71 protein-coding genes, 1 tRNA gene and 5 pseudogenes (2 of these 77 only partly in view) are annotated in these 53058 nt (G+C 49.7%); 54 read left to right on the top strand and 23 right to left on the bottom strand.

Translation table 11 applies throughout. The features are described from left to right. On the top strand, positions 1-394 hold the 3' portion of the coding sequence (gene kdgA, locus WC1_RS10805; protein ID WP_003034901.1) for a bifunctional 4-hydroxy-2-oxoglutarate aldolase/2-dehydro-3-deoxy-phosphogluconate aldolase. 248 nt of this gene lie to the left of the window's left edge; the window shows 394 of its 642 coding nt (coding positions 249-642); the start codon falls outside the window, past its left edge; it ends in the stop codon at positions 392-394. A gap of 66 nt (positions 395-460) precedes the next feature. On the opposite strand, the gene purT is transcribed toward kdgA, so the two are convergent. Further along, positions 461-1639, bottom strand: a complete 1179-nt coding sequence (gene purT, locus WC1_RS10810) for a formate-dependent phosphoribosylglycinamide formyltransferase (RefSeq protein WP_003034904.1) — start codon at positions 1637-1639, stop codon at positions 461-463. A gap of 131 nt (positions 1640-1770) precedes the next feature. Here purT and yebG point away from each other — a divergent pair, with 131 nt between their 5' ends. The 4 genes from yebG (at position 1771) to ptrB (ending at position 5431) form a co-directional block, all read left to right on the top strand. Next, a complete protein-coding gene (yebG, locus tag WC1_RS10815) occupies positions 1771-2061 on the top strand; it encodes a DNA damage-inducible protein YebG (protein ID WP_003034906.1) in 291 nt (96 codons plus the stop codon). 121 nt (positions 2062-2182) lie between these two features. Further along, a complete protein-coding gene (gene yebF, locus WC1_RS10820) occupies positions 2183-2536 on the top strand; it encodes a protein YebF (RefSeq protein ID WP_003034909.1) in 354 nt (117 codons plus the stop codon). 94 nt (positions 2537-2630) lie between these two features. Further along, on the top strand, positions 2631-3290 hold the full coding sequence (locus WC1_RS10825; RefSeq protein ID WP_016150461.1) for a tellurite resistance TerB family protein: 660 nt from the start codon (positions 2631-2633) through the stop codon (positions 3288-3290). An 86-nt stretch (positions 3291-3376) separates the two neighbouring features. Next, complete coding sequence (gene ptrB / locus WC1_RS10830) at positions 3377-5431, top strand: oligopeptidase B (protein ID WP_196809695.1); 2055 nt, start codon at positions 3377-3379, stop codon at positions 5429-5431. Here ptrB and exoX read toward each other — a convergent pair. From exoX to WC1_RS10845, 3 genes are all read right to left on the bottom strand, one after another. Further along, positions 5422-6084, bottom strand: a complete 663-nt coding sequence (gene exoX, locus WC1_RS10835; protein ID WP_003841659.1) for an exodeoxyribonuclease X — start codon at positions 6082-6084, stop codon at positions 5422-5424. The genes ptrB and exoX overlap by 10 nt on opposite strands. A 23-nt stretch (positions 6085-6107) precedes the next feature. Next, positions 6108-6764 (bottom strand): carbon-nitrogen hydrolase family protein, encoded by a 657-nt coding sequence (locus WC1_RS10840; RefSeq protein ID WP_003841657.1) that lies wholly within the window; start codon positions 6762-6764, stop codon positions 6108-6110. Between the two features lie 106 nt (positions 6765-6870). Beyond that, a complete protein-coding gene (locus WC1_RS10845; RefSeq protein ID WP_003034925.1) occupies positions 6871-7101 on the bottom strand; it encodes a DNA polymerase III subunit theta in 231 nt (76 codons plus the stop codon). A 143-nt stretch (positions 7102-7244) separates the two neighbouring features. Between WC1_RS10845 and yobA the strand changes: the two genes are divergently transcribed. The 3 genes from yobA to WC1_RS10860 are packed head-to-tail and all read left to right on the top strand — an operon-like array spanning position 7245 to position 8854. Then, positions 7245-7619: a CopC domain-containing protein YobA gene (gene yobA, locus WC1_RS10850; RefSeq protein WP_003034928.1), complete on the top strand. Its 375-nt coding sequence runs from the start codon at positions 7245-7247 to the stop codon at positions 7617-7619. 3 nt (positions 7620-7622) lie between these two features. Further along, positions 7623-8495 carry a copper homeostasis membrane protein CopD gene (copD, locus tag WC1_RS10855; RefSeq protein WP_016150459.1) on the top strand — a complete coding sequence of 291 codons (873 nt, stop codon included), beginning with the start codon at positions 7623-7625 and terminating at the stop codon, positions 8493-8495. 20 nt (positions 8496-8515) lie between these two features. After that, the gene (locus WC1_RS10860) at positions 8516-8854 is read left to right on the top strand and encodes a YebY family protein (protein ID WP_003034934.1); all 339 of its coding nucleotides are present in this window, start codon (positions 8516-8518) and stop codon (positions 8852-8854) included. Positions 8855-9245: 391 nt separating this feature from the next. On the opposite strand, the gene WC1_RS10865 is transcribed toward WC1_RS10860, so the two are convergent. From WC1_RS10865 to WC1_RS10875, 6 genes are all read right to left on the bottom strand, one after another. Beyond that, a complete protein-coding gene (locus tag WC1_RS10865) occupies positions 9246-10325 on the bottom strand; it encodes a tyrosine-type recombinase/integrase (RefSeq protein ID WP_016150458.1) in 1080 nt (359 codons plus the stop codon). Beyond that, positions 10303-10563, bottom strand: coding sequence for an excisionase (locus WC1_RS23795; RefSeq protein ID WP_072211989.1), 261 nt, complete (start codon positions 10561-10563; stop codon positions 10303-10305). Before WC1_RS23795 ends, WC1_RS10865 begins: the two co-directional genes overlap by 23 nt. Positions 10564-10626: 63 nt before the next feature. Beyond that, entirely contained in the window at positions 10627-13107 is a 2481-nt protein-coding gene (locus WC1_RS23105; RefSeq protein WP_016150457.1) for a 3'-5' exoribonuclease domain-containing protein, read from the bottom strand. Positions 13108-13248: 141 nt separating this feature from the next. Next, a complete protein-coding gene (locus WC1_RS10870; protein ID WP_231385715.1) occupies positions 13249-13587 on the bottom strand; it encodes an RrF2 family transcriptional regulator in 339 nt (112 codons plus the stop codon). A gap of 49 nt (positions 13588-13636) precedes the next feature. Continuing rightward, a complete protein-coding gene (locus tag WC1_RS0122845; RefSeq protein WP_032947996.1) occupies positions 13637-13849 on the bottom strand; it encodes a hypothetical protein in 213 nt (70 codons plus the stop codon). Between the two features lie 213 nt (positions 13850-14062). After that, entirely contained in the window at positions 14063-14491 is a 429-nt protein-coding gene (locus WC1_RS10875; RefSeq protein WP_016150454.1) for a helix-turn-helix domain-containing protein, read from the bottom strand. Positions 14492-14580: 89 nt separating this feature from the next. Here WC1_RS10875 and WC1_RS10880 point away from each other — a divergent pair, with 89 nt between their 5' ends. The 6 genes and pseudogenes from WC1_RS10880 to WC1_RS10900 all read left to right on the top strand — a co-directional run bounded on the left by WC1_RS10880 (position 14581) and on the right by WC1_RS10900 (position 17742). Then, the gene (locus tag WC1_RS10880) at positions 14581-14811 is read left to right on the top strand and encodes a transcriptional regulator (RefSeq protein ID WP_016150453.1); all 231 of its coding nucleotides are present in this window, start codon (positions 14581-14583) and stop codon (positions 14809-14811) included. 2 nt (positions 14812-14813) lie between these two features. After that, entirely contained in the window at positions 14814-15368 is a 555-nt protein-coding gene (locus tag WC1_RS10885) for a toxin YdaT family protein (protein ID WP_016150452.1), read from the top strand. 54 nt (positions 15369-15422) lie between these two features. Next, positions 15423-16223, top strand: a complete 801-nt coding sequence (locus WC1_RS10890) for a DUF1376 domain-containing protein (RefSeq protein ID WP_016150451.1) — start codon at positions 15423-15425, stop codon at positions 16221-16223. A gap of 2 nt (positions 16224-16225) precedes the next feature. Continuing rightward, a pseudogene (locus WC1_RS0122840) lies at positions 16226-16962 on the top strand (ATP-binding protein). Between the two features lie 19 nt (positions 16963-16981). Next, positions 16982-17398, top strand: a complete 417-nt coding sequence (locus tag WC1_RS10895) for a PerC family transcriptional regulator (RefSeq protein WP_016150448.1) — start codon at positions 16982-16984, stop codon at positions 17396-17398. Between the two features lie 5 nt (positions 17399-17403). Continuing rightward, positions 17404-17742 (top strand): DUF977 family protein, encoded by a 339-nt coding sequence (locus WC1_RS10900; protein ID WP_016150447.1) that lies wholly within the window; start codon positions 17404-17406, stop codon positions 17740-17742. 32 nt (positions 17743-17774) lie between these two features. Here the strand turns inward: WC1_RS10900 and WC1_RS25070 are convergent, their stop codons facing one another. Beyond that, positions 17775-17903: a hypothetical protein gene (locus WC1_RS25070; RefSeq protein WP_255344760.1), complete on the bottom strand. Its 129-nt coding sequence runs from the start codon at positions 17901-17903 to the stop codon at positions 17775-17777. 192 nt (positions 17904-18095) lie between these two features. On the opposite strand from WC1_RS25070, the gene WC1_RS24460 reads away from it, so the two are divergent. The 8 genes from WC1_RS24460 to WC1_RS10925 all read left to right on the top strand — a co-directional run bounded on the left by WC1_RS24460 (position 18096) and on the right by WC1_RS10925 (position 22229). Continuing rightward, positions 18096-18809 (top strand): hypothetical protein, encoded by a 714-nt coding sequence (locus WC1_RS24460; RefSeq protein ID WP_141110479.1) that lies wholly within the window; start codon positions 18096-18098, stop codon positions 18807-18809. 11 nt (positions 18810-18820) lie between these two features. After that, on the top strand, positions 18821-19495 hold the full coding sequence (locus tag WC1_RS24455; protein WP_016150444.1) for a hypothetical protein: 675 nt from the start codon (positions 18821-18823) through the stop codon (positions 19493-19495). A gap of 3 nt (positions 19496-19498) precedes the next feature. Beyond that, entirely contained in the window at positions 19499-20035 is a 537-nt protein-coding gene (locus tag WC1_RS10905) for a hypothetical protein (protein WP_016150443.1), read from the top strand. Between the two features lie 381 nt (positions 20036-20416). Then, a complete protein-coding gene (locus tag WC1_RS10910) occupies positions 20417-20650 on the top strand; it encodes a DinI family protein (RefSeq protein WP_016150442.1) in 234 nt (77 codons plus the stop codon). A gap of 45 nt (positions 20651-20695) precedes the next feature. Continuing rightward, positions 20696-20941 carry a hypothetical protein gene (locus tag WC1_RS23775; RefSeq protein WP_016150441.1) on the top strand — a complete coding sequence of 82 codons (246 nt, stop codon included), beginning with the start codon at positions 20696-20698 and terminating at the stop codon, positions 20939-20941. A 129-nt stretch (positions 20942-21070) separates the two neighbouring features. After that, positions 21071-21271 carry a hypothetical protein gene (locus WC1_RS10915; RefSeq protein WP_016150440.1) on the top strand — a complete coding sequence of 67 codons (201 nt, stop codon included), beginning with the start codon at positions 21071-21073 and terminating at the stop codon, positions 21269-21271. Next, the gene (locus WC1_RS10920; RefSeq protein ID WP_016150439.1) at positions 21247-21633 is read left to right on the top strand and encodes a RusA family crossover junction endodeoxyribonuclease; all 387 of its coding nucleotides are present in this window, start codon (positions 21247-21249) and stop codon (positions 21631-21633) included. Before WC1_RS10915 ends, WC1_RS10920 begins: the two co-directional genes overlap by 25 nt. Further along, on the top strand, positions 21630-22229 hold the full coding sequence (locus WC1_RS10925; RefSeq protein ID WP_016150438.1) for a hypothetical protein: 600 nt from the start codon (positions 21630-21632) through the stop codon (positions 22227-22229). The genes WC1_RS10920 and WC1_RS10925 overlap by 4 nt, the downstream gene beginning before the upstream one ends. 342 nt (positions 22230-22571) lie before the next feature. Here WC1_RS10925 and WC1_RS10930 read toward each other — a convergent pair whose 3' ends face one another. Beyond that, the gene (locus WC1_RS10930; RefSeq protein WP_016150437.1) at positions 22572-22784 is read right to left on the bottom strand and encodes a KTSC domain-containing protein; all 213 of its coding nucleotides are present in this window, start codon (positions 22782-22784) and stop codon (positions 22572-22574) included. 704 nt (positions 22785-23488) lie between these two features. On the opposite strand from WC1_RS10930, the gene WC1_RS10935 reads away from it, so the two are divergent. The 8 genes and pseudogenes from WC1_RS10935 to WC1_RS10970 all read left to right on the top strand — a co-directional run bounded on the left by WC1_RS10935 (position 23489) and on the right by WC1_RS10970 (position 26622). Further along, positions 23489-23677 (top strand): hypothetical protein, encoded by a 189-nt coding sequence (locus WC1_RS10935; protein WP_016150436.1) that lies wholly within the window; start codon positions 23489-23491, stop codon positions 23675-23677. A 159-nt stretch (positions 23678-23836) separates the two neighbouring features. Next, positions 23837-23974, top strand: a pseudogene (locus WC1_RS23770) (putative holin); the annotation flags it as partial. A 370-nt stretch (positions 23975-24344) separates the two neighbouring features. Then, positions 24345-24623: a phage holin gene (locus WC1_RS10950; RefSeq protein ID WP_016150433.1), complete on the top strand. Its 279-nt coding sequence runs from the start codon at positions 24345-24347 to the stop codon at positions 24621-24623. Then, entirely contained in the window at positions 24595-25143 is a 549-nt protein-coding gene (locus tag WC1_RS10955; protein WP_016150432.1) for a lysozyme, read from the top strand. Before WC1_RS10950 ends, WC1_RS10955 begins: the two co-directional genes overlap by 29 nt. Continuing rightward, entirely contained in the window at positions 25140-25655 is a 516-nt protein-coding gene (locus tag WC1_RS0122825) for a DUF2514 domain-containing protein (RefSeq protein ID WP_032947994.1), read from the top strand. Before WC1_RS10955 ends, WC1_RS0122825 begins: the two co-directional genes overlap by 4 nt. Beyond that, positions 25652-25882, top strand: a complete 231-nt coding sequence (locus tag WC1_RS10960; RefSeq protein ID WP_016150430.1) for a hypothetical protein — start codon at positions 25652-25654, stop codon at positions 25880-25882. Before WC1_RS0122825 ends, WC1_RS10960 begins: the two co-directional genes overlap by 4 nt. A gap of 119 nt (positions 25883-26001) precedes the next feature. Then, complete coding sequence (locus WC1_RS10965; RefSeq protein ID WP_016150429.1) at positions 26002-26220, top strand: hypothetical protein; 219 nt, start codon at positions 26002-26004, stop codon at positions 26218-26220. 147 nt (positions 26221-26367) lie between these two features. Then, complete coding sequence (locus WC1_RS10970) at positions 26368-26622, top strand: hypothetical protein (RefSeq protein ID WP_016150428.1); 255 nt, start codon at positions 26368-26370, stop codon at positions 26620-26622. Here WC1_RS10970 and WC1_RS23090 read toward each other — a convergent pair whose 3' ends face one another. Continuing rightward, a complete protein-coding gene (locus WC1_RS23090; protein ID WP_016150427.1) occupies positions 26623-27138 on the bottom strand; it encodes a DUF2441 domain-containing protein in 516 nt (171 codons plus the stop codon). A 272-nt stretch (positions 27139-27410) separates the two neighbouring features. On the opposite strand from WC1_RS23090, the gene WC1_RS10975 reads away from it, so the two are divergent. The 22 genes from WC1_RS10975 (at position 27411) to WC1_RS11080 (ending at position 46800) form a co-directional block, all read left to right on the top strand. Further along, complete coding sequence (locus tag WC1_RS10975; RefSeq protein WP_016150425.1) at positions 27411-27917, top strand: DUF1441 family protein; 507 nt, start codon at positions 27411-27413, stop codon at positions 27915-27917. 3 nt (positions 27918-27920) lie between these two features. Beyond that, positions 27921-30038, top strand: coding sequence for a phage terminase large subunit family protein (locus WC1_RS10980; RefSeq protein WP_016150424.1), 2118 nt, complete (start codon positions 27921-27923; stop codon positions 30036-30038). Then, complete coding sequence (locus WC1_RS10985; RefSeq protein ID WP_016150423.1) at positions 30035-30250, top strand: hypothetical protein; 216 nt, start codon at positions 30035-30037, stop codon at positions 30248-30250. The genes WC1_RS10980 and WC1_RS10985 overlap by 4 nt, the downstream gene beginning before the upstream one ends. A gap of 8 nt (positions 30251-30258) precedes the next feature. Beyond that, positions 30259-31770 carry a phage portal protein gene (locus WC1_RS10990; RefSeq protein ID WP_016150422.1) on the top strand — a complete coding sequence of 504 codons (1512 nt, stop codon included), beginning with the start codon at positions 30259-30261 and terminating at the stop codon, positions 31768-31770. Next, the gene (locus WC1_RS10995) at positions 31727-33829 is read left to right on the top strand and encodes a ClpP-like prohead protease/major capsid protein fusion protein (protein ID WP_016150421.1); all 2103 of its coding nucleotides are present in this window, start codon (positions 31727-31729) and stop codon (positions 33827-33829) included. Before WC1_RS10990 ends, WC1_RS10995 begins: the two co-directional genes overlap by 44 nt. A gap of 72 nt (positions 33830-33901) precedes the next feature. After that, a complete protein-coding gene (locus WC1_RS11000) occupies positions 33902-34237 on the top strand; it encodes a DUF2190 family protein (protein WP_016150420.1) in 336 nt (111 codons plus the stop codon). Beyond that, positions 34237-34593, top strand: a complete 357-nt coding sequence (locus WC1_RS11005) for a head-tail joining protein (protein ID WP_016150419.1) — start codon at positions 34237-34239, stop codon at positions 34591-34593. The genes WC1_RS11000 and WC1_RS11005 overlap by 1 nt, the downstream gene beginning before the upstream one ends. Position 34594: 1 nt before the next feature. Next, the gene (locus WC1_RS11010) at positions 34595-35251 is read left to right on the top strand and encodes a hypothetical protein (protein WP_016150418.1); all 657 of its coding nucleotides are present in this window, start codon (positions 34595-34597) and stop codon (positions 35249-35251) included. Between the two features lie 11 nt (positions 35252-35262). After that, positions 35263-35817: a hypothetical protein gene (locus WC1_RS11015; protein ID WP_016150417.1), complete on the top strand. Its 555-nt coding sequence runs from the start codon at positions 35263-35265 to the stop codon at positions 35815-35817. Further along, entirely contained in the window at positions 35810-36427 is a 618-nt protein-coding gene (locus WC1_RS11020) for a phage baseplate assembly protein V (RefSeq protein WP_016150416.1), read from the top strand. The genes WC1_RS11015 and WC1_RS11020 overlap by 8 nt, the downstream gene beginning before the upstream one ends. Before the next feature lie 38 nt (positions 36428-36465). Next, a complete protein-coding gene (locus tag WC1_RS11025) occupies positions 36466-37935 on the top strand; it encodes a phage tail sheath family protein (RefSeq protein WP_016150415.1) in 1470 nt (489 codons plus the stop codon). After that, positions 37932-38438, top strand: coding sequence for a phage major tail tube protein (locus WC1_RS11030; RefSeq protein WP_016150414.1), 507 nt, complete (start codon positions 37932-37934; stop codon positions 38436-38438). The genes WC1_RS11025 and WC1_RS11030 overlap by 4 nt, the downstream gene beginning before the upstream one ends. A 58-nt stretch (positions 38439-38496) precedes the next feature. Then, complete coding sequence (locus tag WC1_RS11035) at positions 38497-38796, top strand: phage tail assembly protein (protein ID WP_016150413.1); 300 nt, start codon at positions 38497-38499, stop codon at positions 38794-38796. A gap of 102 nt (positions 38797-38898) precedes the next feature. After that, entirely contained in the window at positions 38899-40824 is a 1926-nt protein-coding gene (locus WC1_RS11040) for a hypothetical protein (protein WP_016150412.1), read from the top strand. Further along, positions 40821-41291: a phage tail protein gene (locus WC1_RS11045; protein WP_016150411.1), complete on the top strand. Its 471-nt coding sequence runs from the start codon at positions 40821-40823 to the stop codon at positions 41289-41291. The genes WC1_RS11040 and WC1_RS11045 overlap by 4 nt, the downstream gene beginning before the upstream one ends. Next, a complete protein-coding gene (locus WC1_RS11050) occupies positions 41266-41481 on the top strand; it encodes a tail protein X (protein WP_016150410.1) in 216 nt (71 codons plus the stop codon). Before WC1_RS11045 ends, WC1_RS11050 begins: the two co-directional genes overlap by 26 nt. A 1-nt stretch (position 41482) precedes the next feature. After that, positions 41483-42601: a contractile injection system protein, VgrG/Pvc8 family gene (locus WC1_RS11055; protein ID WP_016150409.1), complete on the top strand. Its 1119-nt coding sequence runs from the start codon at positions 41483-41485 to the stop codon at positions 42599-42601. A 39-nt stretch (positions 42602-42640) separates the two neighbouring features. Continuing rightward, on the top strand, positions 42641-42994 hold the full coding sequence (locus WC1_RS11060; protein ID WP_016150408.1) for a GPW/gp25 family protein: 354 nt from the start codon (positions 42641-42643) through the stop codon (positions 42992-42994). After that, entirely contained in the window at positions 42978-43898 is a 921-nt protein-coding gene (locus WC1_RS11065; protein ID WP_016150407.1) for a baseplate assembly protein, read from the top strand. Before WC1_RS11060 ends, WC1_RS11065 begins: the two co-directional genes overlap by 17 nt. Continuing rightward, entirely contained in the window at positions 43888-44451 is a 564-nt protein-coding gene (locus tag WC1_RS11070; protein ID WP_016150406.1) for a phage tail protein I, read from the top strand. Before WC1_RS11065 ends, WC1_RS11070 begins: the two co-directional genes overlap by 11 nt. Continuing rightward, the gene (locus tag WC1_RS11075; RefSeq protein ID WP_016150405.1) at positions 44444-46216 is read left to right on the top strand and encodes a phage tail-collar fiber domain-containing protein; all 1773 of its coding nucleotides are present in this window, start codon (positions 44444-44446) and stop codon (positions 46214-46216) included. Before WC1_RS11070 ends, WC1_RS11075 begins: the two co-directional genes overlap by 8 nt. Further along, a complete protein-coding gene (locus tag WC1_RS11080) occupies positions 46216-46800 on the top strand; it encodes a tail fiber assembly protein (RefSeq protein WP_016150404.1) in 585 nt (194 codons plus the stop codon). Before WC1_RS11075 ends, WC1_RS11080 begins: the two co-directional genes overlap by 1 nt. A 64-nt stretch (positions 46801-46864) precedes the next feature. Here the strand turns inward: WC1_RS11080 and yibB are convergent, their stop codons facing one another. From yibB to WC1_RS24725, 3 genes and pseudogenes are all read right to left on the bottom strand, one after another. Further along, entirely contained in the window at positions 46865-47722 is an 858-nt protein-coding gene (gene yibB, locus WC1_RS11085) for a protein YibB (RefSeq protein WP_016150403.1), read from the bottom strand. Positions 47723-48208: 486 nt separating this feature from the next. After that, positions 48209-48452: pseudogene (locus tag WC1_RS0122810) on the bottom strand (DinI family protein). A gap of 95 nt (positions 48453-48547) precedes the next feature. Continuing rightward, positions 48548-48664 (bottom strand): annotated as a pseudogene (locus tag WC1_RS24725) (hypothetical protein); the annotation flags it as partial. On the opposite strand from WC1_RS24725, the pseudogene WC1_RS11095 reads away from it, so the two are divergent. Then, positions 48656-49161: pseudogene (locus WC1_RS11095) on the top strand (S24 family peptidase). The pseudogenes WC1_RS24725 and WC1_RS11095 overlap by 9 nt on opposite strands. 131 nt (positions 49162-49292) lie before the next feature. Here the strand turns inward: WC1_RS11095 and WC1_RS0122805 are convergent. From WC1_RS0122805 to WC1_RS23765, 4 genes are all read right to left on the bottom strand, one after another. After that, positions 49293-49373 (bottom strand) — tRNA-Pro (locus WC1_RS0122805). A 65-nt stretch (positions 49374-49438) separates the two neighbouring features. Then, positions 49439-49813 (bottom strand): CDI toxin immunity protein, encoded by a 375-nt coding sequence (locus WC1_RS11100; RefSeq protein ID WP_016150400.1) that lies wholly within the window; start codon positions 49811-49813, stop codon positions 49439-49441. Positions 49814-49936: 123 nt separating this feature from the next. Beyond that, on the bottom strand, positions 49937-50608 hold the full coding sequence (locus WC1_RS11105; protein WP_016150399.1) for an SOS response-associated peptidase: 672 nt from the start codon (positions 50606-50608) through the stop codon (positions 49937-49939). Between the two features lie 112 nt (positions 50609-50720). Continuing rightward, positions 50721-50819, bottom strand: a complete 99-nt coding sequence (locus WC1_RS23765; RefSeq protein ID WP_075204994.1) for a DinI-like family protein — start codon at positions 50817-50819, stop codon at positions 50721-50723. A gap of 340 nt (positions 50820-51159) precedes the next feature. Here WC1_RS23765 and pphA point away from each other — a divergent pair, with 340 nt between their 5' ends. Further along, positions 51160-51801 carry a protein-serine/threonine phosphatase gene (gene pphA / locus WC1_RS11110; protein ID WP_016150398.1) on the top strand — a complete coding sequence of 214 codons (642 nt, stop codon included), beginning with the start codon at positions 51160-51162 and terminating at the stop codon, positions 51799-51801. Here the strand turns inward: pphA and WC1_RS11115 are convergent, their stop codons facing one another. The 3 genes from WC1_RS11115 to rsmF all read right to left on the bottom strand — a co-directional run. Beyond that, on the bottom strand, positions 51802-51993 hold the full coding sequence (locus WC1_RS11115) for a YdfD/YebW family protein (protein ID WP_003034941.1): 192 nt from the start codon (positions 51991-51993) through the stop codon (positions 51802-51804). A 102-nt stretch (positions 51994-52095) separates the two neighbouring features. Beyond that, the gene (locus tag WC1_RS11120; RefSeq protein ID WP_029139506.1) at positions 52096-52332 is read right to left on the bottom strand and encodes a YebV family protein; all 237 of its coding nucleotides are present in this window, start codon (positions 52330-52332) and stop codon (positions 52096-52098) included. 100 nt (positions 52333-52432) lie between these two features. Beyond that, positions 52433-53058: the final stretch of a 16S rRNA (cytosine(1407)-C(5))-methyltransferase RsmF gene (rsmF, locus tag WC1_RS11125; protein WP_016150397.1), read on the bottom strand. It continues 796 nt past the right edge of the window; 626 of the gene's 1422 nt are visible here — the last part of the coding sequence; its start codon lies beyond the right edge, outside the window; the stop codon is at positions 52433-52435.

The raw sequence follows: 53058 nt of genomic DNA, 5'->3' as shown, positions 1-53058 counted from the left end.
TACCGAAGCCGGTGCACAGTTTGCTATCAGTCCGGGTCTGACCGAGCCGTTGCTGAAAGCCGCAACTGAAGGCACTATTCCGTTGATCCCTGGTATCAGCACCGTATCTGAACTGATGCTGGGTATGGACTACGGTTTGAAAGAGTTCAAATTCTTCCCTGCTGAAGCAAATGGCGGTACTAAAGCGCTGCAGGCGATTGCGGGTCCGTTCTCACAGGTCCGTTTCTGCCCAACCGGTGGTATCTCTCCAGCGAATTACCGCGACTACCTGGCACTGAAAAGCGTGCTGTGCATCGGCGGTTCCTGGCTGGTTCCGGCAGATGCGCTGGAAGCAGGTGATTACGATCGCATTACCAAACTGGCTCGTGAGGCTGTTGAAGGCGCGAAGCAATAATTGCGCAAAATGCCCGGTAATCACTACCGGGCATCGAATCTGTAACGGGCCATTCGGCCCGTTTTTTTATCCAGTAACTTTCACCTGTGCGGCCGCGTCTTTCGCGCGTATCACCGCATCTTCAATGCTCTGTGCTGTGGCCAGCACAACGCCCAGACGACGGCTCCCGTCGATTTCCGGTTTGCCAAAGAACCTAACTTGCATACCCGCACCTACAGCGGCCTGCACGTTATCAAACGTGATATTCTGACTGGTAAGTTGCGGCAGAATAACAGCGGAAGCAGAAGGCCCATACTGGCGGATTTCGCCAACGGGCAGACCGAGAAATGCACGTACGTGCAGGGCAAACTCAGACAGATCCTGCGAAATTAAGGTCACCATACCCGTGTCGTGAGGGCGAGGGGAGACTTCGCTGAAAATCACCTCATCACCGCAGACAAACAGCTCCACGCCAAACAGTCCGTGACCACCCAGCGCCAGAACCACCTTGCGGGCAATCTCCTGCGCGCGCGCCAGCGCCAGTTCACTCATCTGTTGCGGCTGCCAGGACTCGCGATAATCGCCATCTTCCTGTCGATGTCCAACCGGCGCGCAGAAATGCACGCCATCAACGGCGCTAACGGTTAGCAGGGTGATTTCAAAATCAAAATTCACTACGCCTTCGACAATAACGCGTCCGGCACCAGCCCGACCGCCCTGTTGAGCATAGTCCCAGGCTGCAGCGAGCTGATCGGCTGAACGGATAAAGCTTTGTCCTTTACCGGATGAACTCATTACCGGTTTCACGATGCAAGGGTAGCCGATTTCAGCGACGGCTTCGCGAAAGCGGACTTCACTGTCAGCAAAGCGGTAAGAAGAGGTCGGTAGAGACAATTCTTCGGCGGCGAGGCGACGGATTCCTTCCCGGTTCATGGTCAGTTGCGTTGCTCTTGCACATGGCACAACACGCTGGCCTTCCTGCTCCAGTTTTACCAGCATATCCGTGGCGATCGCCTCAATTTCCGGCACGATATAATGTGGTTTTTCACGCTCGACGAGCTGGCGTAATGCTTCGCCATCCAGCATGTTGATAACGTATGAGCGATGGGCAACGTGCATGGCTGGCGCGTCGGGGTAACGATCCACGGCAATGACTTCCACACCCAGGCGTTGACATTCAATTGCTACTTCTTTACCCAGTTCTCCCGAACCTAATAACATCACTCGCGTTGCTGCTGGACGCAGCGCTGTGCCTAATAACGTCATAAATTAATCCCCTGTTTTATCTGGGCGCAGTATATACGAAAACGTTTGCGTCTGTCTTTATTACCAGGTTGATTTCAGGGCTTAAAAAGAATATACTGTACATAAATACAGGTAATTTAAGAGGCTGCAAAATGGCGGTTGAAGTTAAATACGTAGTCATTCGGGAAGGTGAGGAAAAAATGTCGTTTACCAGCAAAAAGGAAGCCGATGCGTATGACAAAATGCTGGATACAGCAGATCTGCTCGATACATGGCTGGAGCAATCGCCGGTAGCGCTTGAAGACGAGCAGCGCGAAGCGCTTTCCCTGTGGCTGGCTGAGCAAAAAGATGTGCTGAGCGCCATTCTGAAAAATGGCAAGCTGCCTTCGCCGCAGGCTGTCGAAAACGATGCGCACGCTGGGGATGATACTCAGGCTGCCTGAAACGACTTGCGCTCCTGACGTTTTGTACCATGCTTTTCCCTGAATCATTGTGCAATCCCTGACGTTACTTCACGTTGCTAGAGGCAATCTGAATGACGAAGGGGAGATTAAGGAGAAAAGAATGTATAAAAAAAGAACGTTATTGAGCCTGCTGCTGCTGTCTGCCAGCGTATCTGTATTTGCGGCAAATATGGAAAGCAAAAACGTCCAGTTCCCCAAGTGTGAGGGACTGGACGCTAACGGTATTGCGGCGAGCGTGAAACGTGATTATCAACAAAATCGCATTGCGCGCTGGGCTGACGATCAAAAGCGCGTCGGGCAAGCCGATCCTGTCGCCTGGGTAAACACGCCCGATATTACGGGCAAAGACGGGAAATGGTCAGTTCCCCTGACGGTTCGCGGTAAAAGTGCGGATATTCACTATCAGGTAAAAGTCGACTGCAAAGCCGGAACAGCGGAGTATCAGCCGCAGTAACGGAGGTATTTGCACATCTTTTGATGACCTGAACACTTCCTGACATCCCCTCGGGTACGCTTTGATGATTATTCGTCTGTACTTGAGGGGCAAAATGGCTAACTGGCTAAATCAACTACAATCTCTTCTTGGGCAAAAAGCTTCCTCCGCGTCATCTTCTGGCGAGCAAGGGCTGAGTAAACTTCTGGTTCCAGGCGCGTTAGGCGGTCTGGCAGGATTACTGGTTGCCAACAAATCTTCTCGTAAATTACTGAGTAAATACGGCACCAGCGCGCTTCTGGTGGGCGGCGGCGCGGTTGCCGGGACTGTGTTATGGAACAAGTACAAGGATAAAGTTCGCGTAGCGCATCAGGATGAGCCGCAGTTTGGCGCACAAAGCTCACCGCTGGATGAGCGAACTGAACGTCTGATTCTGGCGCTGGTTTTTGCGGCGAAAAGCGATGGCCATATTGATGCCAAAGAACGTAGCGCCATTGAGCAGCAGCTCCGTGAAGCGGGCGTGGAAGAGCAGGGCCGCATTCTGATTGAACGCGCCATCGAACAACCGTTAGACCCTCAACGACTGGCGCATGGGATCCGTAACGAAGAAGAAGCGCTAGAAATTTACTTCCTGAGCTGTGCGGCGATTGATATCGACCACTTTATGGAACGTAGTTATCTCAATGCGCTGGGCGATGCGTTGAAGATCCCGCAGGATGTTCGTGAAGGCATTGAACAGGATCTCAAGGAACAAAAACAGGCGTTACCGGGTTAATTACTTACCGCTAAGGCGCATGTTTCGCTTGCATCATTGCTGTCTTTTGCCACCCTTATAGGATGTTTAAGCAAAAGAACAATGACATGCTACCAAAAGCTTCTCGTATTCCCCACGCCATGACGCAGCATGGCGATACTCGTGTTGATAATTATTACTGGTTGCGAGATGACACTCGCTCGCAGCCAGAAGTGCTGGATTATCTGCAACAAGAAAATGCGTATGGCCGTCAGGTTATGGCCTCGCAGCAGGCTTTGCAGGATCGCGTCCTGAAAGAGATTATCGACCGTATCCCGCCTCAGGATGCTTCTGCCCCCTATGTGAAGAATGGTTATCGCTACCGGCATATTTATGAACCGGGGTGCGAATATGCCATTTATCAGCGTCAGTCTGCCTTCAGTGAAGAGTGGGATGATTGGGACACTTTGTTGGATGGGAACCAGCGCGCGGCACACAGCGAGTTTTATACGCTGGGAGGACTGGCGATATCACCGGATAACACCATCATGGCACTGGCCGAAGATTATCTCTCTCGCCGGCAATATGGCGTGCGTTTTCGCAACCTGCAAAGCGGCAACTGGTATCCGGAAGTGCTGGAAAACGTCGAAGCGGATTTGGTATGGGCGAATGATTCTCAGACTTTCTATTACGTGCGCAAGCACGAAACGACGTTATTGCCGTATCAGGTCTGGCGACATACAGTCGGCTCGCCATCGTCACTGGATGAGCTGGTGTATGAAGAAGCCGATGACATGTTTTATGTCAGTCTGCATAAAACCACATCATTGCATTATGTGATTATCCACATTGCCAGTGCGACCACCAGTGAAGTTTTGTTGCTTGATGCAGAACTGGCAGATGCCGAACCGTTGGTCTTTTTAGCGCGACGCAAAGACCACGAATACAGTCTCGATCACTATCAGCACAATTTTTATCTGCGCTCCAACCGTCAGGGGAAAAATTTCGGCCTGTACCGTACCCGTTTTCGTGATGAGCAAGCCTGGGAGACGCTGATCCCTCCGCGTGACAACGTGATGCTGGAGGGCTTTACGTTATTCACCGACTGGCTGGTGGTAGAAGAGCGTCAGCGGGGCTTAACCAGCCTGCGGCAGATTAATCGTAAAACGCGCGAAGTGGTCGGGATCGCCTTTGACGATCCGGCATATGTGACCTGGCTTGCCTATAATCCAGAGCCGGAGACATCGCGCCTGCGCTATGGCTATTCCTCCATGACTACCCCGGACACATTGTTTGAACTGGATATGGACACCGGGGAACGTCGTGTGCTTAAGCAGACGGAGGTCCCCGGATTTGATGCGGCGAATTACCGTAGCGAACACGTATGGATAACGGCACGTGATGGCACTGAGATTCCGGTTTCGCTGGTTTATCATCAAAAGTATTTCCTGAAAGGAAAAAATCCGTTACTGGTTTATGGCTATGGGTCATATGGCGCCAGCATGGATGCCGATTTCAGCAGCAGCCGTTTAAGCTTACTGGATCGCGGCTTTGTTTACGCCATTGCCCATGTGCGTGGCGGTGGTGAATTAGGACAACAGTGGTACGAGGACGGTAAGTTTCTGCGCAAGAAAAATACCTTTAATGATTACCTCGACGTCTGTGATGCGCTGCTAAAAATGGGCTATGGCGCGCCTGAGTTATGTTATGGCATGGGAGGAAGCGCCGGGGGCATGTTAATGGGCGTCGCCATTAATGAGCGCCCGGAACGCTTCCATGGTGTTATTGCTCAGGTGCCGTTTGTCGATGTGGTAACCACAATGCTCGATGAATCAATTCCCCTGACGACCGGTGAGTTTGAAGAGTGGGGTAATCCGCAGGACGAAGAGTATTACACCTATATGAAAAGCTACAGTCCGTATGACAATGTAACCGCGCAGGCGTATCCGCATCTGCTGGTCACGACGGGATTACACGATTCCCAGGTGCAATACTGGGAACCAGCAAAATGGGTGGCAAAACTGCGTGAGCTGAAAACGGACGATCGTTTGCTGCTACTTTGCACGGATATGGATTCCGGACACGGCGGTAAATCCGGGCGTTTTAAATCTTACGAAGGTGTGGCTCTTGAGTACGCTTTTTTGATTGGACTGGCGCAGGGAACACTGCCTGCTCAGGCGTGATCCAAATAGTGTTTTAGCGTTAATCGCAGTTCCGGGCTCATATTATCAAGGTTATTAAATAACCAGCGCAGATAGCCCGGATCGCGTTCAGCCACTTCTGATACCGGTTTTCCGCGGTACTTACCAAAAGTGAAAGTAGTGAGTAACGCGGGACGGCCGGTAATATCGACCATTTGATCGGCTGTCCAGCCTGACGTCTGCATGATGTCGATCAGAAGTGCAGCAGTGATGTAGCAGTCGTACAGGGCTCGGTGATGGTGGAGACCCGCTGGCGTCTGTACGCTCAGCTTGCGCGATTTATACAGCGCCATGTTGCTGTATTTGATCCCCGGCCACAAACGACGGGAGAGCTTCATGGTGCAAATCCACTCCCCGGGCATATCGGGTAATACGCGGCGGTCAAAGCTGGCATTGTGCGCCACGTACCACTCGCTGCCGTAATACTGCGGGATGATGTCTTCAATCCACGGCTTATCGGCCACCATTGCTTCAGTAATGCGATGGATAGCCATCGCCTGTGGGCTGATGGGGCGGTCAGGGCGTACCAGGTGGCTCATTGGGTTGACTATTTTTCCGTCAACCACATCGACAGAAGCAATTTCAACAATGCCTCCCTGTAGACCACAGGTTTCTGTATCTATTATGCGCAACATGCCATGCTCCTGACCCAAAACGACTAGCGTAATGGAATGATATCACCTTGCCAACCCCGTGGCGTGCGTTGACCGGTTAACAGCAAAGAACCGCTGTCTGCGCGAACAATCAATCGGCCTCGCTCATCCCATAACGCGCTGCTGCCACGCGCATTGGCCATTAATACAGCTATGGCAAACTTATGCGAGAAACTCTGTAGACGAGATGTGGAGGAGAGCAATTCGGGTTCGCTAATGGACTGACTGCTCGTGAACAGGGAGTAAGCCGGGTCGATATCGATTCCTTCCGGTTGGCTATCCACTACGCTAATGGCATTTTGCTGTCTGGCGATACAGGCTCCGTGACTTTGATGAAACGTTAAGGGCGAGGTCATCCAGGGAGAAAAGAGCGCGATGCCTTTTACGAACCGGTTGTTATGTTCCACCGGTAGTCCCGCAATGATTGTCATACGATAAGTCACGGCGGCATGGGCGAGAGGTTCTAACAGCGCTTCATCGGGTGGGGCAGGAAGCGCGTCATGTTCATCAACACAACCTAACAAGGAGAGGGAAGGAAAGACCAGCAATTCACATTGGCATTGGGCGGCTGCCTGAATGAATTGCAGGTGATGTGCGACATGCTCGGTAACTGAGGTGTGAAGAGGTTCGTACTGCGCTGCTGCGATTTTCCAGTGTGACATAATGATTTCCTTTTCATAGTGTCTACAATCATCCTGAAAGTATAGATTAAGAATATACTTATACTGTAGCAGCCATCATGTAAGGAATCGTAACGTAGTATAAGTTTTATTTAACTTTAGGCTCGTAAGGTAAACGTGAAAGGGAAACGGATGCCAGTCGGTGCGCGATGAGTCTTTCGCGAAACCAGTCGCGTAAATGTTCGGGCTGTTCACGCTCAACAACTTCGGCAACAACCGGCATGTTGTATCGCTCCTTAAACGCTACACCCGCAGCGGCAAGGTCAACATTGACCTTATCCATTTCCGCTTGCTCAAGTTTGGCCAGATTGATGTTCATGGGCTTCTCCTTTTCTCTGTCTTTCGGCGCGCAAAGTTACTAAGAGTGTGCATTAATGGCAAGACCGAAATGATGATTCTCGACTCGATCATTGTAGAAGGTTATTCTCTATAGATTAGACATAACAAAAAGGAATAGTTGAAATGGCTTCATCTGCATCTATGCTTCGCAGCGCCCTCATCGTACTCGCCAGCGTGCTGGCAACGCCCGCCGCCCTGGCGCATGCCCACCTCACAAAACAAAGCCCGGCGGCTAATGCCGAGGTTGCGGCATCTCCTCAGGCGTTGACGCTGAATTTTTCTGAAGGCGTAGAGCCGGGATTCAGCGGCGCAAAGCTAACAGGTCCAAACAAAGAACAGATCAAAACGGGTAAGGCGTCACGCAGTGAGCAGGACAAAACACAGCTGATTGTTCCGCTTGATCAAACACTTGAAGCTGGAAAATATACGGTCGACTGGCACGTTGTTTCCGTGGATGGTCACAAGACGAAGGGGCAATATACCTTTAGCGTGAAATAACCGATGCTGGCATTTACCTGGGTTGCATTACGGTTTATCCATTTTACCACGTTGATGCTGGTGTTTGGCTGTGCGCTTTACGGCGCATGGCTGGCTCCCGTTTCGGTTCGTCGTTTAATGATGCGTCGTTTTTTGCGTCTGCAACGGCATGCCGCAACGTGGAGCTTTATCAGCGCGACGCTGATGCTGGCGATCCAGGGCGGGTTAATGGGCTCAGGCTGGCGGGATGTTATCTCTACAGATGTATGGGGCGCGGTGTTGCAAACGCAGTTTGGCGGCGTCTGGTTATGGCAGATTATCCTCGCGCTGGTCACTCTGGTGGTGGTTATTATCGTACCGCGTAGCATGCCGCGACGGCTGTTAATGCTGACGATTGCGCAGTTTATTTTGCTGGCTGGCGTCGGGCATGCGACGCTGCATAGTGGTATTAATGGGGCAATCCAGCAGGTTAACCATGCCTTGCATCTGATATGCGCCGCCGCCTGGTTCGGTGGCCTGCTACCCGTACTTTACTGTATGCGAATGGCGCATGGCCGCTGGCGAGAACAGGCCATCAGCACCATGATGCGTTTCTCCCGCTACGGGCATCTTTTTGTTATTGGTGTTTTACTTACCGGTATTATGAATGTGCTGTTTATTGTCGGTTTTTCTGTTCCCTGGCACATGGCTTACGGGCGACTGCTTTTGTTAAAAGGTGCCCTGGTCATGCTAATGGTGGCGATTGCGCTGGTGAATCGGTATGTTCTGGTACCACGCATGCAGCAGGATAACCGCGGCATGACTCTCTATTTTATTTGGATGACCAAGCTGGAATGGGGTATAGGAGCCGTTGTGCTGGCAATTGTCAGCCTGTTTGCAACCCTTGAACCTTTCTGATTGATGGACTGGCGAAACGCATGAAAAAAATCATTATCTCTTTATTACTCCTGGCAAGCTCCGGAGCCGCGCTGGCTGCGCCGCAGGTCATTACCGTCAGCCGTTTTGAGGTTGGCAAAGATAAGTGGGCGTTTAATCGGGAAGAGGTGATGCTGACCTGCCGCCCGGGTAACGCGCTGTATGTCATCAATCCCAGTACGCTGGTGCAATACCCGTTGAATGATGTTGCCAGACAGCAGATGGAGAGCGGAAAAACCACGGCAAAGCCGATCGAGATTATCCAGATTGATGATCCGGCGAAACCGGGCGAAAAAATGAGCCTGGCACCGTTTGTGGAGCGTGCAGAAAAGCTCTGCTAATTGTCAGATGTAGCGCTCTGATTTCCAATAAAAAACCGCAAGGATCTCACACGAGAACTTGCGGTTTTTGCGTTTGGATGCGTAACAAACGTCCTTTTTTTCCGGCCACTTTAGTCGCGGACTGGAAAACCTGGCGCTGTCATCTATTCTTAAATGGCAGGGTAACTTAGCCTGCATTAATGCCAACTTTTAGCGCACGGCTCTCTCCCAAGAGCCATTTCCCTGGACCGAATACAGGAATCGTATTCGGTCTCTTTTTATCGGGCTTTAATTTCAGTTACTTAGGACTCCATGTCCGAAAATGTCCGAAATTTGTCCGAATTCAAATATTCGGTCTTTATTCGTTATACCACACCATTTTTAACATTCACAATTCATTTACGAAGAAAAATTAGATCAGCACATACTCTTTTTTTCTCGTATCAAGATACTTCTCAGTCATTTTTTCTGACTTGTGCCCCAGCAGTTTTTGCGCAAAATCCTTCCCGAATTCCTTCTCATACATCCTTCCCGCCAGACTCCGAATTTCATGAAATGAAGGTGGGTTTTCTGAAAACTTTAGACCAGAAAAATTTCGTGCTTTCACAAAACCTTTTGTCAGACTGTCCAGGTTTATGCTTCCGTCTTCGCTGTTTTTTCTGATCCCGGGGCTTATTAAAAAATCGCATCGACTGACAAGCCGGCAGCGATCGATGATGGTCGACAGTCTCAGGCCGGATGCTTTCAACATCAGTGAAAGTGGGATAGCAAGGCAAGACCCGGTTTTTTGTTGTTCGATGTACAGTCGGTCATCTTTAATGTCACTGAAGCGCATCCGGGCGACGTCTTCACGTCGCTGACCGGTGACCAGGGCGAGATCCATCGCCAGTCCGAACCATGCTGGCATGCGCTCTGCACCAGCACGAACGGCCACAAACATTTCATATTCCAGGCGTTCGCGCAGCACTTTAATTTTCGGTGCTCGAGTTGGGTCCACAGGATTGGAATCAACACGCCCTTCCACAACGGCCTCACGGAAAACATCAGACAGTACTGATCGCATGGTTCCTGCCATCGTTGTTTTGCCGCACTCCGTCCAGCGATCAATAAACTCAGCCACATCTCGGGTGGTTATGCTGGCCAGTATCATTACGCCAAAGTATTCTCTAATGGTCGCCAGCTGCCCGGCGCGAACTTTGTAAGTATTGGTCGCTAGCTTGCGTCGTTGCAGGATAATTTCGTACCGATCGAGCCAGCTGGCCATGGTGTATTCATTAGTACCTTTCAGTTGTTCGAGTAGGGCGATTGGAGTGTAATTTTTATCGATGTAGTGATTTGCTTCAATGGCCTGGGCGATCGCTTCCCTGCGCGAAATTTTACCCAGAGATATCTCTTTTCCGTCGACGGGATTGCGCCAGGAATATGACTTCCTGGCTTTACGATAGGTCAGATTCTTAGGCAAATTAGCGTCATACTTGTCCGGCCTCGCCATCGATAATCCTCTCTATCAATCGCCCTTTTAACGGGTGTCTGCTTTGGTTTGTGTTGATCGTTTTACAATATTTATTTGGTCGGATAAAAACCGCATCCGGCCTAACGCGATACTGGGTGCCTTCCTTCTCTGGTGCTGGGTAGATATTCCCGTTTCGCGCCCATTTCCTTAACGTTCCAATTGGTGGCGGTACTTCATATCTGAGTTCCGCCCAGCGTTCGAGTGATACAAGTTTCACTTTCACCTCGATAGCCAGCCATTACGATACGCGCAACAGCTGGCACTGGTTGATATTCAATAATCAGTTTGCGGTCAGACGTTGCCAGATAGCAGAGACGTATTTGACCTGATGTCTGGCGTCAGAAAGTGCATTGTGCATGTCGCCTTCAAACGGGATGTCGTAGCGTGGATTGATACCGACAGATTTACCCAGTTCGACCATGGTCCTTACATCCCTGTCATTCCGGAACGGAACAGCGAAGGGAGTTTCTGTTAACGCGTGCGCGCGGCGGAGAATGACGTTATCAAACGAGCAACCATTACCCCATAATTGAACAGTGTGGCTACCGTTAGCAGCATTTTCAGCAATAAAGTCAGCCAGAAGTTCAAGGGATTCACGCAGCCCCATAGCTTCATCAACAAGAATGGCAGAGCGGGCTTCAGATGATTGTTTCAACCACCACTGAATCGTCGACGCATCCGGTTTCATCCCAAACGACATCGATGATTCAAGGCTGACAACCCGATAAAACTCGGCACCAGTGTTACCAGTTGAAGGATCGAAAAATACAGCGCCGATAGAAACTATTGGGGCATCAGGACTGTTGCCCATAGTTTCCATATCAACCATGAGGTGAGTATAAAAAGCGTTCAGGGGGGCGGTATTAATATGGTGAACGGGTTCATTATTCAGGGAAGCTGACGCGTCACCAGTTGCATCAGCGCTTTTAACTGGCAAAACTGCTGTTTCGCTCTGAGACATTTCAGGATTAGCTTTGATTTCGTTGTTGTCAGTTTCTTCCATCTGCACATCGCTGGTGGCTTCCTCGGTTAATTTGGCAGGGGGATTCATCAGGCCATCGACAGAAAATATGCCGTTACCGAGATTGGCTACTTCAGGTTGTTTGATAGTTTCTGAAGATTCCTGTTTTGCAGCTTTTGCTGCCAATGCACCCACTGTCGCAAAGTCAGTGGACAGTTTCTCCAGATTCTCTAACGGCTCTTTCCCCTGAACTACAGCAGCAACAACAGCAGCGCTATTCACCTGGCGCGCAGCAGCCAGTGTTTCATCGGTGGGGTTTTGATGATCGCTTTCGACCAGATTTGCATTGATGTAGCCGGATAAGCGTCCGGGAGAAAGGTAATAAGAGGGATGAGCGCTTCGTATTAATGCAAAAATTGCTGCGCGCGAGTAATCGAGGATGCCAGAACATTTTTGCAGCGCTGCGGACCATTCTTTGAAAGGACTGTCTTTGGCTGCAATGATATCTTTAGCCTGGCGGAGAATAGAACCCGGAATATTGTAGATATCAAAATCCATTGTCAGAGTGGCCAACGCAATCTCAACGTCGAGCGTATCCAGTGTATGAGCATAATCGGTATTGCGATCGGTCTTTTTGCCACCACCAGCGTTGGTTCCGGAGTCAGTGCGCTGAATCTGCGACACACGATTGCCTTTACACCACTCTTTAATCAGCAGCCCACGGTCAATGTGCTCAGTATTGAACCAGGCCTTAAAGAACTGAATAACGATGACCAGATCAACTCGCTTTCCATCAACCGGAAAAACGGTTTTCAGCGCGCTGACAACTTTCCAGATATCGATCTCTGGTGCTTTCCTGAATGATTCTACATTCTCGGCGGCAAGCAGCAGGTTTTGCACATAGCTGTTATCCACATCCAGCTCAAGTTCCTGGATGGTTTTCTTCTGTTCAGTATCAATATGGTAAGCATATTCATCAGAAATAAACTGAGCCAAAAGGCGCTGGCGTAGCGGGAGAGTCGCAACGGTAATGAGTTCAGGCGTTACAGGTGGAACGGTGGGCTCATCACCCACAATTCGTGCTTTCTTATCGTTAACCCACTCCTGCACGGTTTGAGTCCGCGCTTTCGGTTCCGCAATCCATTCGGTAATAAATTTCTTAAATGAAGCAATGGTATAGACCTGCTCACGATCGAAGACTTCTTTTATTGCGTTTGCCAGGTTCCACTCGACATGAGCAGAAAGCTCTTTCGCCGCTGGCACATTTGCAACGGCCAGTAACAGGTTTTGTATATAGAGATCATTATCGTCCAGTTCCATCTGTCCGATCTGGACGTGCCGTGCTTCACTGATTTCCTTCTCTTCACCGTCATTTAACAGGTGCGCAATCAGCCGCTGAGACAGGCGCAGGCGAGATATGGGGCGGAGCAATGCTGGCGCATCGCTGGTGGGTACATTGGCACTGGAGGTTTCAGGTTTTTGCTGGCTGGAAGCCTCCTGATTTTCATTATCAGGCTTCTGTTTCAGTTGCCACGTTTGCTGGTCTTCTGCCAGTTCGTAACGATCGCACCATGTGTCATCAAGTGTGCTTTCCTCAGGAAGATCGTCAACAACAAACCAGTTGGTGCGGACAGGTAATTGATAGTCGGCACCACGACCGACGGCAATATCGTTGTCTTCGAGAATATTGAGGATTTCGCGTTCTGCGCGGGAATCTGATTTCGCAGAGAACCAGCAAAACAGGTTTTTTGCCTCAGTTGCTTTAGCTTTGGCTTTAATAAGATACTCATACGTTAACATTGCGTTCGGGCTCCATTGGATTGTAAGATACCCGGCAGCTGATGATCGCCGCCTAAGGTAGTGGTTATTGGTCAAAACTCGTTCCGGAAAGCTTTGGTCGGCTGACCGGGTACTTAACCCGCCTTGCGCGGGTTTTGTGCTTTATGGGGTAGGTGATTTTCCCTGCGCCAGCTGTGCGACGGGGATCCACTCCAGAGCATTCAGCACGGGCTCAAATGAATCAGGTGTGTGAGTAACGGCGCGAACGACGTCAGCCACGCTGGGGTTTGCTTTGCTAAGGTGGTACCCGCCACCAGCGCCACGCTGGCTGGTGACAATTTCACTGGTGCGCAGCTTCGAGAAGATTTGCTCCAGGTAAGACACAGACAGCTTTGATTCTTTACTGATCGATGCGATGGAAACAGGGCTGCCGTTGTAAATTCTGTTGAGGATGGCAACGACCTGAACTGAAGCCACCACACGTTTCATTCCAAACTCCATAGTTACTTCCTTACTGATGCTGGCAACAGCCATTGGTCAAAACTCGTTATTAACGAACTACGGTCTGTTGGTCGGTAGACGGGTCGCCCTTCTGGGCAAGCGTGTAGCAAATCAGTCGAATGATGACTTCAATGCGATTTAGATGTACGGCCTGACACCGCACTGGTTTACGTGCGAAATCGATCATGGATTTATCCTCTCGTGTTGCCCTTGTCGCCAGGCTGGCGGAACGTTGAACCTGCTGCGTGTTAATGCCTTTCATCTCATCCGGTGATTCGTATGCCGCCGGCAGCTACTTCGTGGGCATCCTGCCTTGATGACTGATTTTCTAAAATCAGGCTACAAATAAATATACCAGACGTCAAGACGAAATTGATAAATTACATACCATGACGTGTTTGAGTTATCAGAAGTGAGATGTGTTCGGGCGTAAAAAAGGCCGCTATTAGCGGCCTTAACAACGTAGATTTAGAAACTAGCGTTGAGGATCAATTTTGCGTTTGCGTAAAAACTCAGCCATGAAGGCATCGAGCTCTTCTAGTCTGGTTTTTGCTAAAGATATAAACCTTTCTTGCTCAGCCTCAGGGAGCTGGTCGAATACCTCAAGGAGAGCAGACTGATGTGGGTTCAGAACAGTTTTACTTTGTGTAACTGAAACAATGTGCTCCTCTTCTTCATCGGTCATGAAGAACCAATAAAGCGGTTTTCCAAGCGCTTCGGGCAAGAGTATGAGTTTTTCTTTGCGTGGAAAAATACCTGCGTTACACCAATGGCTAACGGTTTGCGAGTTAACACCTATCCGACGTCCCAGTTCAGATTGAGACATGCCAGCCTCATCAAGAGCTCGTTGTAAACGTTCTTCAAAGTTCATTTTCAGTTCCAAATCTAACCAATAGCCAAGCATACAAAGTTTCCTTTCAAATGTGGCCAGTTAAATTTCTTGACATTGATAAGTATTTTATCAAATATGTGGTACGGAATTTAGGAGGTCGTATGAACGAAAACATTCAAAAGAAGATCATTTCACTGTGTGGCAGTCAATCAGAACTGGCTCGCCGCTTAGGAAAAAACTCACAGACAGTTTCAGTCTGGTTTCGCACTCAAGTCGCCAGCACAGAGGTGCTAAACGCCTGCAGGGCGCTGAATTGGAAAGTCACCCCACACGAAATCAGACCGGATCTTTATCCAAACCCCACTGATGGTTTACCTCAAAAGGAGGCTTAATCATGCAATCAGCCACGTATCAACATCATAGCCAACGCTTAGCTGTTCCGTTGAAAACGCAAAATCATTTTAAACCCCAGCGCCGCGACAGCATTCAGCACCGCGTCATATTGGCTGCCGTTCGTGAATGGGAATCAACGTTACCAGGACAGGCACAGGAACGGATAGCTCAGCTGGTGGCTGAAGAGTGGGCCAAGGCAGATGGCCGCGGAATTGCTGTTAATAAACAGAATTTATTCCGATATCTGAAAAACGAAGGAGGGTCAGAAAAGTACACGTCTTACGTTATGCGGCTGTCAGGCTCAATCATCAGCGCTATGCCAGTTCAGATCGCCAGGAAGCACGGGTTAAGTAATGCGAGCACAGAAGCGGAGCTGGTGGCTAGCGCTATCAAGGAGTGCAGTGAGGCACACCAGGCGAAATTAGTTGGCGCGCCATTACAGAAGCTTGAAAAGGAGATTCGTGAAGCGGCAATCGCTTTGTTCAACATGTTACCAGCTGATGCGGCGGGACCACTACTGGCGAGTTTAAGCGCCGTAGCGCCGCAATTGTTTTAATCGAGTTTTGAGCAATAACCATTACGCGCCGGGAAACCGGACAAGGGAGTAAACATGGCAGCTCTGCCTTACATGCAACTTTACATTGCTGATTACCTGGCGGACACCATGCATCTGTCTACAGAAGAGCATGGCGCTTACCTGCTACTGATGTTCAATTATTGGCAAACAGGTCGCCCGATCCCCAAAAACCGACTATCGAAAATTGCACGGCTGAGTAACGACCGTTGGGATGCCGTTGAACCTTCGTTGAAAGAGTTTTTTAACGATAACGGTACCGAATGGGTACAGGAGCGTATAGAGCGTGATCTGGAGGCGGTTAAAAACTCAATCAGCCAAAAGTCAGCAGCTGGAAAAGCATCCGCTCAGGCGAGAAAAGCTAAAAAAGGAGCGAATAACCAACAAAATAACAACGGGTGTTCAACGGGTGTTGAGCCGCCGTTAAAACAGAACGCCAACGGAAACCCAACTAATAAAGATCCAGATACAGATACAGATCTAAAAGAAAACCAAGAGAGAGAGTTATACGCGCCTGGTGGCTTTTTACCGCCCATAGGCAAATTTCCGATCACAGATGACTGGACACCTGGTGATGACTTTGTACGCCAGGCTGCGCAGTGGGGAATAAACCTTGGGGATCTACCAGGGTATACCGACGTCGAATTACAGCAGTTCCGGGACTACTGGAAATGCGAAGGGAAAGTTAAACACCACATCCAGTGGGAACAGACTTTTGCTTCCAGCCTGAAAACATCACGCGCCAAATCTTCCTCACCATCGGCAGGTACACGTCGACAGGCTGGCTTTGGCGTTTCACAACCTGACACTCAGATCCCGCCGGGATTCAGGGGGTAATGATGAAATCGACGCATGACTTGCTTGGCCGTCTACGTAACCTCATGCCTGCAGGTGTTCAGCCGAAATTTACCAGCAGTCAGGAATTAATGGCCTGGCAGCAGGAAGAAGGGCGAAAGCGCGCAGCTGAGCTGGAAAAACAAAATCAGCGTAACCGTTCAGAAAGGATTTTTGGGCGCTCAGGGATCTGCGAGTTGCACAGGGGGTGCTCATTTGCAAATTACCTGGTGAGCAACGACGGGCAGAAACACGCGCTGACAATGGCAAAGAGCTACGCCCATAACTTTGGGAATGGCTTTACTTCATATTCAGCGGCAGTTGTGGAACAGGGAAAAATCATCTTGCCGCGGCAATCGGGAACTACCTGCTTCAGCACGATTATTCCGTTCTGGTCGTGACAGTACCTGATTTGATGCTTCGCGCACGCAAATGCTATGACGAGGACCAGTCTGAGTCCGATTTGCTGGACGATTTGTGCAAGGTTGATTTGCTTGTTCTTGATGAGGTTGGTGTTCAACGTGATACGCGCAATGAGTGGGTATTACTTAATCAGATTATCGATCGCCGTATGGCGTCAATGAAACCAGTGGGGGTGCTAACAAACCTGAATTATGACGAGTTATCGAAAGTTCTGGGTGAGCGGGTCATGGACCGCTTAACCATGGATGACGGTATCTGGGTAAATTTCGCCTGGGGAAGTTATCGCAAAAATGTGACCCATTTACGGGTCGTGAAGTAACTAAAACGAGTATTGACCAATGACCATAGAAATCTCTCAGAAAGATCGGGTTGCGATAGTGGTACGCCATACCCCGAACTGCGTATTACGTGATGTGTGTGAAGCGCTGGATATTCCATCCGGTACCGCAGGTAAGTTTCTGCGCGCGTTGACTGTCAGCGGCACAGTCCTGCGTACTCACAACGGAACTCAGTATGTTTATAACATCGCTCCGGATGCCGAATTACCTGACGTAAAACTGCCCTTCATGGAAGAGAAAAGTGATCCGGTTGAAACGCAATTAGCTGAGAAAATGGCGAAAGACCTGAAGTCCCGAGGACTCTGGCGGCGCGCGGCAAAAGTATATACCGACATGTTAGACATTGCCCGTAGTTCAGCTGAAGTGTCACGTATAGCACAGCAACGTAATGAATGCCTGCGTATGGCCCGGAGATGATCAGCATGCCAAGACCAAACACACCAGAAGAGCAGGCGGCACTTATCCGGGTGATCATCGAAGAGGTGAAAATCCGTGGACGCTTAACCGTTAGCGAGGCATCACAGATGTTGTCGCTGCATCGTCAGACTGCTGAGAAGTATTTCCGCGTAGCAGCCGAACGCGGCGAACTCATTCGTTACGGTCGTCTTGGTTTGTTCAGGGACCAGAAGGCTGTGATTGATTTCGATCTCCAGCGTTTTTCATACGGATCGAGTAAGCCTGTGATTGAGTTACCAGCAGATTTTCGGGGAAGCGCGGTTATGCGCCGGGTTATAGATATTGTTGGTAGAATGCCAGCATGACAATTATCAACCATCCTGCACACGGTTCTGTATCACTCGATCGCCTGCACCAGATACAGGAAATACTTAGTAAAGCAGCCGCACAAAGTGACGGTGGTAATCTCGGCTACGCCATGGCACTGCGCAAGATGACGAAGCAGCGGGGAATGAGGTAAAGGCATTTGAGCTCGTTAAAAATGCTGCTTAGACTTGAATGGAAGTTTTAACGATAAGTTATCCCATAAGGCGGCAAATATACTAAGCTGATTTTGAACGCAAGACGTATAAAGAAAATTATTGATTATAGTTTGCTAAAAAAACTAGGTTTTTTTATACTTTCTGAAAATGTGGAAATTACTATAATGGACATTAAAATGAACAAAGTTTTTGATTTTCAACAGATTAATTTTTTTACAGACAACAGTGACGTTTCTGCAACGCCGCACTTAATAAAGGGATTGTTAGATGTTTTGGGGAAGTATAGTTTAATCCCTACCTTTGGCCAAGAGATAAACGCTATGACTGGGGAGCAAAAACAAGTAGTGACAATGATGGAACCATCCCAGTCATATCGTATCGAATTCCCAAGCGGGCTTGTAGCAATAAGTGCTATTAATTTAGATAATAGTGTTTTCACTGATCGTAGTATTAGTATTCTTAAAGATCTGAAATCAATTTTTCCATCAAAAAAAGCTAATAGATTAGCATATATTCAAAATAAAATATTTCAAAGCTCACCTGAATATTACAAAGAATTATATGGTAAAATATTTACCTATCATTCTGTAGAACCATTTGAGTGGGATAGTCGAATTGCTATTAAAAAACATTTGGCCGCACATGATGAAATTATAAACAGTATTAGTAAAATTCGCCGTGGATCGTTTAATTTACCTATAAGCAATGTGGCTGCTTTTAATTCTTTTTCGACTGGAATTGATTGTATTAGTTTTGAAATGGATACTAATACAGTAGCTGAAAATGTGAATCTTCGTTTCGATCTTGACAGTTGTATATCAGTGCTGCAGGAACTCTTTGAAGAAAATAACCTTTTATATCAAGAAGTTAAGCGCTACACTGACAAATGAATGGGAATCATATGAAAAATACATTTAATAAAATGGATTCAATGTATATTTCAGCGAACAGCATCAAATATCCTGAACCTTATAAAAGATATGGTGCTTCAGATGCCATGTTTTTTTATAAGTATATTAATACCTTATTTGGTGTTGAAAAATACAATCGGAGTGGTGACCAAACCTACGTTGACCAAAGTAGTAATGGAAAACATAGTGATCAAGATTCTGGCATGTCCACTGTCAATGAAGGATCTGGAGTGGTTGAAAACAAATCGCTCTTAATTCTTAGGAAGAAGAATGCAATACTTGATTGCCTTAAAGGCGATGAGTATGTAGAGGGCGAGACTAGTAAAACAGTTATGCTCTTGGAGGCTATCCACCTCCGAGAAAAAGAATTATTTGGACAGATTTTTCAAGAGGTCTGGCTTCATTTGTTTACACAGCAAAGTTATGAATTACGCAAATTTATTAATATGTCTTCTTCTTTAAATTATAACTGGCTAAATGATAAAGCAGATGCGTTAATATTGAGTGCTTGTTCCCATAAGGATATTTATGTTAACGAGGCTGCAATAAGAGCTGTTGAGTCTTGGGAGCAAACTAAACATGCTGCGTATTTGAACAATATTAAAAAATTCGAAGTTAAATGGTTAGAAGATTATAAAAACGCAGTCTTGGCTGAATTGGAGTAGTAAATGGGGCATTTATTGCGTAAGTTTTCATTGGCTAAATGGGAGCCAAATAGAGGTATAGATTCTCAAGACATTTCGGCAGATGCTATCACGGGATGCACAAGAACGTCCAATAATACGCTTTCAGTTTGGTCATCTACAACTCAGGATTTTGCTAGTGAAGAAGTGGAGAAATTAATAGTAGCTTTAGCTACTACCATGAACGAGCCCGCAGCCATAGATCTTATATGGTTAGAGGATGAATGGCTTCAGTCAAATGGAATAGAGCTGGTTTCCTCATCTGGCGGATCTAAATATAAGTCGTTGAATAATAAGCATAAAGACCTTGCTTCCCTAAAGCACTCATCTTTATCTCTTGTTGGAGAACATATTCTTTCTCAAATGCAAGATGATACTAAATTTAAGCGTATTACTAAAAAAGAGTTAATAAAACTTGTGGTGAAATGGATGAATGCTGATAAGGAATTTAATATTGATGAATTAAAGGAAAAATGGCGTAACCCAATCATGAATTTAATGGATAAACAAGTAGGACAATGATTTTAATTATATGAAACTGTAGTGTTTTACTTAAAGCAACAATATTCATTTAAAATTTCATAGCAAAACATGAAATGATTCCAAATCAATTACTCTTCACCTGAGTAGCCAAAACCTCCTTCAACGGAGGTTTTTTCGTCCTAACATGCGCCTATAAGCAGCGATGCAACTCCTCTGCCTTTGCTGTAAGGGCAAACTTGTCGGAGTTATGCCAGCAGAAACAAATAGCGGTGTAATAAAACATTGCTAATTCAACCCGCTACGGCGGGTTTTCTTTTTTTGCTTCTGACAGAAAATTAACAATTTGTGCTCTTAAAGCGTTGATCATTTTCGCGCATGGGTATACTGTATAAAAACACAGTTTATGCAGTGGAGGCCATTATGAAAGTTGAACTCACCATTGATCGTACTAAAGAACTTCTAAAGGGAACTGTTCCGGCACTGGAGAAAGAATTGCTTAAAAGGTTGGGCAACCACTATGAGAACTGCAGCCTAAGCATACGACGTGCAGGCTCCGATGGTTTAAGTGTGTTTGGGGGTGACAAGGAAGATAAAAAGAAAATAGAGACTATCCTCCAGGAAACCTGGGAAAGTGCTGACGACTGGTTTTATTAATTATTTTGGGTGTTACTTTGATCCCGTTTGCATGGGGGAGTTTAAGTGAAAGAAAAAGTAGAATTACCCCAAAAAGGCTACGCAGTCATCAGATGTCACGATGGGGTCATCGTTGCCAGATTGCAATCATTTCCAGAATGTGAACGTGCCTTGATGTACCGGCGCGGCAGCATGGTGTCTTTCATGCCTCTTCAGGATGATGAAATTATTGGTACACCAACGTTGTTTACTCAGATGCTGGAAAGGGCTGGTTATCGCGTTACTCAGAATTCTGTTACACTCCCGTCATAGGCCTGAACAACCTATACCTGCTGCGCCACAGGAGAAAAGCCCCATGGTGCAAGATCAATTCAAGCAATCCCACATACTGACGTTAATCAACGCCAGCGATTTTCTTTTTGCCGCATCCAGAGGTGCGTTATGAAGAAAAGCTGGTTTCAACATACACAACTCACCACTGAGCAGGCTGACGAACTGGAAGCCAGCTATCACGCAAAGCAGATTAAGACCGAGCGTAGTCTGGATAATGACTTCATTCACTGGACGATCAGCGCGTTCTTGCCAGAAGTCTCTAAGCCTCCGCGTCAGGACAGAACATGGCAACAACGGATCTGGAGGTGAATGTGAAAGTCTACGATATCACCCCAATGGGCAAGCCCAGAATGACGCGCGCTGACAAATGGAAAAAACGCCCCGAGGTTCTGCGTTACCGGGCTTTCTGTGATGAAGTTCGTCTGCGGGGTGTTGAGCTGCCGGAAAGCGGTTCACATGTTACCTTCATTCTGCCGATGCCAGCGAGCTGGAGCAAAAAGAAACGGGCTGAGTTCAACGGTAAACCACACCAGGCTAAACCTGATTTTGACAATATGATGAAAGCCCTGATGGACGCTATTTACGAAAATGATGCTCATATATGGGATGCACGGGTATCAAAATTATGGGGAGAAACCGGGAGAATAATTATTGAGGAGCTAAAACCATGACGCCACGCAAACGCAGACTACAGCAGTCAGCATTTGAAAAAGCAGCAGCTGCGCCGCGTAAAAGCTGGCTGGGTAAATGCATTCTCCTGACGGGGATCCAGTCAGGATGGATTAAATCCCTTCTTACTACATGGGGCGAGGGTGTGGGAGGAAAAACTGCACCCCGTTTGCCGCGAAGTCATGCGTGCTGGAATGTTATTAAAGGACGAAACTGGTCAGATAAGGCACTGGAGAGATTCACTGTTGCTTTAAATCAGGCGAGAGAAGAGGGATTCCGTGGACAGCAGGCAATGAACAGGGCGCACAGCATTCTCTGGCCGCAGCCACCAGCCAGTGTAATTGATGAAGCCCTGCATAATGATGATGTCGATTTTGTTGAGCAATGCGTGCTGCGGGCGCTGGATATAAATGATCCGGTTTATGTTGTTGGTCTTCAGTATTACACCACCCGAAAAAAAATCTCAGACATAACCCGGGAACTGCAGGTGATTGCGCCATGGTTAACTGACGGGGAGGCGAGAAAGCGCGTGCGTTGGTGTCTGGAAATATTTAGAGCAAAGGTCTTTCTGGAAGCGCGCAAACTGTTATCTGAATAGACTAACTGAAATCAATTTTAGCTATTAGTGCTATTTTTTGGTAATGGTGTTGAAAACGGGCCAGAAAATCAGATAATCCATTCATGCTTGGCAGAGCTGCGCCACGATGGCAGCGACGAAAAGCGAACAATTTGAATATAACGAGAACCCCGCCAGCGCGGGGTTTTTGCTTTCCGGCGATACGACAGGGGTATTCGCGAACTTGCTACGGCAAAGTACCCCTGTCACATCGTCGGTCTAACCTTAGAAAAGATAAAAGCATGCCATTTCGCGGGCTTTATCATCTCTGGAGCCAGGTGTCGAAAATTAAAACAACACCTAATACGGTATATTTACCCTGACTTACCCAATTTTTCTGCAAAGGTATTTATCTTTGATAACACCATCAAAGAAACGCCCCTTGGATTTAGCCTCTAAAAAGGTATTGTAAATTTTGGCTGAAACTCCAATGTACTGATAAGTTCCAGAATTAGTAAATGCAATCTCCAGAATTTTTTCTGAAGGATAATAACCTATGGATTTTATTTTAGATGACATAACTATCTGATGGCGCATTTTACCTCCTTGTTGTTCTTTTTAATCGGTTCCTTATTGTACACCCGTAGATATTTTTCATGGGTAATTACATGAATGTTATGTCGATTGTTTTGACGCAGGGATGAGCCGAAGGTATGTTATTTTAGTGGTGAATCCCCCAGTGCGGCGGGGCGTCCGGTAAAGTCAATATCCCTTTGACGCAATATGCACGCGAGGCATGCTGTCCGGGGCAGTCTCACCGGGAGGCACCCGGCACCACACTCATTTCTTATAATGCTAAATTTCTAATCTCAGACTCGCTCATCCGAACGAGCCTGTTTCATTTTAGGCTCATGAGTTTCATTCAATTGAATATTACCTGATACAGTAATACTAGAACTGCAAGATAACCCCAGTATTGTATGTGGTAAAAAAATGTATTTGTCATCTTTCATCCCTCTGGTTCCATTTTGTTATGTTCCTTATGCAATAAATGAACCATTCTAGAGGTGAATAAAATCAATTTGTTATGATGGGCTTGTGACGTTAGATGCACTCCGGAAGTGCAATCGCACTAAAAAGAGGCTCATCAGTAGAGTTATTACATCGCACCTGATAATGCCATCTGAAGAGGCTATGGCCAGAACTAGCCCCGTGGATAGCAAACAATGAGTTGTGGTTTCTTGCAACGCTGCATAATCTGCCCCGCTCTATACTATCTGCTTAGTATCGCGGAGGAATGTATGAAGGAAGGGTATTACTGGATTCAGCATAACGGTGTTGTTCAGGTGGCGTATTACACGAACGACACTGTTGATGATCTGGAAACGGGTAAAACAATCACAGGTGTCTGGCATCTGACCAGAGGCGATGACATATGCCATAACGGTGAAGCAGAGGTGTTAGAAGGTCCTCTCACCCCACCTATGTAAACAATCCTACTTACTTTGAGGCTGCCGCATGGTGGCCTTTTTCATTTCAGGCTCACGGGAATCATCCGCTACGTGCTTTGTTGATAAATCCAGCCCGTGAAGCCTGAGCCTATTTCCCCTCATTCCTGAGAGGACTCACAGCTATTAAGAGGGGGCTAAATGTCCGATCCGATTTCCGGTACTGGGCTGGCTGGTAGTGTCCTGACGGGGGCCAGCGTCTATGGATTTCTGTCCGGAACCGATTACGGCGTGGTGTTTGGCGCATTTGCCGGAGCTGTGTTTTACGTGGACACAGCCGTATATATCATATTATGGGTTACTCCAGATTAAAGCCTCTGGCTGTCGCCCTCGATATATAGAATCCTATTACCGACCCTACTCCTCCAAAAATGAATTCGACTAAGCGTAGATCCATTCCGTACGTCTCATGGAATGACAGCCCAATTTTTAAAATTGACATAACAGTAACTCCAAACACCCAAAGAAAAGAACAAATCGCGAATAATTTATAGAATTTATTTTTCATACCGCCTCCTGTTTCTTTTCAAAATACACAAATTTCAGGCTCACTGGTATCACTCCCTTCGTGCTTTGATGAAAATCACAGCCTGTGAAGCCTGATCTTTTCATCACATACAGCGCCATCCGAAAAATCGGAGGTGAGGCTATGACCAGAATGAGCACCATTTACAGCAGACTTTCATATGGATCAGGAACCACGCTTGCCGGCTGCGGTGTATCAGCGAAGGCATATGCCGAAACAGCTAAAACAGCAAAAGAGGTGTCCTGGATGTTGGCCGACAGAATTGCAGGGTTAAGCCTGAGCGACTGGGCAATTATTGTCGGTATCGCATGCACCGTTATTACCTGTGCAGTGAACTGGTATTTCCGCTGGAAAGAACGGGAGGATCGTCGCAATGGCTATGCCACAAAAGCTGAAGAATAAACTGAGCGCAGCTGTCGTTGGGTTAATTCTTGCCGGGGCTTCCGCACCCGTGATTCTCGATCAGTTTCTGGATGAGAAAGAGGGTAACAGCCTGACGGCGTATCGTGACGGCGGCGGAATCTGGACCATTTGCCGTGGCGCCACGATGGTTGATGGTAAGCCAGTAGTTCAGGGCATGAGGCTTTCTGCTGAGAAATGTGCCCAGGTAAACTCCATAGAACGCGACAAGGCGCTGGCGTGGGCTGAGCAAAATATCAAGGTACCACTGACCGAACCACAGAAAGCCGGGATCGCGTCTTTCTGCCCATATAACATCGGCCCCGGAAAATGTTTCCCGTCCACGTTCTATAAGCGAATTAATGCTGGCGACCGTAAAGGAGCTTGTGAAGCGATCCGCTGGTGGATTAAAGACGGGAGTCGCGATTGTCGCCTGACCAAAGGCCAGAAAAATGGCTGCTATGGCCAGGTAGAACGACGAGACCAGGAAAGCGCACTGACGTGCTGGGGGATAGACCAGTGAGTCTGCGCTATCAGTTCATTGCCATTTCGGTACTGGTGGCCGTCGCATTTATCGCCGGAAACGAGTGGAGTAACCGCGGTTGGGAAAAAAAGTGGGCGGAACGTGATAGCGCGGAATCATCGCAAACAGCGAACGCGCAGACCGCCGCCCGCATGATTGAACAAGGGCGAATTATTGCCCGTGATGAGGCTGTAAAAGATGCACAAGCACAAGCCGCTAAATCTGCTTCCACTGCTGCTGGCCTGTCTGCCACTATTAGTCAGTTGCGCACCGAAGCAACAAAGCTTGCCGCCCGCCTGGACGCCGCAAAGCGCACCTCAGATCTTGCCGCTGCCGTTAGAAGCAAAACAGCCGGAGCCGACGCCGCAGTGCTCGCCGACATGCTCGGACGCCTTGCAGAAGAAGCTCGATATTATGCTGAGCGATCTGACGAAAGCTACCGGGCTGGAATGACATGTGAGCGCGTTTACGACTCGGTGAGACAGTCGAATAACAACAGGGTTACACGATGAACGTAGAAAACCTCAGTGAAGCGTATTACCTCAATAACAATATAAAAGAACTACAGCGACAGAAAGATATTCTGGAAAGTGGTTCTGGGCTAGGTGTGACAATCCAGTCTACCTATCAGGATAATGCCTTTCTTGAGGCGATACGCCCACATGCAGCGGCTGCACTTGACCGCCGTATTGAGGATAAGAAAAAAAAGCTCTCTGATCTAAGTGTCACTTTCTCTTAACTATTTGACTCATATCATTGTTTATACGCATCATCAAATAATTAGTTGAAATAGTGCACAGTAAACTCCATATGGATTCAGTACCCATGCGCCTAATGGGTTTTTAACAAGGATATCCTATGAAACAAGAGTATAAATTGCCGCCTTTGCCGGAAAACATGCGTTATAGTGCCGAAGTGGCAATTGATTTTGAAACTCCAAACCGTTTTGATGCTCCTGAAGGAATGGTTATAAAAGCTCTCGATGTAGAAAAGAAAATTGCATACTGTGTTGCTTTTCAAATGTACAGTGAAGAACAAGATATGTGGGTGACTGTACGTATCCCTACAGTAGATTAATAGGTTTTTACATCATTCTAGCCTCGCAATAGCGGGGCTTTTTATTACCAGAAGAAGGAAATACCATGTTTACCGTTAGGACCATTATCAACGGCGTGACCCAAATCTGTGAACATCGGATCATACGCATTTGAGAGGATTTGAATCATGAAGCAGGGTTGCCACACTCATTTTATCCCTGACTTTAAGTCAGGCAGTTTTGACACCAAAAAATTCACCTTTAGCGTTGAGGCTTTCAGTCAGGAAGAAGCGCTGCAAAAATTGTCTGAAGCAATTAGTGCAGCGCGTGAATCCGGCCTTCAGTTCAGAGAGCCGCCTATAACGATAGGTGGTGTTACGGCTAATTATTTTTATCCATATCGTCCTCATTGCGGAATGATTGGTCCGCATTGGGATGAGTAATTAAGCTACTTTAGGCCCGATAGTTGTAGGAAGTGGAATAACGATTTCCCAAAATGGCTCGTAACCATCTGCGTTGATTGTTTCTCCAGACCAGTATTTGTAAAGACGCTGATAAAATTCATTCATGTTGCATTGAACGCTGAAAATGTTCATGTCTCCCCGATGATAGTTTTCTGTAGTCACTTCAAAAATTGGGGTTGAGCGACGAGACAAAGAACTTCCCCGGAAGTGTTTAACATCATCTAAGTCTTCACATGCGAACATCGACTGTAATCTGGAAGGTTTCTCAGAGAATTTATCTTTCCTTATCAATTCCAGAGCCAGTTCGATAGATTGCCCATAGGGATTGTCTGGCGCATTAAAGGCGTTGTGTAGCGAATACGTCAGGCCATGCTGAGATACTCCCTTTGTAAATAATTCATCATTAAGCAGCGGTGGTCCTTCCAGGGGAACCAGTTCAAAACTGTTTCCTTCCTGCAGTAAGCCACGCCTGTCGAGTGTGTAAAAAGTTGGCATAACAATATTCCTTATCTACTTGTTTTCAACATGCAACTTTCTACTCCGCACAAGCGAAAGGCTCAAGCTATATCGGAGCAATAAATGCAATTGATAATTACTACCATTTTCGCGGGTCCTCCCGGCGATTCTGAACACCGAGGGGGCGAGGACACGCGGAAAACGGCTGGTTTTTTGCATTTTATCGGCATCATCATCATTCCCTTAACTTGTTGATATTTCAGTCGTGAAATTATTCACGATGTCGAAATGGTTAAATATTGTTCATCATCATGGATAACGAACTGAAAAACCTTCGCCTCAATATCAATCAGCTGGCAGCAGTAACCGATCTTCATCGTCAGACGATCGCAAGCAGGCTGAATAACGTTGAGCCTGCTCCGGGCAGCAATTCTCGTCTCAAGCTTTATTCTGTTGTCGATATTCTCCGGGAACTGCTGGGCCGGACCACGGCACCCGAACTGGTGGATATCGATAAGATGTTACCGCCGGATCGTAAGGCATGGTTTCAGTCTGAACGCGAGAGGCTTAAATTCCAGCAGGAAACAGGTGAGTTAATTCCGGCATCGACAGTGACCCGAGAATTTTCATCGATGGCAAAAGCCGTCGTTCAGGTGCTGGAAACGCTGCCGGATATTCTTGAACGTGATTGCGCGATGACGCCTGCAGCTGTCGTTCGGGTGCAAAAAGTCATTGATGACCTGCGGGATCAGATAGCCCTGAAAGTTGAGCAGGCAGATACACCGGAACAGGAGGACAGTTCGCCAGAAGAGGAGTAAGCCATGCGACAGGCCACGGCGGCGGAGCTAAGAAAAAACACTGCCGGGATCATCAGAGCACCGCGCCGAATGCCTGTAGCCGAAGCCGTACATAAATATATGCGTGTTCCGGTCGGCGTGGGTAACTCCGTTGAGTGGGATCCTAATCTTGCCCCTTATGTTGTGGAGCCGATGAACTGCCTGGCATCACGCGAATATGATGCTGTCATTTTTGTTGGCCCTGCCCGAACGGGTAAAACCATTGGTCTGATTGATGGCTGGGTGGTGTACAACGTTGTCTGCGATCCGTCTGACATGCTCATCATTCAGATGACGGAAGAGAAAGCGCGCGAACACTCCAAAAAACGTCTGGCCCGAACATTTCGTGTCAGCCCGGAGGTGGCATGCCGGCTGAGTCCCTCACGCAATGACAACAACGTGCATGACCGGACTTTCCTTGCCGGGAACTACCTGAAGATAGGCTGGCCGTCTATCAACATCATGTCATCCTCAGATTTTAAGTGTGTGGCGCTGACGGATTACGATCGCTTCCCGGAAGATATCGACGGGGAAGGGGACGGATTTTCGCTTGCTTCAAAACGTACCACCACCTTTATGTCGGCAGGGATGACGCTGGTCGAGAGTTCACCGGGCAGGGAAATCACCAATACGAAGTGGCGGAGAAAGTCACCTCACGAAGCCCCTCCCACGACCGGGATCCTGTCTTTATATAACCGCGGCGATCGTCGCCGCTGGTACTGGCCATGTCCACATTGCGGGGAATACTTTCAACCAGCCATGGAGGCGATGACAGGCTACCGGGAAACGTCTGACCCGGTAAAGGCCAGTGAAGCGGCGCATATTGATTGTCCGCATTGTAGCGGCATGATTACCGCCGACAGGAAGCGGGAACTGAACGGAAAGGGTGTCTGGTTGAGAGAGGGACAGACTATCGACCGTGAGGGCAACATCACCGGAGAAGCCCGACGCTCGCGCATTGCCTCGTTCTGGATGGAGGGACCAGCGGCGGCATACCAGACATGGGCGCAACTGGTCTACAAATTACTGACGGCGGAACAGGACTATGAGGCCACTGGAAGCGAAGAAACGCTCAAGACGGTAATTAATACTGACTGGGGGCTTCCTTATCTTCCCCGTGCAGCCAGTGAGCAGCGACGTGCTGACGTGTTGATGCTGCGGGCAGAAGATTATGGCAAACGACTTGTGCCGCCGAAAGTCCGTTTTCTTCTGGCGTCGGTGGATGTGCAGGGCGGGAAGAAGCGCCGTTTTGTCGTCCAGATCATCGGGTACGGTGAAAACGGCGAACGCTGGCTGGTGGACCGCTATAACATCCGCCAGTCCCTGCGTTGTGATGAAAATGGTGAGGCACAGCAGGTGCATCCCGGATCCTATCCGGAAGACTGGCAACTGCTCATCACGGATGTCCTCGAAAAAACCTATGCATTGCAGTCAGACCCTTCACGACGGATGCCCATTCTTGCAATGGCTGTCGACAGCGGCGGGGAAGATGGGGTAACGGATAACGCCTATAAATTCTGGCGCCAGTGTCGTCGTGACGGACTGGGTAAACGGGTTTACCTGATAAAAGGTGACAGCACCCGACGCCAGAAAATCATTACCAAAACGCACCCTGACAACACAGGCCGAAGCGATCGCCGGGCGGATGCGCGTGGTGAGGTTCCGGTATATCTGTTGCAGACAGACCTGCTGAAAGATCAGCTCAGTAACAACCTTGAGCGTGAAACACCCGGTGCCGGGTATATCCATTTTCCTGACTGGCTGGGGGAGTGGTTCTACGAAGAACTGACCTACGAAGAACGCGGTACGGACGGAAAATGGCGCAAACCTGGAAAAGGTAATAACGAAGCCTTTGACCTTTTCTGTTATGCCCACGCCGTCGCTGTCCTGCGTGGCTATGAAAAAATCCGGGACTGGGAACAGCCCCCGGCATGGGCTGCCGCTCAGGAGAGTAATTCAAACATCATTGACGGGGAGCGCCCCAGGGAGATTGCTGTGAAAAAAGCGGTACCTGTACGTTCGTCTCCTGTTTCTGTAACTGAACAGCCCAGCCCGCTTTCTGGTGGCTGGCTGGGTGTCAGTGACAACGGAGGCTGGCTGTGACGAAATCAGAAATTCAGCAGATGCTGGTAACAGTACGCCAGGCATACCGTGATTCCCTGGACGGGAAAAGTGTGTCTTTTACGGGCGTAAATGGTCGCGCCATAACTAACCATGATCCCGTGGCGCTTCGTAGAGAGCTGGAATACTGGGAAAAACGCTGGGTTGCCGTGAACCGTCGCGGTGGATCTTTCAAACTCGCCAGATTTAATTAAGGTCTTTCATGGGTATTTTCGACAGAGCACTTGGTGCAATTGCGCCAGGGTGGGCAGTCGCGCGCGCCAGAAACAAAATGCTGTTGCAGGCATACGATGCGGCGCAGCCTTCCCGGCTTAATAAAACGAAGCGCGAGAGCCGCGCGGCTGACACTGCTGTTGGGGTTGCAGGTGTATCACTGCGCGAGCAGGCGCGGGCGCTGGATGAAGACCATGACATTGTAATTGGTCTGCTGGATAAGCTCGAGGAGCGGGTGATTGGTGCCCAGGGGATTCAGGTTGAACCGCAGCCACTGGGGCTGAACGGAAAACTGCATGAAGAATTTGCGGCAAAGATTTCCGCGCTCTGGTCCGAATGGTCGGTTCGCCCGGAAGTGACCGGGATGTTTACCCGCCCGGAAGCGGAACGGCTGGCACTGCGTTCCGCACTGCGTGATGGTGAAATTTTTACCCAGCTTGTGAGAGGGCCGGTTGCTGGTCTGACTCACTCGACCAGTGTGCCGTTTTCTCTGGAGTTGCTCGAGGCTGACTTTGTGCCGATGAACCTGAACAGCACCTCGGGGCAGCAGATCCGTCAGGGTATTATTGTGAATAACTGGGGCCGTCCGACAGGCTACCGGGTTTATAAATTCCATCCGGCCAACATGACGCGTTTTAGCGCAGAACTGAAAACTGTTGCTGCTGAGAATATGCTGCATCTCGCGCAGCGAAAACGTCTTCATCAGTTACGCGGAGTGAGTCTGTTACACGGCGTGATCCGCCGCCTTGGCGACATTAAGGATTACGAAGAGAGTGAGCGCGTGGCCGCAAGAATCGCTGCTGCGCTGGGCTTTTATATCAAGAGAGGTGATGCCGCTACTTTCCCTCACGAAGACGACTGGAAGCCGTCAGAAAATAAATACCGCTATTTTGATATCGCACCCGGGATGATTTTTGACGATCTGGCACCGGGCGAAGATCTGGGCATGGTGGAATCCAATCGTCCGAATGTCCATCTTCATGAGTTTCGCAACGGGCAATTACGTGCTGTTGCCGCCGGAAGCCGGGGAAGCTATTCCAGCATTGCCCGTGACTACAATGGCACATACAGCGCCCAGCGCCAGGAACTGGTGGAAAGCTATGAAGGCTATAACGTACTGCAGCAATGGTTTGTTGGCCAGCACAGTCGCCCGGTATACCGCGCCTGGCTGGCGATGGCGCTGTTAACGACAGATATCCCACCGGATGTGGATCGAACAACCCTCTTTAATGCGACCTATCTTGGCCCGGTTATGCCGTGGATTGACCCTGTAAAAGAGGCAATGGCCTGGCGGGGAATTGTGCGCGGTGGTGCGGGAACTGAAGCGGAATGGATCCGTGCCCGTGGGCAATCCCCCCAGGAGGTGAAGCGCCAGCGTATGCGTGAAACCGAATTCAACCGAGAAAACGGGCTGGTGTTCGACTCAGACGCCGCCAACGATAAAGGAGTGCTCCCTGATGCAGCAAATGATAAGCCCGCCCCGTCACGGGACGATGATTAACCCCCGCGCCAGTGTGGCTGGTATCGATGCCGCAAACGGTCAGTGCTGGTATGAGATACGCGCCCTGGCTGCAGGGCGTGTGGAAATATTTCTCTATGACGTGATCGGCGGCTGGGGGATTACCGCTCAACAGTTCGTCTCCGACTGTAAGGAAGCTGGGGTATTTGAGGCCAGCTCCGTCGATCTGCATATCCACAGTCCGGGCGGCGATGTGATGCAGGGATTTGCCATCTTTAACACCTTGTCCCGTCTGAAAGCGAAGCTGGATATCTGGGTGGACGGCGTGGCTGCAAGTATGGCTTCAATGATTGTCTGCCTGCCCGGTGCCACGGTGCATATGCCGGAAAACGCCTGGCTGATGGTTCACAAGCCGTGGGGCGGGATCGCCGGGGATTCCGATGATATGCGTGATTACGCTGCCTGGCTTGATCGTAATGAAGCGCTGATGCTCAGTGCCTACATGAACAAGACCGGGCTGGGGCAGGAAGAACTGGAGGCGATGCTGAAAGCTGAGACCTGGCTTAATGGCGCGGAGGCGGTGGAAAAAGGTTTCGCTGACACGCTTGAACCAGAACTGCAGGCCGCGGCCTGTGTGAATCAAAATAAACTGAAGGATTACCAGAATATGCCAGAACAGATTAAAAACCTTTTTGGGCCGCGTGCCGAAGCCCCTGCAAGTCAGCCGCAACCCGCACAAAACCCGGCGCCGCAGGCCGCAAATAACCCACCGGCACAGCAACCCACCCAGCAACCGCTGGCAGGAAATATCGACATTACCGCGCTGGCCGCCCAGCTCCAGCAGCAGATGCAGGCGGCGAATACTGAACGAGTCAGCGCAGTTTCCGCTGTGTTTGATGCGTTTCCTGCTTTCGGCTCGCTGAAAGCAGAATGTATCACGGATATTTCCTGCTCAGCGGAACAGGCCCGTACCAAATTGCTCAATGCGCTGGCGGCAGGGACTACCCCGAGTGCCGGACCGGGTGCAGTTCACATCCATGCGGGTAACGGGAACATTGTTGGTGATTCCATTCGTGCGGCGGTAATGAACCGTGCGGGCTATGCGCAGGCGGAAAAAGATAACGCCTACAACGGGTATACCCTGCGTGAGCTGGCGCGCGCCTCGCTGGTGGATCGTGGTATCGGTATTTCTGGTGTCGGTACCGCACAGGCGATGGTCGGGTTGGCGTTCACCCACAGCAGCAGCGATTTCGGCAATATCCTGATGGATGTGGCGCATAAGGCTGCATTGCTTGGCTGGGATGAGGCCAGCGAAACATTCGAACAGTGGACCCGTAAAGGCACGCTGACCGATTTCAAAACCGCGCACCGCGTTGGTCTGGAATCACTTGCATCGCTGCGTAAGGTTCGCGCCGGGGCGGAATATAAATATGTCACCATTAAGGATCGTGGTGAGCCGATTGCACTGGCCACCTATGGTGAGCTTTTCAGCATTGACCGCCAGACTATCATCAACGACGACCTGGATATGCTGACGCGTATCCCGCAGGCAATGGGGCTTGCTGCGCGAGCCACTGTCGGCGATCTGGTCTGGGCGGTACTGACCAGCAACCCGAAAATGTCGGACGGTAAGCTGTTGTTCCACGCCGATCATGGCAACCTTGTTGCAGCCGATCTGAGTATTGAAGGGCTGGATACTGCGCGTAAGGCAATGCTGCTGCAAAAATCCGGCGATCGTCGTCTGAATATTCGTCCGGCCTACATGCTGACGCCAGTGGCAATTGAGTCACGGGCAAACCAACTGATTAAGTCCGCCAGCGTACCGGGCGCTGACGCGAACAGCGGGATCGTTAACCCGATCCAGAACTTTGTGACAGTGGCTTCTGAGGCCCGCCTGGATGACAGCAGCCCGACCGATTATTACCTGACTGCTGCGCAGGGGCGCGACACCATTGAAGTGGCCTATCTGGACGGTATCGACACGCCATATCTGGAACAGCAGCAGGGCTTCACTGTGGACGGCGCCGCATTCAAGGTGCGCATTGATGCGGGTGTGGCCCCGCTCGACTGGCGCGGGCTGGTTAAAGTCACCAAAAAATAACGACCGCCGCCTGGCGGTTTTTTTATCCCTGAAGGCGGCGCTGGTCGCCTTTTCCTTTTATGGAGAAAAAACATGGCGAATAACTATCAGCAGGACGGTACCACACTGGATTATCACAATGCGGGTGTTGATGCCGTTTCATCCGGTGCGCTGGTGGCGGTCGGCGGAATTGCCGGGGTGGCACACAACGATATTCCTGCTGGCGAGTGGGGAACACTGCATATGGCCGGTGTTTTTGTGCTGCCTAAAGCGGCAGAAGAAATTGCGGCAGGCCAGAAACTGTATCTGGTTGGCAGCAAGCTGACGGTGGCAAAAGGCGATGATGCAACGCCAAACCCGGTTGTTGGTTCCGCCTGGGGAGCAGCTGAGGCGGATGATACTGATGTTGCCGTCCGCCTGGGGTTCTGATGAGCCGGTTCCGGGAACGTTTGGCTAAAGCAGATGCCCGGATTAACCGGGCGTTTGCCGAAGAAGTCCCTGCATGCCTGCAAACGGGTGAAGGCCCGCGTCTGGTGACCGTGATTTTTGAATCACCGGATGCGCTGTCGGGTGTACCGGGCGGTGGGGAAATTCAGAACCATTCCCCGGCGTTCAGTGCAATGACTGCGGATATTTCCGGTCTCGAAAAACATGACGGTGTGGTGATCAACACCATCCCTTACCGGGTGACACATATCGGCGCGGATGAAGAAGGGCGGACCCGCGTCACGCTGGTATATGGGGAACCCGGCAAAACACAGCCTCAGATCGATAAATGGAGCTGATATGGCGCGGGAGTCTCGACTGCGACGGGATTTACCCGTCGATATTGATGTGGATGTTATCTGGCGAATTGCGGACAGTATCGGTGCGACGCAAAAACAGTTCCGTGCAGCATACTCGCGCGCGCTCAGGCGTACTGCCGCCACGCTGCGAAAGAAAGCGATGGCGGATCTGAAAGACGGGCTGGCCCCACGCAGTATGGATCTGGTCCGGCGCCGTCTGCTGTCTTTTCGCCTGGACAGGGGATCGCAACTGGATAACTTCCGGCTCTGGTTCGGGCTGAATGCCATTAAGGTGAAAGACCTTAAAGGACGAATCAACGGGCGGCTGCGACCACACCATACCCGGCGTGACCGCAACACAGGGCGTTTTATTAAAGCACGCCGCCAGGCAGATAACGCCGGATTTTCCCCGAAAGGTAATCAGCTGAGCGAACGGTCGTTTGAAAACGGGGAGGTATTCCGTTCAAAACGGGATAATCGCCGGACGGTGGTTATTCGCGATCCCCTGACCCGCCGGACACGCGAAGCAGAAATTGATATCTACGAACCGATGCTGAACTACATCGAGGACAACGCATTTGCGGAAGCGATGGAAATTTTTATGCATCACTTTGAAACCGACATTCGCGGGCGCGTAAAAGCCCGTATTTCTGTCTGAGGTAACGAACGATGGCCGAGCCACTGTTGCTGGGGCGGTATCACGATGCTGTGACTGACGCATTAAAAAAAATCGGATGGGTGCGTGATGCCGGTGCGTATCCGGAACGAAATGTTCCCCGCTTTTCAGACCTGACCACGCCCGCGGTGTATTTCTCGATTAACAGCTGGGAACAGGGTGGAGGTAATGAGGGGCAACTGAGCGTTAATTTAACCTGTGATCTCTTCGTGGTGGTGGATGCCGCCGGATCGGGTGTGAGTCAACCTGAGATTTTTGTCAGAACCGCTGCGGCCGATATTACCCAGTGGATTGACGGGCAGCAGTTTGGTCTGGGCCATATTGAGCCTGCGGTATTCACCACGGCTGAACGTGATGAGTTTGATCCGCGAATGGATGATTATCTGGTCTGGCGTATTTCATTTACCCAGGCGGCTGCATTTGGTACTGACCCCTTTGCACACAATGGCATGCCTCTGCAGCAGACCTGGCTGGGTGCTGCACCTGATACTGGCCGTAATCACGTGGATGACTATCATCTTATCTGGGAGGCTCAGCCCGATGAGTGATATAGAAGGCGACCTGCAGCGCAGACTGGCGAACCTTGTCCGGCGCGGTGTTATCCATTCCGTCAGGCACGATCGCATCCCAAAATGCCGGGTGGATTTGGGGGATATCATCACGACCTGGCTACCGTTGTGCCAGGGGTTTTCAGGAACTAACCGTGCTGATTCAAATCCTTATGCCGTGGGGGATGCGGTTACGGTCCTGTCCGAAGCCGGAGAGCTCAACAATGGGCGAGTGTTTCCCGGCTGGAACACGGGAAAGCTGCCTGTGCCGGAAGGGAGTGACAGCGAGCACATTACCCGTTACAGCGACGGGACCGAGATCCGTTATGACAGGAGCGCGCATGCCCTGACGATTACGCTGGCTGATAGCGGAACCTACAAAATTGTCGGTAAAGGCACGCTGGATGGTCCGGTTGAAATTACGGATACCCTGACAGTCCAGGGCAAAACCCAGATTAATGCTGACACGTCGGTTGCAGGGAATATCGGGGCGTCAAAGGAGATAACGGATAAATCCGGCAGCATGAGCAAGATACGTGAAGTATTTAACAACCACGATCACCGCGGCGACAGCGGCGGGCTCACCGATAAACCTAATCAGAAAATGTGACCTGCTGCGGCAGGTTTTTTTATGCCTGGAGAAAAAACATGTCTCAGTTACATGGCGTTGAAACTATTGAACTCACCTCGGGTACGGTAGCGGTTACCACGATCCAGACCGCCATTATCGGCCTGGTGGGAACGGCACCTGATGCGTCGGGGGGAACAGCCGCATCGGGATCATCCGGTACACCCATTCTCGATAACGTTATCGACTTCACTGCAACCATTAAGGGGCGGGAAGGCAATGTCATCAATGTAGCTGCGCTGGCCGGACAGCCGGCAGCTGAAAATCCTGCTGCGGTTGTGACGTCAGCGAGCTGGGATCCTGAATCGCTGACACTGAACATTACGCTGGGTTGTGATGAACACGGTGTTATCACGGCTAAACCCGGAGACATTGCTGAGGCTGTCGGTGGTGTTGATGGCGTAAAAATCAGTGCGAGCGGGCGCGGTGACGGGATTGTCCAGCCCTTCAGCCTGCAATTAGCGGGGGGTGAAGATGAACCCTTTCCACTCAATACGCCAGTGGCGGTCGTCGGCACCACGCTGTTATCCCGCCTGGGTGAAAAAGGTACGCTTAAACAGGCACTGACAGACATTAACGATCAGCGTAATGCGCTGACGGTGGTGGTGCGTGTGACAGATGAAAACGATGTGGCAAAACGACGCGCTGCGGTACTGAAGGGGATCGGAACCCTGTCTTCAGCGAAATCTGTTACCACGTACCAGCCGCGTATTGTGATAGCGCCGGGATTCAGTGAGGACGATGCGGTTGGTAAGGGGCTGGAAACCGTGGCCGGGAAATTGCGCGCCGTTGCCTATGTTGACTGCGCCTCCGGTGCGACGCTGCAGGAAGTGGTACAGCGTCGCCAGTCCTATGGCGCACGAACTGAACTGTTGCGCCCGCGGGTCCAGGCGAGCGATGCAGATGGCCAGCTGGTTTATCGCCCTTACTCTGCGTTTGCTGCCGGGTTACGCGCCCGCATCGACTTTGAAAAAGGCTGGTGGTGGAGCAAGTCGAACCAGGACATCAATAACATCCTCGGTGTTGAGCAGATCGATGAATTTATCCTCGGGGATGAGAACTGCGATGCAAACCTGCTCAATATGCAGAACGTGTCCACCATTATCCGCCGGGCGGGTTTTAAACACTGGGGTAACCGCCTGTGTGCTACCAATCCACAGTGGCGTTTTGAATCTGTCCGCCGTACTGCTGATGTTATTGAGGACAGCATTCAGGAAACCATGCTGGAGTATGTTGACCGCCCACTGGACCGGGAAAATGCGGATGACATTATCGGTACCATCAATGCCTATATGCGGCAACTGGTCGGTCTTGGCGCCATATTCGGTGGGCGGGCATGGCTGGATGAAGAACTGAACACCGCGGAAACCATGGCGTCGGGTGTCCTGTACATCAACTATGACTTTGGTCCGAAATCGCCGACTGAACTTATCAGCCTGCGCGTCCGGGTGAACAATAACTATGCGCTTGAGGAGATGCTTGCAGCATGAGCGATAAAAACACACTACGCGTCTGGACCTTCTTCCGGCAGGGGATCCGTATTCAGGGGGCGCATGAATTTACGCCGCCGTCTCTGGCTATTGTTAAAACGGATTTGCGTACCGGCGCACAGGATGCGCCCACCCCGGTTGATGACGGCATGGAAGCACTGACCTGTCAGGTTAAATTTTATGGGATAGATACGGATATGCTGGCCAGCTTTGGTTTTGTCAGCGGCAGCCGTTCACGCTTTACGGCTTATCAGGGCTATCTCGGTAACGGCACTGCACGCGGTACGGTTGAGGAAATTGAGGGGTTTGTACAGACCGTCACGCCGGATGCGCGCAGTAAGGACACGCTTTCCGAAAATGCCGTGACGGTTGATATTGCTGTCAGCTACTACCGTCAGTCACTGGACGGGCGCGAACTGTTCGCCATTGATACAGAGCGTTTCGCCCGCCGGGTGAATGGCGTGGATGTGCTTTCTGGCCTGGCTGCCAAAGTGCGTCTCTGATTTTACTGTTATCCCACCACTGTAACGGCCTGCGGGCCGTTTTTTTATGGAGCACCCTATGAGCTTTCCTGGTGAAACCCGCGTTATAAAACTGTATTCCCCTGTATCACTTGATAGCGGGGTTGTGATCGATGAAGTCACCATGCGAGAACCACTGGTTCGCGATCGCATCACTCATGCCAAAGACCGCGGCAACGAAGAAGAGAAAGAAGCCCGCATGATTGCGCTGCTGTGCAATCTCAGTGAACAGGATCTCTGGCTGATGACGGCGGCAGATTATTCACAGCTGCTGGATGCCTTTAACGTTTTTATGCTCCCGCCCGCGAAGCGACCGAAGGCGGGCTCCTCCGGGCAATAAGATTTCTGGGGCGGCGGCTGCATTTTCCGATGGCGGAATACCTTGATATGCCGTTCAGCACTTTCTCTGATTTTTTGACTGACGAACTGGAGACGATAAACCATGGGCGGAATAAGCCAGAACCTTAAGGCCGTCATTACCTTTGGCGGAAACCTGGATAATTCATGGAAACGATCTGCAGATGGTCTGCAAAAAAGCCTGAAAGATGTCGGAAAGCAGTCTGAACGACTGACAAAAGACCAGACCAGACTGGCAGCAGAAATCAAGCGCGCCAAACTGGCCGGTGAAAGCCTGGGGGATTTGAAGCGCCGCTATACCGATGTTTCCAGGGAAATCCGCAAAACGGAGGCGGAGCAGCAGAAACTGAATGTACAGATGCAAAAAGCACAGCGCATTCAGGCGTTCAAGGGAGCCGGTAAAGGTCTGTTCCGGCGCGGCTTGGGGATCGCCGGGCAGGTGGGCGGGATGTTTGGATCCGGGCTGGCTATTGGCGGTGGCGGTGTGGTGGCTTCAGCACTTGGCACACTGATAGCGCCAGCTGCCACCAATGCTGAAACGGCAACCCGCACTAATGTCGCAAAAAGTTACGGCGTGGACGTGGCCACGTTTAATGCCTGGGATTCTCTGGCGAAGCAGTACGACATGAATGCGGAAAACATTGGCGATCTCTTTGAAGAGTATCTGCACAAATCCGGGGAGTATAAACAGAACGGTAAGCAGGGCTCGCTGCAGGATGCGTTTGAAACGCTCGGGTTCAAAGCGGGGGATTTTGCCGGGCTCAGCGATATGGCGCAGTTCGACAAAATTGTTGAACGGGCGCTCAGCCTTCAGGACGAGTCAAAAGCCTCCTTTGCCCTGGATTCTCTTTTTGGCGGGGAAGCGAGCAAACTGCTGATGCTTATCAAGCAGTCTGGCCGAAGCTACCGTGACCTGATGGACGAGCAGCGGCGCTACAACCTCGTGACCAAAGAGGGGGCTGATGGTGCGGTTGCGGGTAATCAGGCTATCAATAATCTCCGCACTGTTTTTTCTTCTGCGGTCGCAGAAATTTCCGGGCAACTGGGAAATGAGCTTGCGCCTGATATCCGTAATCTGACGAATGATCTTGCCGACTGGTTCAAAGGTGGCGGGATAAAACGCATTGTGACTTTCCTGCGAAACGACCTTTATCCCGGTGTTCTGTCGTTCGGACAGGGGGTGGTTTTTGTCGGCAAAATTATTTACGCGCTGGCTAAAAAACTGTCCTGGTTGCTGCCTGATGAACGAAATGATCAGCGCGATGTACTCAAAACACTGGCTGGTAACGGAATGAATATGGCTCGCCTCAGAGCTGAGCAGACAGGCCAGGGAGAATGGTTTACGCAGCAACTGGCAATTCATCCTGACTTGCCAGAAAAAGTAAAAGAGTCATGGAACGATACCCGCGGATGGTTCGGTCCTGACAGCGACGATGAGGCGTTTAACAAATCGCTTGATAAATACCTGTCACCGGAAGACGGCGATTCGCTTTTAAACTGGAATGCGGCGCTACAGCAAAACAAGGACCATGTAGCGCAAACCGTTAAAGAGGACCCGCAAAGCATTGCCGGAGCCTGGGATAATTACGCGCATGAGCCGGTAACGTCTGCCAGTCAGTGGAAAAGAGAGCCATCAGGGCTGACGGACAGCCAGGGGGAAGGAGAAAGCGCCCGCGCAGGGGATAAGTATCCGAATGATCCCCTTCTTCCCGTCGTGCAGCAGGACAGGAATGTTACGACAACAGACAGATCACCTGCTGAGCCGGTCATTTTGAAAGACGAGAGCACGGGCGGTTACTGGGAAAGCCTGCTTCAAAAAATGGATGTACTGGATAAGCAGCCGCCATCACGGCAGATAACTGATAACCGCAAATTTGAATACCATTTCGAAATTAATGCTGCGCCGGGACAGGATGAGAAAGCCATTGCCGATGAAGTGACCACGGTGACGAAAAACAATTCTGCCTTTAATGGTGATAACAGCCTTCTGGATGGGGGACTTGTCTGGTGAGTGAAATTATCCCGATATTTGAAGATTCCGGCCAGCGCAGTGCAGGCGCATTACGGGGTGGGCAGGAAGCCCGCGTGATGATGATGCTGGGGAATTTCGCCTTTTCGATTGATACAGCGGCTTATCATCAGCTCACCCGTGAGGCCAGCTGGCGCTGGAGTGAACAGGAACGCATCGGCAAGCAGGACCTTCTTCAGTACACCGGAAAGCCCGGGCGTACTGTCAGGCTCGAAGGGCAGTCTCACGCCTTTTTCCGAAAAGGGGTGGAAGGGGTCAATGATTTATTTGATCTTGCCGATCAGGCGAAACCGCAGCAGCTTGTCAGCGGAGAAGGCGATGTGCTGGGGTGGTGGGTGGTGACCGACTTTTCAGACACGACGAGTAAGTTTTTACCGGGTGGCGGTCACCGAAATAAAAACTGGACGATGACGCTAAAACACTATGCCGACGATCTATCAAACCCGTGACGGAGATGTACTGGATGCAATCTGTGCCGTGCATTACGGTACTGAAAATCTTTCAGACTCAGTGACTCAGGTTCTTGAAGCCAATCAGGGGCTGGCGGATCAGGGGGCTATGTATCCTTCCGGCCTGTATATCACACTGCCGGATCTGGTGACGCCTGTAGCGGAATCGCCATTCAGTTTATGGGATTGATATGGCAGATCAGACAGCGATGCCGGAATATGCGCCGGCCTTCAGCATTCAGGCCGAAGGGAAAGATATAACCCGGGTGCTGCAACAATGCCTGAGTGAACTGACCCTGACGGATTATGGTGGGGCAACAGCGAAAGCCGATGAACTGAAAATCAGCCTCATCTCTGAAACGCTGGCGCTTCCCACTAAAGGTGCCCGGCTTCGGGTTGCGCTGGGATTCAATGACCAGTTGATCGATAAAGGCTGGTTTGTTGTCAGTGGTGTCTCGAGCAGCGGCCCGCCGAGGCGTATTGAGCTTTATGCTACCGCCGCGCCGATGAACGCCCAGAAACAACCCGGAGATGTGACAGGCCAGAAAACCCGGAGCTGGGATAACCTTCGCCTTGCCGATATTGTCAAAACAGTGGCCACCGATAACGGACTTATTCCCCGTGTGGCCGACGCGCTGAAAGATATTCATATCAATCACATCGATCAGGTGGCGGAATCCGATGCCAACCTGCTCGCAAGGCTTGCACGTGACTACAACGCAGTGAGCAAACCATCGGGAGGCTACTGGCTTTTTTTACAGCAGGGGGCCACGGCAACGGCTTCAGGAAAACAGACTGGCGGGATCACCATCACACCGGATGAAGTATCAAACTGGTCCTACAGTGAAGGTGAGCGGGGGAGTTCGACGGGGAAAGCTACGGGGAGCGGAGGTAAAGCCAAAGAGAAAATCGGCGTGCGTTATTACGACGAGGAGGACGGCACGACAAAGACTTCCTCCGTTGAACATGATGGCCCGGCGATGACCAATCCCTATACCCAGTCGGAGAAAAACACCGCCGAGCAACAGGCAAATTCCAGGAAAACACAGGCGAAGCGTAACGAGCAGAAAATGACGCTCACGGGGCCATGTCGCCCGAAACATGTGCCGCTGACAGCAGAAGCAAGTGTGTCGACGTCCGGTTTTGGTTCCCGTGAGGATCGGGCCTGGGTGGTTGAGTCTCTGATCTTTTCTCTGACGTCAGCTGGATTCAGCTACACCTACAACCTTGTCGTGGATATTCGTAAACCCGCAGCAGCTTCGAAAAAATCAGAAAAGCAGGACAAAAAAGGCCCGTCCTACTTCGGTTAACCCTCCCGCCATCCGGCGACTCAGCTATGGAATTTAATCATGAACGGTGTAAACAACCGGACCGGAAAACGCCTGTCCGGCGTCGCCCATTTGCGCCAGTCCGTCAGCGACATACTGACCACTCCCATCGGGAGCCGGGTTCTTGTCCGGGACTATGGCAGTGATCTGTTTTCGCTGGTGGATAACCCCCGGGATGATTTGACCCGACTACAAATAATCGCTGCGTCTGCGACCGCTCTGGCCCGGTGGGAGACGCGGCTGAAGGTAACACGTGTGCTTGTTTCCTTTCCTGAAGGGCAGTCCGGCTGTGTGCTGGATATCGAGGGGATCAACAAGGAAACCAATTTACCTGTCAGAACGGGAGACATAACGATTTATGGCAAGCAGCTATGACGTGATCAACCTGTCCGAACTGGACGTACCGGATGCCATTGTGGTGCCTGATGCAACTGAAATCTTCACCCGGTGGCTGGCGCGCCTGCGGGAACTTGATAAGCAGTTTGATGCGCTGGTGGAATCCGATCCGACGTTTAAACAGGGGGAGGTGAATGCCTACCAGCTGACGCTGGCTTTTCAGCGGGTTAATGATGCCGTGCGGGCGGTATTTCTCGCGAGTGCAAAAGAGGCTGACCTTGACCAGATAGGTGCTGCATTCAACGTTAAACGGCAGGTGATTAAGCCCGGCGATCCGCTTGCCATTCCGCCAGTGGAGCCTGAACAGGAAGACGATGCGGCATTTCGCGAACGTATCCAGCTTTCATGGGCGCAGCTGAATACAGCAGGCGCGCGCAACTCATACCGCTTTCATGCGAAGTCTGCCGATACGGATGTGCTGGATGCCGATGCCTATGGGCCTGAAACCCATAACCAGCCCGGCTACGTTGATGTCTATGTCCTTTCACGTACCGGGGATGGGGCGGCGGGGCAGTCCCTGCTTGATAAGGTTAACAGCACACTGAATGCGGATGAAATCCGCCCGTTAACGGACTACGTGACGGTTAAAAGTGCCACGATTGCAAACTATGCCGTTACGGCAGAGCTGGAGATCCCGGAAGGACCGGACGCCAGTACGGTGCTGAATAATGCCATCGATGTTTTGCGGTCGTACACCACGCTTTCCCATCGGATTAAAACCGTCGTCCCGCTGTCCGCCATTTATGCCGCGCTGCAGCAATCCGGTGTGGTCCGGGTAAGGCTGATATCTCCGGTGGCAGATCTGGAAGCGGAACCGGGTAAAGCGCCCTGGTGTACCGCCATTAATGTTACCCGCAGGGAGGTAAGTAGCAATGACGGCTAAGTTTCGATCTCTGCTTCCTCCTGGCGCATTTCATGAAGAGAGAGCGCAGGAGCAGGCCAGCGCTGAGCAAATCGCCACCCTCGATACCAATATGGTGCGCAAGTCCAAAAATCCTGACACCTGTCCGGCGCATCTTCTCCCCTGGCTGGCCTGGGAGCATGCCGTTGATTTCTGGGATGACGGCTGGACAGAGGCGCAGAAGCGACAGGTGATAAAAGATGCCGCTTATGTTCATCAGCACAGAGGAACGGCCGGGGCGGTACGCCGTTCTCTCGGGTCAGTGAACCTGCCCACGACCGTGGTTGAGTGGTGGGAAGACACCCCGCGCGCTGAACCTTACACCTTCCGGATCGAAGTACAGAGCAGTGAGGGGGTCAGTGACGCTCTCTATCATCAGATCCGCCAGCTTACCGAGCGGGCCAAGAACCTGCGCAGCTATCTGAGCAAAATCGATGTGATGGCGAATGTGGGTATGGACGGGGCTTTTTATATTTCGGGTGCGACAACAGCGCATATCGATGTGGACATTTTTGCCGGGGAATCTCATGGCTGATTACTACTCAATTATCACTAACCGGGGTAAAGAACTGGAGGCGGAGGCGCTGGCCAGTGGTCGCCTGATTGTACTGACTCACTTTGTGGTGGGTGACAGTAATGGCAAGCAGGTTAAACCTGATCCGTCGCAAATCCGGTTAATCAATGAAACGTACCGGGGAGATTTCGCTGAGCTGGTGGTGTCCCCGGAGCAGTCCACGCAGTTAATGGCAAAAATCGTCCTGCCGACCGGGGTTGGTGGATTCACCGTTCGCGAAGTCGGTTTAATGACTGACGCCGGAGAGCTTTACGCGGTGGCAAACTGCCCATCGATCGATAAGCCGGTTGGTGGTGTCAGCGTTAATATGCAGTTTCGCCTGGCGGTATCAGATACCTCAAATATCACGCTGAATGTTGCAACAGGCGACGGGTTATTCCTGCGTATTGACCAGTACCTGAAAGAGATAAAGGCGCGGGGCGCGGAAGCACAAAAAACATCGCGTGAATCCATTGGTGTCCTCGATAGCACAACACAACAAAGAGGGCTGGTTCAACTTAGCAGTTCGGTGAACAGCACCAGTGAAACGCAGGCCGCCACCCCGGCAGCAGTTAAGATCGCAATGGATAATGCGAATGCGCGACTGGCTAAAGACCGGAACGGCAGTGATATTCCTAATGTCGCATTATTTCTACAAAACCTTGGCCTGGTAGAAACGATAAATCGAGCAGCCGGTTCGCTGCAAAAAAATCAGAACGGCGCTGATGTACCGCAACCGGATTCGTTTGTACGTAATATCGGTGCCGGGCGAGCTTTCAGTGGCTCGGTCAGTATTGGTGGAGGCGGTAACTGGACAACAGCGGACTTTATCGTCTGGCTTGAAAATCAGGGGGCATTTAATCATCCCTATTGGGTATGCAAAGGTTCATGGTCCTACGGTGATAACAGGGTTATTACGGATACGGGATGCGGGAATATCAGTCTTGCTGGCTCGGTAGTTGAGGTTATGGGAGTGCGTGATGCGATGACTATTCGTATCACCACGCCAACCACCACAGCAGGAAATGGAACGCCTTCCGCTCAGTTTACCTACATCAATCATGGTGATGGTTACTTGCCAGGCTGGCACAGGGATTTTAATACAGCAAATCCTCCTTATGAGTATTACCCCGTAGGCGCACCCATACCATGGCCTTCGGATATACCGCCTGCTAACCATGCGCTTATGCAGGGCCAATCGTTTGATAAATCTGCCTATCCATTACTTGCTGTGGCATATCCTGCGGGGGTTATTCCTGATATGCGTGGTCAGACGATAAAAGGCAACCCAACAGGTAGAGGGGTATTAACACAAGAACAGGATGGTATTAAGTGGCACGATCACGGCGCAACGATCGCAAGTACCGATCTCGGAAGCAGGGATACAACCGGGTTTGATTATGGCACCAAATCGGTATCAGTTTTTGACTACGGTACTAAATCAACAACCGGCGCGGGGGCACACAATCACCCTATATCCGGTAGAACGCAGTTCGGTCAGGCAGGGGATGTCGTTGCAATGTCCAATACTGGCTCTGACAGAACAAACTGGGGAGCTGTTGGTGGGGTCGGTGACCACGCTCATGCTGTCGGAATTGGTGCGCATAATCACGTAGTGGGGATTGGAGCACATGCTCACTCTGTTTACATTGGCGCGCACAGCCATGGTGTGACGGTTTCACCATCTGGTCAGGCTGAAAATACTGTAAAAAATACTGCATTCAATTATTTAGTGAGGCTTGCATAATGGCTTTTAAAATGACTGACACCAACCGCATTATTACTATTTACAATCTTTCATCAGCAACGAATGAGTTTATCGGTAAGGGGGATGGGTTTATTCCGGCCAATACGGGCTTACCTGCGTATAGTACCGATATAGTACCGCCAAAAGTGAAGGCGGGGTTCGTTGCTGTTTTCGATATTCAGACCAATAAGTGGTCGCAAGTAGAAGACCACCGGGGAGAGACCGTTTATGACATCAGCACAGGTAGACCCACTGTTATTGAGACGCTGGGGTCCCTGCCTGATAATGTTGTATCAGTGGCTCCCGAAGGAGGATATGTTAAATGGGACGGCACACAATGGGTTCATGATGCAGAAGCGGAAAAAGCATTTTTTCAGGGACAGGCTGCGCAGGAAAAAGCAAACCTGTTGATGATTGCAACATCTGCTATTGCTCCTCTCCAGGATGCAGTTGATCTGGACATTGCGACGGAAGACGAATCGAAAGCACTTCTTGCATGGAAAAAGTATCGTGTAATGCTTAACCGAATTAACCCCGAGGATGCTCAAAACATCATCTGGCCTGAATCTCCATTGCCAATATAACAGACTTAAGCAAAACAATGCCGGGACTGATTAGAATCGGCATTGTTCATACCTCAATTAAAAATTATTTACCTATAAGAGAAACCTTTAATCTTCTTAATAAAGTAATTACATCTTTCCTTCCGAATAGTTTAAACAGATTAAACCAGCGGTTCTTACCCAGGTAATTTAGTTTTATTAATTTAGGGTTGTAATGATAGCACATTATAAAAACACCCTGATCGTCATCAACTATATTATTTCTGAGTGTTTTTATTTGGCACTGACAAACCAGTTTGTAAAACTCTTTCCATTTCTTTTGTGTTGCTACAACTGCCCCACCAATAATATAGGAACGATTGTTAATCATGTGGTCAAAAACCTGATGGATAGTTTTGACGGTCAAGCCTTTTTTAACTGTAAAGAAATTTACTTTTTTGCGGTCAAATGGATAATCCCATCGAGATAACCCTCTGGTTACGTCTGCACTGCGACAGTAACCAAAGTCAACCCATGCAACCATATCATCATTCACAAGATTTAACTCTATAGCTCTGTTTACAAAATATGTTTTCAGATTGCAAACCAGTGCATAGTCTGGGGACCAGTATTCGGGGTTTATCAACTGGCGAGTTTCAAGTTTGCTTATGAACTCGTTATCTTTTTGAATCCGCGCAATTCTTTTTTTGATGTGTTGAAATTTTTTATTAATATCTAAAGCCACTACAACAGTGTTTTTCCCATTTCTGATTGCTTCAATTTTTGGTTTAAGTTCACTGGATGTGAAAATGACCATGTCATTATCCAATTCAGACAGATTTTCAAAGTACTGAATATAGGTATCAGCTGTTCTCTCTAAGTGAGGAGAGAAACCTTTATTACTCGTCCAGTCTCCGCGTCCTATATCGAAAAATGCTGTAACAATGGTAATAGATGAGTTCATTTTTAAGCAATCCGTGTTTTATACCTATCCAATAACTACAAGAATGTTGAATACATATTTTTTTTGATATCAGTCACATGGAAACATTCTATCAGTATCAACATGAGGCGGGAAGCATCATGTGATATTAAAACTGATAAGCAACGGATATACAAAATAACTGGTTGTTGCAAAGGATTGTTCAATAGTTAATGATTTTCATTGGTATTATTTTTATTGAAATTGTCGCTTTGTTCTAAGATAGGATAACAATAGGTTGCTGAAGCATATCAAGCAGTGTTCCTTAGCCGATATTTTGCGTAATAACGGGAATCATTAAAGATGACCTGGCTGGCCAATTGATGGTGAACCGTAACGAGAGTTGCCGCAACCACACCGTATGCAAGAGCATGATTGCGGCCGACTGGCGAACGTTCGATAGTGCGAGTATTGAATGATTGCCAGTCACGGCGGATTGTACTTAAGTAATATGACGGTTCAAGGCGTTTAATCTGTAACCAGCCACATATCAGCCTCTTCAAACATTTCCTGAACAGTACGGCTTATCTGTTCCTTCTCGTGCTTGCTGGCGTCAGTGTTGATCGCCGGCAATGTCATCATCGGTTTTACCCGGACATCAGCATCCGGAAAAAATCCGGTGAACCCTCTTACTCAGTTCGCCCAGAATGATATCTTTCGCACCGGGCAGACCATCAAAATTCCTTTTGTCATAAACGAGTTCCACGAACATTGATTATTGCTCCTTTACTGGATGGATATACAGTATTTATACTGTGTTTTTATCCGGTATTCAAGAGGGGTTAAATGATGCCACGACGTAGCGATATTGAAATAGCCTGGTATGCTTCGATACAGCAAGAACCGAATGGCCGGAAGACTGTCACCACACAGCGATTTGTCCAAGAACTGAGCAAGGTTAACTGGAACTGGACGATGAAGCAGGCCAATGAATGGATCGAGTGGTATGTGACAACCTTCCGCGATGTATCAACGCAGGAGGGCGAGAACCGTACCTTTCAGCTGTTCAATCCAAACGGAGGACTGTAACCATGGGCTTCCCTTCACCTGCGGCAGATTATGTTGAAGCACGAATTTCCCTCGATCAGCAGCTAATCAGCCAGCCAGCAGCGACTTATTTCATGCGGGCATCGCGTTCACATTTCAGGGAAGGGATAATCCAGGGGGCGCTGCTTTTTGTTGATGCGTCACTTTCTCCTTGTGATGGCTCGCTGCTGATATGCGCGATAGACGGAGAATTCAGGATCAAGCGATATCGGACTCATCCTCAGCCCCACCTGGTTAATCTGGATAACGGGAGAAGGGAAGAGCTGCCAGCAGATGATGATGGCTACAGTTCTGCACCCGCTATATTCGGGGTGATCACGTACATTATTAATGATGCCAGGAACGCGGAATTTGATGACTGCCCGGTGATGTGAATAGCTGAAATTTTACGGCGAAATTGATGCCTTGTGTCGGGAATTTTTCCCCGATTAATCCCCACTGCTTCCCCGTTCAGAAAACAGGCATAAAAGAACCAGCCGTAACAGGCTGGTTCTTAGAGGATTTTTGGTCGGCACGAGAGGATTTGAACCTCCGACCCCGACACCCCATGACGGTGCGCAACCATTTCAATGGCAGCTATGTGCCATTAGCGGAGGTTGTCAATAACAAGTCTTAGTTGAACAACGGGGAGCTGGTCAGTATTTCTGCTCATCACTTTCGCAGACCAAACCGTATATAATTATGAGGGAATAAAGGTTTAATCATTATTTTATCATTAAAAATAAATAGGTTAGGTGATATGGCGATGACGTCGTAGATATTATCGACAATGAGTTGTAGATGGGTTCTGAACACGGGTACATTCGCATCATCCGCTATGACAAATACAGTTTCATTGCCTAAACCGCCCCCGTTAAACATATCATGACTAAGTTCATAATCGCTGAAGTCCATTTCCGACCATCTGAGATTACCGCTATGCCATGGATATTGATGAAAAATATCCATTATCGCGCTCAAATCATCCCCTTCCACAACATTAAAATCTGTCTTGAGCAGTTCCTTACATTCCTCAAACAATGTCATGTCCACTCCCTTTATGCTTTATGGCTGTATCTTTTATCATAACCTCCCTGGAGGATTGTCTAAAGGGATTACGAACTTCTGCTCCTCGCTCAAAGCAGACGTTTTCCCCTGTCGCATCGTACATTAACGTATAGTTTGGATTAACTCTGGCCCTTGATTCTTAACATTCCCGACGGCACGCGTCACGGCGTGCCATATAAATTTATCAGCCGGCACGGAACCGTCGGCTGCAATTTCCGCCGCTTCTTTCCCTCCAATGTCCTGCCTCATCCATTCTCGAGCGACTTCTGGTGACAGTACCAGTGGTCGCCTGTCGTGAATATTTACCAGCCCTTTGTCGGCAGCAGCCGTCACTATCAGGAATCCTTCTGCTTCATCTCCACGTTCGAATGGTGTGCTGCCGATCGCCGCCATGAATATCGGCTGGCCATCGGCTCGATGAATGAAGTAGGGCTGCTTTTTGTCACCTTCCTTTTTCCATTCGTACCAGCCATCAGCAAAGCAAATTGCGCGACCATGTTGCCAGAGTGGTTTAAACATTCTGCTGGTGGCCGCAGTTTCAGAGCGTGCGTTAATTAGCGGTGGTTTATCCCACCATCCGGGGGCGTATCCCCAGATAACTGGATCAAGATGGAGTTTCTCGTCACGTTCGCTCAGAAGCAGAACTTTGGTTCCCGGCGCCACGTTGAAACGTCCGATCGGTTCCGGGTCATATGGAATGTCTTGCTCGGCTTCTTCTGCGAGAAGGGCGAGATAGTCTTGACGTGTCATTGACTGTGAAAAACGTCCACACATAGAAACCTCCAGCCATATGTAAGACTGAAAGTATAGGATATTGCCCTGCGCGAAACGATTTGAACCCTACACCCGAACACCAATACATGTAGTAAATGGCATTATTGGGACCTTAATCTGAAACCAGCCACATATCCGCCTCTTCAAACATTTCCTGAACAGTACGGCTTATCTGTTCTATTTTATGCTTGCTGGCGTCAACGCATTCAATTTTGGAAGGAAAAACCGTCCGAAACCGGTCCGAATATGTCCGAAATTTTGGCTAACTATATGATTTTTAGTACCTGAAAATACACCTTTATTTGTGCATTTTTGGTTCTAAAGGGTTGTTATTGCATTGAAAATAAAGGATAAAAAATAATTTTGGAAAAAACAGGAATCGTATTCGGTCTCTTTTTATTTGGCGAATGCGATGCCATCCAGGGCAAAACACGGCTTATCGCATGCTGCATTCTCCATAAACCATACCATACTCCTGCCCACGATCGTCCAGGCTTTTTTACCATCATTGCTAAAATTATAACCAGGTACCCTTGTACTCTGGAGGCGACATGGGACGACCTGACAATATCTATCAACGAATCGACGGTACACAGTGGCGTCACGTCTGGGTGGTTGGGGATATCCACGGCTGCTTCTCGATGCTGATGGCTAAACTGCGCCAGTACCGTTTTGATCCCTGGCAGGATCTGCTGGTTTCAGTGGGGGATGTTATTGACCGTGGACCAGACAGTTTGCGTTGTCTGAAATTATTGCGTAAACGCTGGATTGTCGCGGTCAGGGGGAATCATGAACAGATGGCGCTGGACGCGCTGGCGACGGGGGATCAATTCATGTGGTTAATGAATGGTGGCTCGTGGTTTGCGCAGGCGGAGCAACCGGCAGCGAAATTCGCTCTTGAAGAGTGTTGGCAATTACCCTGGATTCTGGAGCTGCACTGTCAAAACGGCATACACGTTATTGCTCATGCCGATTACCCGGATGATGATTATCAGTGGCTAAAAAAGATCGATTTACAGCGTGTGCTGTGGGATCGTTCGAGGCTAATGAACAACGGTTGTGGGATTCGCGGCGCGGATCACTTTTGGTTTGGCCACACGCCGTTGCGCCATCGGCTGGATCGCGAGAATCTGCATTATATTGATACCGGTGCTGTATTTGGCGGCGAGTTAACGCTGGTACAACTGCAATAATCAAAAATCGCTGTATTCCTGGGCCGGGTGCCAGAAACTATCGATGTAGTCATCCGCGGGTAAACACCCTCCGTTACGAATACGTTGATCGTCCATCGATATCAGGCACTGCTGCTCAGTTTTGTAGACATCAACCACGATATCTTCACAACCGCCATCCAGGTAGCACACAAAAAGAACCAGCGTGAACATTCCATCCTCAAATGGTAAAGCCATAGCTGTAGTGTAGAAGATGTTGATAGATGAGGGAAATTAACCAAGAAATAACCCGTCTGGCGACGGGTTCTTTTTGAATCAGGCAAGGCGCATGATCCAGGCATCTGACTTACGATCGTAGTGTTCGCGAAATAGTACTGAATGTTCTCCGTTCAACAGGGCTGGGACACTGGTATCGGCATCCCAGGCATCCAGTTGCATACATAAATCCGGGTCGGATTTACACGGAATGGTTAACGTTCGGTCCCCCGGCGATTCGCCATGTAACTCGGCGTCGTCGATTTCAAAAGCGCCAATGCGCACACTGGTTTTCATCATCGTGCTCTCCGTTAATTTGCTAATTGTGGTACGACCAGTTAGGTCGTCCATTTTTCAGCGTAGTCAACGTTAGCAAAAGCGCCAGTAAAAACGTGCGTTATCCCGTAAAGAGTTTGCCATCCCGGACAAGATCGCGTGGGTAGCTATTCTTCAGTCGCGATCCAATACGTTTTGCCAGACCGATAGGCTGATGCTGGAATGTAACCAGTACGTCGTCACTCGTCGGTGCGGTTTGTGGGTAGACATCCCGACCGCGGTACCACTCTTCAGCTTCGGCAAGCGTCAGTTCAAACGCATGGCTGTGATTTGGGTTGGCGAGCGCGATGACGGCTTCATGCTGCCAGCGGTAGCCTTTATTGTGCGTTTCAGCTAATTTGACGCCGAGTCGGGAAAAGCGGACTTTGCCGATCAGTGACTCAATTTCTGTTGGGAACAGCCAAATCTCTTTATCGCGCTGCCACAGGCGTAAATTATCTTCCCACTGCAGTCCACAAGCGCTCGCGGCTTGCGCGATAAGCGCGGACTCGCGTCCTTTCAGCGGGCTAAACGGGAAGTTACCGACTTTATATGTCGGCGCAGGTAGTGGAGGGATGGCGGCTGTTTTGCGCAAACGCGCAACGAAGAAACCTTCGCAATCGTAAATTTGCGGAAACACATGCAGGAATCCTTCCGGCGTCAGAGCGCGTTCGGCCTGTGGAAATAAATCGCCGAGTGGTAAAAACT

The organism is Citrobacter sp. KTE30, from assembly GCF_000398825.1.
Classification (GTDB): Bacteria; Pseudomonadota; Gammaproteobacteria; order Enterobacterales; family Enterobacteriaceae; genus Citrobacter; species Citrobacter freundii.
Note: the sequence above shows the minus strand (reverse complement) of the source record. Positions and strands in the feature narration are given on the sequence as shown.

Excerpts from the sequence above, each read along its gene's own strand:
- WC1_RS11020 (WP_016150416.1), top strand. The coding sequence starts at position 35,810 with ATGAGTGATATAGAAGGCGACCTGCAGCGCAGACTGGCGAACCTTGTC.
- WC1_RS10980 (WP_016150424.1), top strand. The coding sequence starts at position 27,921 with ATGCGACAGGCCACGGCGGCGGAGCTAAGAAAAAACACTGCCGGGATC.
- purT (WP_003034904.1), bottom strand. The coding sequence starts at position 1,639 with ATGACGTTATTAGGCACAGCGCTGCGTCCAGCAGCAACGCGAGTGATG.
- WC1_RS10925 (WP_016150438.1), top strand. The coding sequence starts at position 21,630 with ATGACGCCACGCAAACGCAGACTACAGCAGTCAGCATTTGAAAAAGCA.
- WC1_RS10995 (WP_016150421.1), top strand. The coding sequence starts at position 31,727 with ATGCAGCAAATGATAAGCCCGCCCCGTCACGGGACGATGATTAACCCC.
- WC1_RS10860 (WP_003034934.1), top strand. The coding sequence starts at position 8,516 with ATGAAAAAAATCATTATCTCTTTATTACTCCTGGCAAGCTCCGGAGCC.
- WC1_RS11055 (WP_016150409.1), top strand. The coding sequence starts at position 41,483 with ATGGCAGATCAGACAGCGATGCCGGAATATGCGCCGGCCTTCAGCATT.
- WC1_RS11060 (WP_016150408.1), top strand. The coding sequence starts at position 42,641 with ATGAACGGTGTAAACAACCGGACCGGAAAACGCCTGTCCGGCGTCGCC.
- WC1_RS25070 (WP_255344760.1), bottom strand. The coding sequence starts at position 17,903 with ATGCCTTTACCTCATTCCCCGCTGCTTCGTCATCTTGCGCAGTGCCAT.
- WC1_RS10865 (WP_016150458.1), bottom strand. The coding sequence starts at position 10,325 with ATGGCGAGGCCGGACAAGTATGACGCTAATTTGCCTAAGAATCTGACC.
- WC1_RS10960 (WP_016150430.1), top strand. The coding sequence starts at position 25,652 with ATGAACGTAGAAAACCTCAGTGAAGCGTATTACCTCAATAACAATATA.
- pphA (WP_016150398.1), top strand. The coding sequence starts at position 51,160 with ATGGGACGACCTGACAATATCTATCAACGAATCGACGGTACACAGTGG.
- WC1_RS10990 (WP_016150422.1), top strand. The coding sequence starts at position 30,259 with ATGGGTATTTTCGACAGAGCACTTGGTGCAATTGCGCCAGGGTGGGCA.
- yibB (WP_016150403.1), bottom strand. The coding sequence starts at position 47,722 with ATGAACTCATCTATTACCATTGTTACAGCATTTTTCGATATAGGACGC.
- WC1_RS11080 (WP_016150404.1), top strand. The coding sequence starts at position 46,216 with ATGGCTTTTAAAATGACTGACACCAACCGCATTATTACTATTTACAAT.
- exoX (WP_003841659.1), bottom strand. The coding sequence starts at position 6,084 with ATGTTGCGCATAATAGATACAGAAACCTGTGGTCTACAGGGAGGCATT.
- WC1_RS23105 (WP_016150457.1), bottom strand. The coding sequence starts at position 13,107 with ATGTTAACGTATGAGTATCTTATTAAAGCCAAAGCTAAAGCAACTGAG.
- WC1_RS10875 (WP_016150454.1), bottom strand. The coding sequence starts at position 14,491 with ATGCTTGGCTATTGGTTAGATTTGGAACTGAAAATGAACTTTGAAGAA.
- WC1_RS11050 (WP_016150410.1), top strand. The coding sequence starts at position 41,266 with ATGCCGACGATCTATCAAACCCGTGACGGAGATGTACTGGATGCAATC.
- WC1_RS11065 (WP_016150407.1), top strand. The coding sequence starts at position 42,978 with ATGGCAAGCAGCTATGACGTGATCAACCTGTCCGAACTGGACGTACCG.
- WC1_RS10905 (WP_016150443.1), top strand. The coding sequence starts at position 19,499 with ATGGGGCATTTATTGCGTAAGTTTTCATTGGCTAAATGGGAGCCAAAT.
- WC1_RS10965 (WP_016150429.1), top strand. The coding sequence starts at position 26,002 with ATGAAACAAGAGTATAAATTGCCGCCTTTGCCGGAAAACATGCGTTAT.
- WC1_RS11015 (WP_016150417.1), top strand. The coding sequence starts at position 35,263 with ATGGCCGAGCCACTGTTGCTGGGGCGGTATCACGATGCTGTGACTGAC.
- WC1_RS11035 (WP_016150413.1), top strand. The coding sequence starts at position 38,497 with ATGAGCTTTCCTGGTGAAACCCGCGTTATAAAACTGTATTCCCCTGTA.
- WC1_RS11025 (WP_016150415.1), top strand. The coding sequence starts at position 36,466 with ATGTCTCAGTTACATGGCGTTGAAACTATTGAACTCACCTCGGGTACG.
- WC1_RS10870 (WP_231385715.1), bottom strand. The coding sequence starts at position 13,587 with ATGGAGTTTGGAATGAAACGTGTGGTGGCTTCAGTTCAGGTCGTTGCC.
- WC1_RS10950 (WP_016150433.1), top strand. The coding sequence starts at position 24,345 with ATGACCAGAATGAGCACCATTTACAGCAGACTTTCATATGGATCAGGA.
- WC1_RS11010 (WP_016150418.1), top strand. The coding sequence starts at position 34,595 with ATGGCGCGGGAGTCTCGACTGCGACGGGATTTACCCGTCGATATTGAT.
- WC1_RS10845 (WP_003034925.1), bottom strand. The coding sequence starts at position 7,101 with ATGAACATCAATCTGGCCAAACTTGAGCAAGCGGAAATGGATAAGGTC.
- WC1_RS10975 (WP_016150425.1), top strand. The coding sequence starts at position 27,411 with ATGGATAACGAACTGAAAAACCTTCGCCTCAATATCAATCAGCTGGCA.
- WC1_RS11070 (WP_016150406.1), top strand. The coding sequence starts at position 43,888 with ATGACGGCTAAGTTTCGATCTCTGCTTCCTCCTGGCGCATTTCATGAA.
- WC1_RS11115 (WP_003034941.1), bottom strand. The coding sequence starts at position 51,993 with ATGTTCACGCTGGTTCTTTTTGTGTGCTACCTGGATGGCGGTTGTGAA.
- WC1_RS10880 (WP_016150453.1), top strand. The coding sequence starts at position 14,581 with ATGAACGAAAACATTCAAAAGAAGATCATTTCACTGTGTGGCAGTCAA.
- WC1_RS10910 (WP_016150442.1), top strand. The coding sequence starts at position 20,417 with ATGAAAGTTGAACTCACCATTGATCGTACTAAAGAACTTCTAAAGGGA.
- WC1_RS10935 (WP_016150436.1), top strand. The coding sequence starts at position 23,489 with ATGAAGGAAGGGTATTACTGGATTCAGCATAACGGTGTTGTTCAGGTG.
- WC1_RS10885 (WP_016150452.1), top strand. The coding sequence starts at position 14,814 with ATGCAATCAGCCACGTATCAACATCATAGCCAACGCTTAGCTGTTCCG.
- WC1_RS10915 (WP_016150440.1), top strand. The coding sequence starts at position 21,071 with ATGAAGAAAAGCTGGTTTCAACATACACAACTCACCACTGAGCAGGCT.
- WC1_RS11000 (WP_016150420.1), top strand. The coding sequence starts at position 33,902 with ATGGCGAATAACTATCAGCAGGACGGTACCACACTGGATTATCACAAT.
- WC1_RS10825 (WP_016150461.1), top strand. The coding sequence starts at position 2,631 with ATGGCTAACTGGCTAAATCAACTACAATCTCTTCTTGGGCAAAAAGCT.
- yebF (WP_003034909.1), top strand. The coding sequence starts at position 2,183 with ATGTATAAAAAAAGAACGTTATTGAGCCTGCTGCTGCTGTCTGCCAGC.
- WC1_RS24460 (WP_141110479.1), top strand. The coding sequence starts at position 18,096 with ATGAACAAAGTTTTTGATTTTCAACAGATTAATTTTTTTACAGACAAC.
- copD (WP_016150459.1), top strand. The coding sequence starts at position 7,623 with ATGCTGGCATTTACCTGGGTTGCATTACGGTTTATCCATTTTACCACG.
- WC1_RS23090 (WP_016150427.1), bottom strand. The coding sequence starts at position 27,138 with ATGCCAACTTTTTACACACTCGACAGGCGTGGCTTACTGCAGGAAGGA.
- WC1_RS10970 (WP_016150428.1), top strand. The coding sequence starts at position 26,368 with ATGAAGCAGGGTTGCCACACTCATTTTATCCCTGACTTTAAGTCAGGC.
- WC1_RS11030 (WP_016150414.1), top strand. The coding sequence starts at position 37,932 with ATGAGCGATAAAAACACACTACGCGTCTGGACCTTCTTCCGGCAGGGG.
- WC1_RS10840 (WP_003841657.1), bottom strand. The coding sequence starts at position 6,764 with ATGTCACACTGGAAAATCGCAGCAGCGCAGTACGAACCTCTTCACACC.
- WC1_RS11100 (WP_016150400.1), bottom strand. The coding sequence starts at position 49,813 with ATGACATTGTTTGAGGAATGTAAGGAACTGCTCAAGACAGATTTTAAT.
- WC1_RS0122845 (WP_032947996.1), bottom strand. The coding sequence starts at position 13,849 with ATGAAAGGCATTAACACGCAGCAGGTTCAACGTTCCGCCAGCCTGGCG.
- yebG (WP_003034906.1), top strand. The coding sequence starts at position 1,771 with ATGGCGGTTGAAGTTAAATACGTAGTCATTCGGGAAGGTGAGGAAAAA.
- yobA (WP_003034928.1), top strand. The coding sequence starts at position 7,245 with ATGGCTTCATCTGCATCTATGCTTCGCAGCGCCCTCATCGTACTCGCC.
- WC1_RS10895 (WP_016150448.1), top strand. The coding sequence starts at position 16,982 with ATGACCATAGAAATCTCTCAGAAAGATCGGGTTGCGATAGTGGTACGC.
- WC1_RS11075 (WP_016150405.1), top strand. The coding sequence starts at position 44,444 with ATGGCTGATTACTACTCAATTATCACTAACCGGGGTAAAGAACTGGAG.
- WC1_RS24455 (WP_016150444.1), top strand. The coding sequence starts at position 18,821 with ATGAAAAATACATTTAATAAAATGGATTCAATGTATATTTCAGCGAAC.
- WC1_RS10930 (WP_016150437.1), bottom strand. The coding sequence starts at position 22,784 with ATGCGCCATCAGATAGTTATGTCATCTAAAATAAAATCCATAGGTTAT.
- WC1_RS11120 (WP_029139506.1), bottom strand. The coding sequence starts at position 52,332 with ATGAAAACCAGTGTGCGCATTGGCGCTTTTGAAATCGACGACGCCGAG.
- WC1_RS10890 (WP_016150451.1), top strand. The coding sequence starts at position 15,423 with ATGGCAGCTCTGCCTTACATGCAACTTTACATTGCTGATTACCTGGCG.
- WC1_RS11105 (WP_016150399.1), bottom strand. The coding sequence starts at position 50,608 with ATGTGTGGACGTTTTTCACAGTCAATGACACGTCAAGACTATCTCGCC.
- ptrB (WP_196809695.1), top strand. The coding sequence starts at position 3,377 with ATGCTACCAAAAGCTTCTCGTATTCCCCACGCCATGACGCAGCATGGC.
- WC1_RS10955 (WP_016150432.1), top strand. The coding sequence starts at position 24,595 with ATGGCTATGCCACAAAAGCTGAAGAATAAACTGAGCGCAGCTGTCGTT.
- WC1_RS10900 (WP_016150447.1), top strand. The coding sequence starts at position 17,404 with ATGCCAAGACCAAACACACCAGAAGAGCAGGCGGCACTTATCCGGGTG.
- WC1_RS11005 (WP_016150419.1), top strand. The coding sequence starts at position 34,237 with ATGAGCCGGTTCCGGGAACGTTTGGCTAAAGCAGATGCCCGGATTAAC.
- WC1_RS10920 (WP_016150439.1), top strand. The coding sequence starts at position 21,247 with ATGGCAACAACGGATCTGGAGGTGAATGTGAAAGTCTACGATATCACC.
- WC1_RS11040 (WP_016150412.1), top strand. The coding sequence starts at position 38,899 with ATGGGCGGAATAAGCCAGAACCTTAAGGCCGTCATTACCTTTGGCGGA.